Consider the following 56,841-nt stretch of genomic DNA (forward strand, 5'->3'; position numbering starts at 1 on the left):
CGCTGGCCGCCGCGGCACCGGTCCGGGCGGGGGAGCGGTGGCTCGACCTGTGCGCCGGGCCGGGCGGCAAGACGGCGCTGCTGGCCGCGATCGCCCGCGAGCACGAGGTGACGTTGGAGGCCAACGAGGTCGTGCCGACGCGCGCTCGACTGGTGCGGAAGGCGCTGCGGGCCGTCCCCGGAGACGTGACCGTGCACGAGCGCGACGGCAGAGAGCTGGCGCGCGAGAACCCGGGCGGGTTCGACCGCATCCTCGTGGACGCGCCGTGCACCGGGCTGGGAGCGCTGCGGCGTCGTCCGGAGGCGCGCTGGCGCAAGACGCCCGCCGATGTGGCCGAGCTCGTGCCGCTGCAGGTGGACCTGCTGTCCGCCGCTCTCGACGCGCTCGCTCCGGGCGGCGTCGTGGCCTATGTCACGTGCTCGCCGCACCTGGCCGAGACCACCGGGGTCGTGCGCGAGGTGCTGCGGGACCGCGCCGACGTGGTGGAGCTGGATGCGCGGCGCGTGGTGCGCGACGTCTCCCGCTCGCCGATCGACCTCGCCGACGACGGTCGTGCCGCCACGGGCAGCGCCCAGCTGTGGCCGCACCGCCACGGCACCGACGCCATGTTCCTCGCGCTCCTGCAGCGCACCGACGACACCGAAGGGTAGGACAGAGACCGTGGAGCTTCCTCGCGCACCGCGCATCAACCCGAGCATCCTCGCCGCCGACTTCGTCAACATGCAGACGGAGCTCGCCCGCATCGCGACGGCCGACTTCGCCCACGTCGACGTGATGGACAACCATTTCGTGCCCAACCTCACGTTCGGGCCGCAGATGGTGCAGCGCATCCAGGAGACCAGTCCCGTCCCGCTCGACGTGCACCTCATGATCACGGACCCCGAGCGCTGGGCACCCGGGTACGCGGAGCTGGGCGCGGCGAGCGTCACCTTCCACCTGGAGGCCGCGGTCGACCCGGTGTCGCTCGCGCGGCGGTTGCGCGACATCGGTGCCAGAGCCGGTGTCGCGGTCAAGCCGGATACCCCGGTCGACGGACTGTTCCCGGTCCTCGACGAGTTCGACCAGATCCTGGTGATGACGGTGGAGCCCGGGTTCGGCGGTCAGGGGTTCATGCCGGAGACGATGCCGAAGCTGCGCGCGCTGTCGGAGGAGGCACGACGTCGAGGGTCGCAGGTGTGGCTCCAGGTCGACGGGGGGATCTCCGACGACACGATCGCGCAGGCGGCGGCCGCGGGGGCGGACACCTTCGTCGCGGGCTCGGCCGTGTACGGGCAGGACGACGTGGAGGCGGCGGTCTCGCGGCTCAGGCACCTCGCGCGAGCCGCTAGCCTGGAATCGTGAAGACTTTCGACGAGCTGTTCGCCGAGCTCAGCGTCAAGGCCGAGACCCGACCGGAAGGGTCGGGCACGGTCGCGGAGCTCGACGGCGGCGTGCACACGATCGGCAAGAAGATCGTGGAGGAGGCCGCCGAGGTGTGGATGGCGGCCGAGTACGAGTCCGACGAGGCGGCGGCGGAGGAGATCTCGCAGCTGCTGTACCACCTGCAGGTGATGATGCTCGCGAAGGGCCTCACCCTGCAGGACGTCTATCGACATCTGTGATGCGCTCCGCCCCCACTCCTTCGAACTGAAAGCCGTTCATGCTGCGCATCGCCGTTCCCAACAAGGGCTCGCTGTCCGAGACCGCCGCCGAGATGCTCGCGGAGGCGGGCTACGCCGGCCGCCGCGACCCCAAGACCCTGCACGTCGTCGACACCGAGAACGACGTCGAGTTCTTCTTCCTCCGTCCGCGTGACATCGCCACATACGTCGCCTCCGGCGCCCTCGACGTCGGCATCACCGGACGCGACCTACTGCTCGACGTGCAGCAGCCGGCGCGCGAGATCGAGCAGCTCGGCTTCGGCGCGTCGACGTTCCGCTTCGCCGGCCCTCCCGGACGCTTCACGTCGATCGACGACCTCGACGGCGTGCGCGTGGCCTCGGCCTACCCCGGACTGGTGGGCTCTTTCCTCCGGGAGCACGGCGTGAACGCCGAGCTGGTGCAGCTCGACGGTGCGGTGGAGTCGGCCGTGCGCCTCGGCGTCGCCGATGCCGTCGCCGACGTGGTCTCCACGGGGACCACGCTGCGACAGGCGGGGCTGGAGATCTTCGGCCCCGTCATCCTGGAGTCCGAGGCCGTGCTGATCAGCCGCCCGGGTGACGCGGACGGCGTCGACACGCTGCTGCGCCGTCTCCGAGGCGTCATGGTGGCCCGCCGGTACGTGCTCCTCGACTACGACCTGCCGACCGAGCTGGTCGACCAGGCGGTCGCGATCGCTCCCGGCCGGGAGTCGGCCACCATTTCCCCGCTGCGCGACCCGGCCTGGGTGGCCGTGCGCGTGATGATCCCGCGTCGCCGGGTCAACCAGGTGATGGACGACCTGTACGCATTGGGGGCCAGGGCGATCCTCGTCACGGCGATCCACGCGGCGAGGCTCTGATGACTCTCGCGAGCAGGGTCATCCCGTGCCTCGATGTGGCCGAGGGCCGCGTCGTGAAGGGCGTGAACTTCGAGAACCTGCGCGACATGGGGGATCCGGTCGAGCTCGCCCGGCACTATGCGGCGCAGGGCGCGGACGAGATCACCTTCCTCGATGTGACCGCGACCGTCGACGCGCGGGCCACGACCTACGACGTCGTGCAGCGCACCGCCGAGCAGGTGTTCGTGCCGCTGACGGTCGGCGGGGGAGTGCGCAGCGTGGAGGACGTGGCCCGGCTGCTGTCCGTCGGCGCCGACAAGGTGGGGGTGAACTCCGCCGCGATCGCCCGGCCCGAGCTGATCGGCGAGATCGCGGACCGCTTCGGCGCTCAGGTGCTCGTGCTCTCACTCGACGTGAAGCGGGCCGACACGACGCATTCCGGTTTCGTCGTCACGACGCACGGCGGTCGCACGCAGACCACGCTGGACGCTCTCGACTGGGCCAGGGAGGCCGCGGAGCGCGGGGCGGGTGAGCTGCTGGTGAACTCGATCGACGCGGACGGTACGCGCGACGGGTTCGATCTGGAACTCGTCCGGCTCATGCGCGAGGCGGCTCCGGTGCCCGTGATCGCCTCCGGCGGCGCCGGACGAGCGACCGATTTCGCCCCGGCCATCAAGGCGGGTGCCGACGCCGTGCTCGCGGCGAGCGTCTTCCACACGGGAGCGCTCACGGTCGGCGACGTGAAGGACGCGCTGCGCGCGGAGGGGGTGCTGGTCCGATGACGGAGGCGCAGCAGGGGCAGAGCGAGCCGGATGTCGAGGCGCGCATCGCCCAGGTGGCTTTCACGGCCGAGGGCCTGGCGCCCGCGATCGTGCAGCAGTGGGATACGCGCGAGGTGCTGATGCTCGCATGGGTCGATGCGGAGGCGCTGCGGCGCACGCTCACGTCGGGTCGTGCGACGTACTGGTCGCGGTCCCGGCAGGAGTACTGGCGCAAGGGCGACACCTCCGGGAACATCCAGGTGGTGCGCGAGGCCCGACTCGACTGCGACGGCGACGCGATCCTGCTGCTGGTCGACCAGACCGGCCCGGCGTGCCACACGGGGACCCGCACGTGCTTCGACACGACCGACCTGGGTGCCGTCGACGGATCGGCGTCGTCGTGAGCCTCGCCCGGCGGGGGCGCTCGCTCGCGGTCTCCGGCTTCCTGCTCGCCGGCGCCCTCGGCATCATCTCCTCCACGCAGACCTGGTTCACGGTCGAGCGCGCCGATGCGGGAGAGGCGATCCTCGTGCCGGGGGCCGCGGCGATGGTGCTGCTCGCGCCGCTGAGCCTCGCGGTGCTGGCGCTCGGCGCGGCCCTGTCGATCGCCGGTCGCGCGGTGCGGCTGGTCTTCGGGGTGCTCGCCGCGGTCGCGGCGGTGTTCCTCGGCTGGTCGACCGTGCAGCTGCTGGTCGCTGAGCCCTTCGACGCCGTCGCCGCGACCGTGACCGAGACCACGGGGCTCGCGGGCGACACCGCCGTGCACGAGGTGGCGGCGCACATCGTAGCGTCCGCGTGGCCGTGGGTCGCGCTCGTCGGCTGGGTGATCCTGCTGCTCGCGGCCGTGCTGGTACTGGTCACCTGGCGTCAGTGGAAGTCGGGCGGCCGCCGTTACCGCACCGAGACCGCGCACCCCGCGACGCACGAGGGCCCGGTCGACGCGGTCGACTCGTGGGACGACCTGTCCCGCGGGACGGATCCCACGCGCTGACCCCGATAGACTGAACACATCCGCACGTCGTCCCCGGAGGAAACATGACCAACCCGATCGCCGACCCTGGCCACGGACACTCGCCTGCGGCCTGGACCGCCGTCGTGATCATGCTCGTCGGCTTCACCGCCGCGACCGTCGCGTTCTGCTTCGAGCAGCCGACCCTGGTCTGGATCTCCGCCGCGCTGATCCCGATCGGGGCCATCGTGGGTTGGGCGCTCGCGAAGGCGGGCTACGGCGTGAAGGGCCCCAAGTACTCCCCGAAGGCGCACTAGTGGTCCTCGCCGACCTGACGGCCGGCGCTGTCGCAGACGCCGAGCGTCGCTCCCTCTCCCGGCCGATCGAGGTCGTCGAGCGCGAGGCTCTCGGGCGCCCGGCGGCGAAGGACGCCCTGGCGTTCCTCGCTCCCGCCGAGCGGGTCAAGATCATCGCCGAGGTCAAGCGGGCGAGCCCGTCCCGTGGCGCACTCGCCGAGATCCCGGACCCCGCCCACCAGGCGTCGCTGTACGAGCAGGGCGGCGCCTCGGCGATCAGCGTCCTGACCGAGGAGCGCCGTTTCGGCGGCAGTCTGGCGGATCTCGAGGCCGTGACCGCGCGGGTGTCGCTGCCGGTGCTGCGCAAGGACTTCATCGCCACGCGGTATCAGGTGCTGGAGGCGCGGGCGGCGGGTGCTGATCTCGTCCTGCTGATCGTCGCCGGGCTCGAGCCGGAGGTGCTGCGCGACCTGTACGCGTTCATCCTGGAGCTCGGCATGACCCCGCTCGTCGAGACGCACTCGGCGGAGGAGCTCGACGTGGCGATCGACCTCGGCGCCGCGCTGATCGGCGTGAACGCGCGCGACCTGAAGACCCTCGAGCTCGACCGTGACCTCTTCGGTCGGCTCGTCGACCGCATCCCGGACACGGCGATCAAGATCGCGGAGTCCGCGGTGCTCACCCCCGCCGATGTCGCGCACTACCGTTCGGCCGGTGCCGACGTCGTGCTGATCGGTGAGGCCCTGGTGACCGGAGATCCGGTCGCCACGCTCGAGAGCTTCCTGGAGGCGAAGTGAGTCTGCGTGACCAGCACGGCCCGTACTTCGGTGACTTCGGCGGCCGGTTCATGCCGGAGTCGCTGATCGCCGCGATCGACGAGCTGACGGTCGCGTACGAGGAGGCGATCGCCGATCCGGAGTTCCGTGCCGAGCTGGCCCACCTGCTGTCCTCCTACGCCGGACGCCCCTCGGCGCTGACCGAGGTGCCGCGGTTCGCCGAGCACGCCGGGGGCGCGCGGGTGTTCCTCAAGCGCGAGGACCTCAACCACACCGGCTCGCACAAGATCAACAACGTGCTGGGTCAGGCGCTGCTCACCAAGCGCCTGGGCAAGACCCGGGTGATCGCCGAGACGGGTGCAGGACAGCACGGTGTCGCGACGGCCACCGCGGCGGCCCTGTTCGGCCTGGACTGCACGATCTACATGGGCGAGGTCGACACCGAGCGCCAGGCGCTGAACGTCGCCCGCATGCGCCTGCTGGGCGCCGAGGTCGTGCCGGTGACCTCGGGCTCGCGCACGCTGAAGGACGCGATCAACGACGCGTACCGCGACTGGGTCGCCTCGGTCGAGACCACGAACTACATCTTCGGCACCGCCGCGGGGCCGCATCCGTTCCCGGCGATGGTCCGCGATTTCCAGAAGATCATCGGCGAGGAGGCGCGCGCCCAGCTGCTCGACGAGGTGGGCCGGCTGCCCGACGCGGTGTTCGCGTGCGTGGGCGGCGGCTCGAACGCGATCGGCATGTTCGACGCGTTCCTCGACGACGAGGGCGTGCGCCTGTACGGCGTCGAGGCGGCCGGCGACGGAGTGGACACCCCGCGGCACGCGGCGTCGATCGAGCGCGGTCGTCCCGGTGTGCTGCACGGCGCGAAGACCTATGTCCTGCAGGACGAGGACGGCCAGACGGTCGAGTCGCACTCGATCTCCGCCGGGCTCGACTATCCCGGCGTCGGCCCGGAGCACTCGTGGCTGGCCGACATCGGCCGCGCGGAGTACATCCCGGCGACCGACGACGAGGCGATGCAGGCCCTGCGGCTGTTGAGCCGCACCGAGGGCATCATCCCGGCGATCGAGTCCGCGCACGCACTCGCGGGAGCCCTGCGGATCGGCCGCGAGCTCGGACCGGACGCGGTCCTGGCGATCTGCCTCTCCGGCCGGGGCGACAAGGACATGGACACGGCCGCCCGGTACTTCGAGCTCTACGACGAGGCGGCGCTCGCGCACGACGCGACCGAGGAGAGCTCCGCCGAAGAAGCCGCCTCGAAGGGAGAGCCGCAGCTGTGAGCCGCGTCGAACAGGCCATCCAGCGCGCGCACGACGCCGGCCGCAGCGCCTTCGTCGGCTACCTGCCCGTCGGCTTCCCCGACCTGGAGACGAGCATCCAGGCGGCGATCGCCCTCGCCGAGAACGGCGTGGACATCATCGAGCTCGGGCCGCCCTACAGCGACCCCGTGATGGACGGCGCGATCATCCAGGAGGCGACGACCGCCGCCCTCGCCGCCGGCTTCCGGATGAAGGACCTCTTCACCGCGATCCGCGCCATCACCGCCGCGACCGACGTCCCGGTGCTCGTGATGACCTACTGGAACCCGGTGCTGCAGTACGGCGTCGATCGCTACGCCGACGACCTGCTGGCGGCGGGCGGCGCCGGGCTGATCACGCCCGACATCACGCCGGACGCGGCGGCGGAGTGGATCGCGGCGAGCGAGCGGACCGGGCTCGACCGGGTGTTCCTGGCCGCGCCGACCTCGTCGGACGAGCGCCTCGAGCTCGTCGTGAAGTCGTCGACCGGTTTCGTGTACACCGTCTCCACCATGGGCATCACGGGGGAGCGGGCCGAGCTCGATCGCGCCGCACGCACCCTCGTCGCCCGCCTGCGCGAGCACGGCGCCCGGCGCGCCTGCGTCGGCATCGGCATCTCCACCGCCGAGCAGATCGCCGGTGTCTCCGAGTACGCCGACGGCGCCATCGTCGGCACCGCGCTCGTGCGCGCCCTGCGCGATGGCGGCGTCCCCGCCCTCGCGGCCGTCGCCCGAACCCTCGCCACCGGCACGTCGTCGGTGCGCTCCGTCCCCGAGAACTAGAATCGCACTCATGTCCCTCGCGCTCCCCAGCAGCTTCACCGGCGTGCTCGCCAGCATCCCGAGTCCTCCCGTCGCGTACATCGACCTGGGCCCGGTGCGGATCCACTTCTACGCGCTCTGCATCATCGCCGGCATCATCGTCGCGGTGCTGCTGACCAACCACCGCCTCACGAAGCGCGGTGCGGAGCCGTGGGTCGTGATCGACATCTCGATCCTCGCGGTGCCGCTGGCCATCATCGGCGCCCGCATCTTCCACGTGCTGACCCACCCGAACTTCTACTTCGGCGAGGGCAAGAACACCTGGAACCCCTTCGAGCCCGGCTCGGTGTGGGCGATCTGGGAGGGCGGCATCGCCATCTTCGGCGCGCTGATCGGCGGCGCCATCGGCGCGTACCTCGGCTGCCGCTGGACCGGTATCCGCTTCTGGACGTTCGCCGACGCACTCGCTCCCGGGCTGCTGCTCGCGCAGGCCATGGGCCGGTTCGGCAACTGGTTCAACCACGAGCTCTTCGGCCTGCCGACCGACCTGCCGTGGGGCCTCGAGATCGAGTCCACCAACTCGGCCTTCCCTCCCGGGCTCCCCGAGGGCACGCTGTTCCACCCGACGTTCCTGTACGAGGTGCTGTGGAACGGGCTCGGCGTGATCGTGCTGCTGTGGCTGAGCCGCAAGCTCTTCTTCCAGTGGGGCCGGCTGTTCGCGATCTACCTCATCTGGTACAGCGCTGGTCGCATCGTGTGGGAGTCGATCCGCATCGACCCGAGCGAGATCATCCTGGGTCTGCGCAGCAACGTCTGGGCGGCGATCATCGGCGTCGTCGTCGGCCTCGTCATCCTCGTGGTGCAGACGCGCCGTCACCCGGGTCTGGAGCCTTCTCCGTATCAGCCCGGCCGCGGCCGGAAGGACCTGGACGCTGATGTACAATCGCAAGACAATCCCTCTGATTTCGTGGACGTGAGCGAGCCTCCGACCGACGAGGTCACCGCAGGAGCCACCGCCACAAGCACTGCTCCCACGAGCGAGGACGGCTCCCGATAACGCCGCGTCCCGCGGCGGGAGAACCATTGCACTGAACGAGCGGGCCGACGACGTCCCCGGGTTTCACTGAAGATCTGAGGACGGTAACTGGTGTACTTCCAGCCCCCTTACGGCGCCTCCGGCGCATACCCCCCGAAGCAGGGCATGTACAACCCGGCGTTCGAGAAGGACGCCTGCGGCCTGGCCATGGTCGCAACGCTGCGCGGCGAAGCCGGGCACGACATCATCGCGCTGGCCCTCGAGGCCCTGCGCAACCTGGAGCACCGCGGGGCCATCGGGTCCGACGCGGGCACGGGAGACGGGGCCGGCATCCTCACGCAGATGCCAGACGCCTTCCTCCGCGCGGTCACCGGCTTCGAACTGCCGCCCGTGGGGGAGTACGCCGCAGGACTCGCGTTCCTGCCTCGCGACTCGAGCGAGCGCCGCCAGCAGAAGGCCGGCATCGAGAAGATCGCGCGCGCCGAGGGCCTCCGCGTCCTCGGGTGGCGTGAGGTCCCCACCGCGAACGAGAACCTCGGCAAGCTCGCCGACGAGGCCCGCCCCGCGTTCGAGCAGCTCTTCGTGAGCGCCGGCGGGGCCACGCACGCCGACGCGCCGCTCACCGGCATCGCCCTCGACCGCGTCGCCTACCGCCTGCGCAAGCGGGCCGGCCACGAGCTCGGCGCCTACTTCGTGTCGCTGTCCAGCCGCACCCTCGGCTACAAGGGCATGGTCACCACGCTGCAGCTGGAGCCGTTCTACCCCGACCTGCAGGATGAGCGGTTCGCGTCCGAGCTCGCGGTCGTGCACTCCCGCTACTCCACCAACACGTTCCCGTCGTGGCCGCTCGCGCAGCCGCTGCGCATGCTGGCGCACAACGGCGAGATCAACACGGTCGGCGGCAACCGCAACTGGATGCGCGCCCGCCAGTCGCAGCTCGAGTCCGAGCTGCTCGGCGACATCTCGCCGCTGCTGCCCATCTGCACCGACGGCGCGAGCGACTCGGCCTCGTTCGACGAGGTGCTCGAGCTGCTCACCCTGACCGGTCGCAGCCTGCCGCACGCGATCATGATGATGGTGCCGGAGGCGTACGAGAAGCAGGCCGACATCACGCCGGAGCTGCGCGCGTTCTACGAGTACCACTCCAACCAGATGGAGCCGTGGGACGGCCCCGCCGCGCTCATCTTCACCGACGGCACGCTGGTCGGCGCGACGCTCGACCGCAACGGACTGCGCCCGGGGCGCTGGACCGAGACCACCGACGGACTGGTCGTGATCGGCTCGGAGACGGGCGTGCTGCACTTCGAGCCCGAGCGCATCAAGCGCCGCGGGCGTCTGCAGCCCGGCAAGATGTTCCTCGTCGACACGGCCCAGCGCCGCATCGTCGAAGATCGCGAGATCAAGCAGGAGCTGGCCACGCTGCACCCGTGGCAGGAGTGGCTCGACGCGGGGGCCGTGCGCCTGGCCGACCTGCCCGAGCGCGAGCACATCGTGCACCCGCCGGCGTCGATCACCCGCCGCCAGCGCACCTTCGGGTACACCGAGGAAGAAGTGCGCATCCTGCTGACCCCCATGGGCCAGACCGGCGTCGAGCCGCTCGGTGCCATGGGCTCGGACACCCCGATCGCGGTGCTCAGCAAGCGCCCGCGACTGCTGTTCGACTACTTCACGCAGCAGTTCGCCCAGGTCACGAACCCGCCGCTGGACTCGATCAGGGAAGAGGTCGTCACGAGCCTCAAGCTCGGCCTCGGTCCCGAGTCGAACCTGCTCAGCTGGGGTCCGGAGCACACCCGCACGGTGTCGCTCGACTTCCCCGTGATCGACAACGACGAACTGGCGAAGATCCGCCACATCGACAAGGCGCTGCCCGGCCGGTCGAGCGCGACGATCCGCGGCCTGTACCACTTCGACTCCGGCCCGCACTCGCTCGCCGAGCGCCTGACGGAGATGTGCGCCGAGGTCGACCAGGCCATCGCGGACGGCGCGGAGTTCCTCATCCTGTCCGACCGCGACTCCAACAAGGACCTCACGCCCATCCCGTCGCTGCTCATGGTGTCGGCGATCCACCACCACCTCATCCGGCGCGAGAACCGCATGAAGGTGGGCCTGATCGTCGAGGCCGGAGACGTGCGCGAGGTGCACCACGTCGCGACGCTGATCGGCTACGGCGCGTCGGCGATCAACCCGTACCTGGCGATGGAGACGGTCGAGCACCTCGTCCGCACCGGCTACATCACCGGCATCACGCCCGAGAAGGCGGTCAAGAACCTGATCTACGCGCTCGGCAAGGGCGTGCTGAAGATCATGTCGAAGATGGGCATCTCCACCGTGTCGTCGTACGCCGGCGCCCAGGTGTTCGAGGCCGTCGGTCTCAGCCAGGAGTTCATCGACGCCTACTTCACCCGCACGGAGTCGAAGCTGGGCGGCATCGGGATCGAGGAGATCTTCGCCGAGAACCAGGCGCGGCACGACTACGCGTACCCCGAGGATGCCGCAGCCCGCGCGCACGAGCGCCTGTGGACGGGCGGCGAGTACCAGTGGCGTCGCGACGGCTCCCCGCACCTGTTCAACCCGGAGACGGTGTTCAAGCTGCAGCACTCCACCCGGACGCGGCGGTACGACATCTTCCGCGAGTACACGAAGCTCGTGGACGAGCAGGCGGCCGAGCTCAAGACCCTCCGCGGACTCTTCACGCTGCGCACCGGGACCCGCAAGCCGGTCCCGCTCGACGAGGTCGAGCCGGTGTCCGCGATCGTGAAGCGCTTCTCGACCGGGGCGATGAGCTACGGCTCCATCTCCAAGGAGGCGCACGAGACCCTGGCGATCGCGATGAACCGGATCGGCGGCAAGTCGAACACCGGTGAGGGCGGCGAGGACCCCGACCGCCTGCTCGACCCCGAGCGGCGCAGTGCGATCAAGCAGGTGGCCTCCGGCCGCTTCGGCGTCACGAGCCTGTACCTCACCGAGGCGGACGACATCCAGATCAAGCTCGCCCAGGGCGCGAAGCCCGGCGAGGGCGGTCAGCTGCCGCCCACGAAGGTGTACCCGTGGGTCGCGCGCACGCGTCACGCCACGGCCGGCGTCGGGCTCATCTCGCCGCCGCCGCACCACGACATCTACTCGATCGAAGACCTCAAGCAGCTCATCTTCGACCTGAAGCGCGCGAACCCCGAGGCGCGCATCCACACGAAGCTGGTGAGCCAGTCCGGCATCGGTGCGGTGTCGGCGGGTGTGGCGAAGGCGCTGAGCGACGTCATCCTGGTGTCCGGCCACGACGGCGGCACGGGTGCGAGCCCGCTGAACTCCCTCAAGCACGCGGGTACCCCCTGGGAGCTGGGGCTCGCCGAGACGCAGCAGACGCTGATGCTCAACGGCATGCGCGACCGCGTGGTGGTGCAGGTCGATGGCCAGCTCAAGACCGGGCGCGACGTCGTGATCGGCGCGCTGCTCGGCGCGGAGGAGTTCGGCTTCGCGACGGCTCCGCTCGTGGTGAGCGGCTGCATCATGATGCGCGTCTGCCACCTGGACACCTGCCCGGTCGGCGTCGCCACGCAGAACCCGGTGCTGCGCGATCGGTTCACGGGCAAGCCCGAGTTCGTCGTCAACTTCATGGAGTTCATCGCGGAAGAGGTGCGCGAGCTCCTCGCCGAGCTGGGCTACCGCTCGATCGACGAGATCGTCGGACGCACCGAGCTCCTGGAGACGAATGCGGCCGTCGAGCACTGGAAGGCCGAGGGTCTCGACCTGAGCCCCGTGCTGGAGGGCCCGGCGTTCCCGGCCGGCGAGCCGCGCCGCAGCGGTCGCGCGCAGGACCACGAGCTCGACAAGCACTTCGACGTGCAGCTCATCGACATCGCGAAGGGGGCGCTGCTCAACGGCGAGCCCGTCGTGGTGGAGCTGCCGATCGCCAACACGGAGCGCGCGGTGGGCACGATGCTCGGCCATCAGGTGACGTCGCGGCACGGTGCCACCGGGCTGCCGAAGGAGACGATCGACGTCACCCTCACAGGGACCGCGGGGCAGTCGCTCGGCGCGTTCCTCCCGCCGGGCATCATCCTCCGCCTCGAGGGCGACGCGAACGACTACGTCGGCAAGGGCCTCTCGGGCGGAGACATCACGATCCGTCCGCCGCGCGGGGCGTCGATCGCACCGCACGAGAACGTGATCGCGGGCAACGTGATCGGCTACGGCGCGACCTCGGGCACGATGTTCATCTCCGGTGTCGTCGGCGAGCGGTTCCTGGTGCGCAACTCCGGGGCGACCGCGGTCGTCGAAGGCGTGGGCGACCACGCCCTGGAGTACATGACCGGCGGGCTCGCGGTGATCCTCGGGCCGACCGGGCGCAACTTCGGCGCCGGCATGTCCGGGGGAGTGGCCTATGTGCACGCCCTCGACACCGCGAAGGTGAACGCGCAGTCGCTCGGCAGCGGAGAGCTGCGGCTGGAGCCGCTGGACCGCGCCGACCTGGAGGTGCTGCGCGGACTGCTCGTCGAGCACGTCGAACGTACGGCGTCCCCGCGCGCGACCGAGCTGCTGGACGACTTCGACGCGCGCGCGGCGGAGTTCGTGAAGGTGCTTCCCCGTGACTTCGCCGCCGTGCGGAGCATGCGCGAGGAGGCTCTGGCCGAGGGGATCGACCCCGACGGCGACATCGTGTGGAACCGTATCCTGGAGGTGACCGGTGGCTGACCCCAAAGGCTTTCTGAAGGTGACCGAGCGGGAACTTCCCGCTCGCCGTCCGGTGCCGGTGCGCATCATGGACTGGAAAGAGGTCTACGAGCCGGGCGACAAGGCCGTCCTGCGCCGTCAGGCCGGTCGCTGCATGGACTGCGGTGTGCCGTTCTGCCACTCGGGCTGCCCGCTCGGCAACCTCATCCCCGAGTGGAACGACCTCACGTGGCGCGGTGAGGGCCGGGCCGCGATCGAGCGCCTGCACGCCACGAACAACTTCCCGGAGTTCACCGGTCGCCTGTGCCCGGCGCCCTGCGAGAGCTCATGCGTGCTGGGCATCAACCAGCCGGCGGTCACGATCAAGCAGATCGAGGTCTCCATCATCGACGAGGCCTTCGCGAAGGGCTGGGTCGAGCCCGAGCCGCCGCAGCGCCTCACCGGCAAGACGGTGGCCGTCGTCGGCTCGGGGCCCGCGGGCCTCGCCGCCGCCCAGCAGCTGACGCGCGCGGGGCACACGGTCGCGGTGTTCGAGCGCGACGATCGCATCGGCGGGCTGCTGCGCTACGGCATCCCCGACTTCAAGATGGAGAAGACGCAGCTCGAGACGCGTCTGCGCCAGATGCAGGAGGAGGGGACCCGGTTCCGTGCGGGTGTCGAGATCGGCAAGGACATCTCCTGGGCCGACCTCCGCGCGCGGTACGACGCGGTCGTGATCGCGACCGGTGCCACGGTTCCCCGCGATCTGCCCATCCCCGGGCGCGACCTCGACGGCGTGCACTTCGCGATGGAGTACCTCGTGGAGTCCAACCACGCGGTCGCCGGCGACGCGGTCCCAGGGCAGATCACGGCCGAGGGCAAGCACGTCATCGTGATCGGCGGCGGCGACACCGGTGCGGACTGCATCGGCACGGCGCACCGTCAGGGAGCGCTGAGCGTGACGAACCTGGCCATCGGCAAGCAGCCCGGCGACACGCGCCCCGACCACCAGCCGTGGCCGATGATGCCGACCGTGTTCGAGGTGTCGTCCGCGCACGAGGAGGGCGGGGAGCGCGTGTTCCTCGCCTCCACGGTGGAGTTCCTGTCGAACGAGGTCGGCGAGGTGCGCGCGCTGCGGGTGGCCGAGACCGAGTACATCGACGGACGCCGGGTTCCCAAGAGCGGCACCGAGCGGGAGATCCCCGCCGATCTCGTGCTCATCGCGATGGGCTTCACGGGTCCGGAGCAGGACGGCTACACGGAGGACACCCGTCCGCAGGTGACCGACCGCGGCTCCTTCCACCGCGACGCGTCGTACGAGTCGTCGGTGCCCGGCGTGTTCGTGGCCGGTGATGCCGGACGCGGGCAGTCGCTCATCGTGTGGGCCATCGCGGAGGGTCGTGCGGCGGCGGCGAACGTCGATCGCTACCTCATGGGCACCACGGTGCTGCCCGAGCCGGTGCGGCCGAGCGATGTCGCGATCGGTCTCCAGCCCGCGTAGGCTGGGGCAGGCACCGTCGCCCGAACGTTCATCCCCCACTTCTACCCTGGAGAGTTCTTTGAGACGCGCGAAAATCGTCGCCACTTTGGGTCCGGCCACCTCGACGTATGAGACGGTGCGTGCACTGATCGATGCGGGTGTGGACGTGGCACGTCTGAACCTCAGCCACGGCGACTACTCCGTGCACGAGAACAACTACGCGAACGTGCGTCGCGCGGCGGAGGACTCCGGCCGCGCCGTGGCGATCCTCGTCGACCTGCAGGGACCGAAGATCCGTCTCGGCCGTTTCGAGGACGGGCCGTACGAGCTCGCCAAGGGCGACATCTTCAAGATCACCACCGAAGACATCATCGGCAACAAGGAGATCTGCGGCACCACGTTCAAGGGGCTGCCCCAGGACGTGAAGCCCGGTGACTTCCTGCTGATCGACGACGGCAAGGTCCGCGTCGAGGTGGTCGAGACCGACGGCGTCACCGTCACCACGCGCGTGGTCGTCGCCGGCGCCGTGTCGAACAACAAGGGCATCAACCTGCCCGGTGTCGCCGTGAACGTCCCCGCTCTGAGCGAGAAGGACGAAGACGACCTGCGCTGGGGTCTGCGCACGGGTGCCGACCTCATCGCCCTGTCCTTCGTGCGCAACGCGGAAGACGTGTCGCGCGTGCACGAGATCATGGCGGAGGAGGGCGTGCGCGTCCCCGTGATCGCCAAGATCGAGAAGCCGCAGGCGGTCGATGCGCTGGAGGAGATCGTCGACGCGTTCGACGGCATCATGGTCGCCCGTGGCGACCTGGGTGTCGAACTGCCTCTGGAGGCCGTGCCGATCGTGCAGAAGCGCGCGGTGGAGCTCGCCCGGCGCAACGCGAAGCCGGTGATCGTGGCGACGCAGATGCTCGAGTCGATGATCAACAGCCCGGTGCCCACGCGCGCGGAGACCTCCGACGTCGCGAACGCGGTGCTCGACGGCGCTGACGCGGTGATGCTCTCGGGCGAGACCAGCGTGGGCGACTACCCGGTCGTCGTGGTGGAGACCATGGCCCGCATCATCGAGTCCACCGAGGAGCACGGCCTGGAGCGGATCCTCCCGCTGACGACCAAGCCCCGCACGCAGGGTGGTGCCATCACGCTGGCCGCCCTCGAGGTCGCGGAGTTCGTCGACGCGAAGTTCCTCTGCGTCTTCACCCAGTCGGGCGACTCCGCCCGCCGCCTGTCGCGTCTGCGCTCGCGCATCCCGATGCTGGCGTTCACCCCGGAGCCGGCGATCCGTCGTCGGATGGCGCTCACGTGGGGCCTGCGCTCCACGCTGGTCGACATGGTCCAGCACACCGACCTGATGTACCACCAGGTCGACGAGTACCTGCTCGAGAACGGCCTGGCGGTCGAGGGCGACAAGGTCGTCGTGATCTCCGGTTCCCCTCCCGGGATCGTGGGCTCGACGAACGACCTCCGCGTGCACAAGGTGGGCGACGCGATGCGTGGTGCTGCGCCGATCTACAAGGCCGGCGTCTGACGCACGAGGTGTCCGGAAGGGGCGGGGCTACGGCCCCGCCCCTTCCGTATGTCCCGGGCCCGCGTCAACCCTCTGCGACCGCGCGGGCGGGGCGGATAGCGTGGGCGCATGGTCGTTCGTACGCGCCTCGTGCTCACGTCGGGGTTGATGTTCCGCCTTCGGGAGACTCCGCGACCGGCGGGATCCGTCGCCCCCACGATGGTGCTGGTGCACGGCATCGGCATGTCGCACCGCTACCTGTCCCGCCTGCACGAGACGCTCGCGGAGTACACCCGTGTGGTGTCGGTGGACCTTCCGGGCTTCGGCGGACTGCCCAAGCCCTCCGTCGACGTCGGGGTGGAGCGGATGGGCAGCGCACTGGCCGAGGTGATCGGAACGCTCGGCGATGACCGCGTGGTGCTCGTCGGACACTCGATGGGCGCGCAATGGACCGTGGAGGCTGCTCTGCAGCGCCCGGAGTACGTGCGCGCCGTGGTCGCGATCGGCCCGGTCGTGGACGCGCGGTGGCGCACGATTCCGGCACAGGCGCGTGCCCTCGCGATCGACACCGTGGGGGAGACGCCCGCGATCAACACGATCGTCTTCACCGACTACCTCCGCTGCGGCGTGCGCTGGTATCTGCGGCAGGTGCGCCACATGATCGGCTATCGGCTTCAGGAGCGGGTGGCGGAGCTGACCGTGCCGCTGCTGGTGATCCGCGGGGGAGCGGATCCGATCGCGGGTCGCGCGTGGTGCCGCCGGCTGCGGGACAGCGCCCGCGTCTCGCGTCTCGTCGAGATTCCCGGTCACCACCACGTGGCCCAGCAGTCCGCGCCCCGCGCCGTCGCGTCGGCGATCCTGACGCACACGGCCGGTGCCTGGCCGCACGCTGCGACGTCGAGGAGCATGGACGAGAAGCGGAGCGCGCCATCGACGCCGTGAGGCGGCTGGGCTGGTGGGCCGCCGACTACGCGTATGCGGGGTTCTGGCAGGTGCGCTCCTTCTTCGGACGAGATGACGCGAGGGCGTTCACCGACGGCGATGGCGTGCCGATCGTGGTGCTCGCCGGGGTGTACGAGACGTGGCGGTTCCTGGAGCCGCTCATCGTCGCGCTGCACCAGCGGGGTCATCCGGTCCACGTGGTGGATGCGCTGCGGCGCAACCGGTTCCCGGTCGCGGACGAGGCGGAGCAGATCGCGGAGCATCTGCGTGCGCGCGACCTCACCGGCGTGATCCTCGTCGCGCACAGCAAGGGAGGTCTGGCGGGCAAGCTCGCCATGACCGGACCGGAGGGGCACCGCATCCGGGCGATGCTGGCGGTCGCGACGCCGTTCGGAGGTTCCCGGTACGCCCGGCGCATGCCGGGACGGGTGCTGCGCGCCTTCTCTCCGGACGACCCGTCCATCCTGGCGCTCGCGCGCGAGGTCGAGGTCAACGCCCGGATCGTGTCGGTCTATGCGGAGTTCGACCCGCACATCCCCGAGGGCAGCGCGTTGCCGGGAGCGAAGAACGTCGTGCTCGACACCGGCGGCCATTTCCGCATCCTCGCCCACCCCCGGGTGCTCGCCGAACTCGCGGCACTGGCGGAATCCTGAGCGCTCACCCGCAGGTACCGCGGGCCTCCCGCGGTGCGTCCAGCGTCGGGAGCCACAGTAGGAGCTCGGGCAGGGTCGCGTACGCCGCATAGCCGTGGTCGACCGCCGGGAACCGGTGGTAGGCGACATCCGTCCCCGCCGCGCAGAGGCGGGCGACGTACCCGTCGGTCGCGGCGGGACGCACGAGCTTGTCCGCCTCGCCCTGGCCGACGAGCACGGGGACCGTGATGGGCTGGCCGCCCGCGCTGTTCTCGGCGAGCATCGTCCGCCAGGGCTCGGTCGTGGCGGGATCGGCGGTGACGTAGGAGCCGACCAGGGGCTCGGCGATCGCGTGGATCTCCTCGGTGTGGGTCAGCAGGCAGAGCGCGGCCATGTCGGGAGTCGCAGCCGCGCCCTCCGGGGTCAGGATCGACAGGATGGCCTCCTCGCCGAACCGTTCGGCGTAGGCATCCCGGTAGGCGGCGATGGCGAACGAGGCGATGGTGATCCCGGAGACGTCGACGATGTCGTCGGTCATCAGGGCGTTGAGATCGGCCGCCGGCGCCGCCACCGCCACCCCGCGCACCGACAGCTCGGGCGCGTACGTCTCGGCGCGCTCGGCGGCGAAGAGCGCCGCCTGACCGCCCTGGGAGTGCCCCCACAGCACGACGCGAGCGCTCGTCCCCACGCCGTCGAGGCGGCCGGCCGCACGCACGATGTCCAGCACGCTGTTCGCCTCCGGGACGCCCAGCAGATAGGACGACGCGCCCTCCACACCGAGGCCCGGATAGTCGGTGGCCACGACGGCGTATCCCTCGGCGAGCAGCTCGTGCATCCCGGCGATGAGCTCGAACGGATCGAGCGCGAGCGACGGGGCGCACGCCGTCGCCGCTCCCGTGGTCGGGTGCGCCCAGGAGACGACCGTGCGTCCGTTCTCCGGCGCCGGCCCCTCGGGCACGACGACCAGGCCGGACACGGCGATGTCCGAACCGGCCAGGTCGCGGGAGTGGTACAGCACGCGCCACGCTCTCGTGCCGACGGGAGCACTGTCGATCTCCTCGGAGCGGATGAGCGAGCCCGGGGCTCCGGAGGGCAGCGGGGTCGGGGCGGTGACGAAGGCCGGATCGCTCGCGCGCTCCGCCTCCTCCGCGCTCGTGCGCCTGAACACCTCTGCGGCGATCAGGAGCAGGATGACGAGCGCGACCGCCAGGACGACGAGAGTGGCCCGCGCGGTGCGATGCGACCTCCGGGCATGAGCTGCCGGTGCGTCCCCGCTGTGCATAGAGCATGTATAGCGCACCGTGTGCCGGCGGTGGGACTCGAACCCACACGCCCTTTCGGACAAAGCATTTTGAGTGCTCCGCGTCTGCCATTCCGCCACGCCGGCCCGTGTGTCGCGTCTTCGACTGTAGCGCAGGGCGAGCCGATCACCCGGCGCCGATGAGCGCTTCGGCCGAGCGCCGCGCCCTCTCCAGTAGGATGGAGTCCGTGACCGAGCAAGAACAGGCTGAGCAGCCCACGGCATCCGCACCCCGACGCGTCGTCGTCGCCGAAGACGAGTCGCTGATCCGTCTCGACATCGTCGAGATCCTTCGCGACAACGGCTTCGATGTCGTCGGCGAAGCCGGTGACGGGGAGACGGCCGTCGCCCTCGCGACCGAGTTGCGCCCCGACCTGGTCATCATGGACGTCAAGATGCCCCAGCTCGACGGCATCAGCGCGGCCGAGAAGTTGCACAAGGGCAACATCGCCCCGGTCGTGCTGCTGACGGCCTTCAGCCAGAAGGAGCTCGTGGAGCGGGCGAGCGAGGCGGGCGCCCTGGCGTACGTCGTCAAGCCGTTCACCCCGAACGACCTGCTGCCGGCCATCGAGATCGCGCTCGCGCGTCACGAGCAGATCATCACGCTCGAGGCCGAGGTCGCCGACATGGTCGAGCGCTTCGAGACCCGCAAGCTGGTGGACCGCGCCAAGGGACTGCTGAACGAGAAGATGGGCCTGAGCGAGCCCGAGGCGTTCCGCTGGATCCAGAAGGCCTCGATGGATCGCCGCCTCACGATGCAGGACGTCGCGAAGGCCATCATCGAGCAGCTCGCCCCGAAGAAGTAGCCGGTCCGGTGCTCCGCCTCGACGCCGAGCACCTGCTGCGGCCCGTGCGTGCGGGCGACGGCCCCGGCATCGCCGCGGCCTACCGCGCGAATCGTGCACACCTGGCTCCGTGGGAGCCCGAGCGCGACGCCGCCTTCTTCACCGACGAGTGGCAGGAGCGGCACGTCGCGCAGTGCCTGGCGGAAGCCGAGGCGGGACGGAGCCTGCGGTTCGTCGTGGTCGGGGATGATGGTTCGATCCGCGGCCGCGTCAACCTGAACTCGATCGTCCGCGGCGCGTTCTGGAGCGCGGACCTCGGCTACTGGATCGACGCCTCACGGCTGCGGCGCGGGCTGGCCGGGCGTGCGGTGACCCTCGTCGCGGAGCACGCGAGGACGGAGCTCCACCTGCATCGGCTGCAGGCTGCCACGCTGCTCCACAACCTGGCTTCGCAGCGCGTGCTGGCGGGATGCGGTTTCGAGCGCATCGGCCTCGCGCCGAAGTACCTGCGCATCGCGGGGGAGTGGCAGGATCACCTGCTGTTCCAGCTGCTGCTGGAGGAGCCTCTCAGCGCCCCGAGGGAACGTCCTTGATCATGTTGGTGATGCGGATCGTCGAGCAGCGTCGGCCCTGATCATCCGTGACGACGATCTCGTGCACCGTGATGCTGCGTCCGAGGTGCACCGGCGTGCATACCCCCGTGACGGTCCCGGAGGTCGCGGAGCGGGTGTGGGTCGCGTTGATGTCGACGCCGACCGCGAGGCGCCCCTCTCCGGCGTGGAGGTTCGCCGCCATCGAGCCGAGGGACTCGCCGAGCACGACATACGCGCCGCCGTGCATCAGGCCGACGGGCTGGGTGTTGCCGGCGACCGGCATGGTCGCGACGCACCGGTCGACGCCGAACTCCACGAACTCCATGCCCATCTTCTCGGCCAGTGCGCCCATGCCGCGGGCGGCTGCCCACTCGAGCCCTTCGCTGGTCGCGACCTCGCCCATGCATCCTCCTCTGCGGGTGTCCGTGCTCCTCGTTAGGCTGACAGGGTGACGGACTCCGCAAAGCCTACCCTCATGGTCGTCGACGGCCATTCGCTCGCCTACCGCGCTTTCTTCGCCCTCCCGGTCGACAACTTCACGACCAAGGACAACCAGCACACGAACGCCATCTACGGCTTCCTGTCGATGCTGGTGAACCTCATCAAGGCCGAGCAGCCGACGCATCTCGCCATCGCCTTCGACACGTCACGGCACTCGTTCCGCACCGACGAGTACCCCGAGTACAAGGCCACCCGCTCCGAGACCCCCTCCGAGTTCAAGGGCCAGATCCCGCTGCTGCAGGACTGCCTCGCGGCCATGTCCATCCCGGTCCTGACGCAGGAGGGCATCGAGGCCGACGACATCCTCGCCACGCTGTCAACCCAGGGCGCCGCGCAGGGCTACGACGTGCTCGTGGTGTCGGGCGACCGCGACACCATCCAGCTGGTCACCGACGACATCACCCTGCTGTACCCGTCCGTGCAGGGCGTGTCCCAGCTCAAGCGCTACGACCCCACGACCGTGCAGGAGCGCTACGGCGTCCGCCCGGAACAGTACCCCGACATCGCGGCGCTCGTGGGCGAGACCAGTGACAACCTGCCCGGCGTCCCGAAGGTGGGGGAGAAGACCGCGGTCAAGTGGCTCACCCAGTTCGGCTCTCTCGACGAGCTGCTCGATCGCGCCGACGAGATCAAGGGCGTCGTGGGCGGCAACCTGCGCGACCACATCGACGACGTGCGTCGCAACCGCAAGCTGAACCGCCTCCTGACCGACGTCGAGCTGCCGGTGGCCCCGGGAGACCTCGCGGTCACGCCCATCGACGCCCAGGCCGTGCGCGACATCTTCGCCCGCCTGGAGTTCCGCACCCTGCTGCCGCGGGTGTTCGAGGCGGTGGGCGCGGGCGAGGTGGCCGACGACCCGGCGGCCGTGGTCGAGATGCCCGTTCCCGCGCAGGTGAGCGGCGCCGAGCTCGCCTCGTGGGCTGCCGCGCAGGAGAGCGATGTGGCACTGCGCGTGACGATCGCGGCGGGGGCTCCCGTGCGCCTGGGGGCCGCCACCGAGACGGAGCTGCGCGAGCTCGACTGGTCCGACGACGCGGCCGCGGCTCTTCGCGAGTGGCTCGAGTCCTCTGCCCCGAAGGTGCTGCACGACGCGAAGCCGCAGGTGAAGGCGCTGCGGCGCCAGGGCATCCGGCTCGGCGGACTTGCGTACGACACGAGTCTCGCGGGCTGGCTCCTGCGCCCGAGCTTCCCCGACAAGACGCTGTCCGACCTGGTGCAGCGTTACCTCGGAGAGAAGCTGCCCGAGGCCGACCCCTCGCAGCTGGTTCCCGAGACCGAAGGGGCGACACCGTCGCAGGAGGCCTGGTTCGTCCTGCGCGTGGCCGAGGCGCTGCGCGGCGACCTGCCGGAGCCGGTCGCCGCCGTGCTCACCGACATCGAGCTGCCGACCCTGCTCACCCTCGCCGACATGGAGCTCGCGGGGGTCGCCGTCTCACACGAGGTGCTGTCCACGTTCTCGGGCGAGCTGGCGGCACGAGCGGATGTGCTCGCGCAGGAGGCGTTCTCGGTGGTCGGGCGCGAGTTCAACCTCGGCTCGCCCAAGCAGCTGCAGGAGGTGCTGTTCGAAGACCTGCAGCTGCCGAAGACGCGTAAGACCAAGACGGGCTATTCGACCGACGCCGCGGTGCTGGCCGATCTGCAGGAGTCCCACCCGCACCCGTTCCTGAGCCTGCTGCTGCAGCACCGCGAGGCGACCAAGCTGCGGCAGATCATCGAGTCGCTGGACGGGGCGATCGGACCGGACCATCGGGTGCACACCACGTACGTGCAGACGGGGAGCCAGACCGGCCGGCTGTCGAGCACCGACCCCAATCTGCAGAACATCCCGGTGCGCACCGAGGAGTCACGTCGGATCCGCAGTGCGTTCGAGGTGGGCGAGGGCTACGAGACGCTGCTGACCGCGGACTACTCGCAGATCGAGATGCGCATCATGGCGCACCTGTCGGGCGACGAGGGGCTCATCGAGGCGTTCAACAGCGGCGAAGACCTGCACCGGTTCGTGGGTGCGCGGGTGTTCGGCGTCGAGCCGGGCGATGTCACCCCGGCGATGCGCACCAAGGTCAAGGCCATGTCGTACGGTCTGGTCTACGGGCTGTCGGCGTTCGGTCTGTCGAAGCAGCTGCGCATCGAGCAGGCCGAGGCCAAGCAGCTCATGATCGAGTACTTCGCCCGCTTCGGCGCGGTGCGCGACTACCTGCGCGCGTCGGTCATGAAGGCGAAGGAAGACGGCTACACCGAGACGATCTTCGGTCGGCGCCGCCCGTTCCCCGACCTCGCGAGCCCGAACCGGGTGCTGCGCGAGAACGCCGAGCGTGCCGCGCTCAACGCCCCGATCCAGGGCAGTGCGGCGGACATCATGAAGATCGCGCTGTTCCACATCCACGACGACCTGCAGGCCGCGGAGCTCTCGTCCCGGGTGCTCCTCCAGATCCACGACGAGCTCGTGGTGGAGGTCGCGTCGGGGGAGTGGGATCGGGTCGAGCAGATCGTCCGCACCCGCATGGGCGATGCCGCGCAGCTCTCGGTCCCTCTCGACGTGCAGGTCGGTCGCGGTCGCGACTGGAACGAGGCCGCGCACTGATCTCACTGGCGAGGGGTCGGGGATTAGGCTGGAAACCATGACTTCCGCACCCCGCACCCCCTCCGCCATCGACAAGGTCGCCGATGACTGGGTCGACACCATCGCCGTGCTCGCCCCGACCCTGGGCACCTACATCGGTCGCTCGGAGGTCAACGATCGATTCGGCGACCTGAGCCCGGAAGGCCACGAAGAGGTCGCCGCGGCGACCAGGGCGACGCTCGACAAGCTGTCCGCGCTCGAGCCCGTCGACGCGATCGACGAAGTCACGAAGACCGACCTGAGCGCCGAGCTGCGCCTGGACCTCGAACTGCACGACGCGAAGTGGCATCTGCGCGACCTCAACGTGATCGCCTCCGCGGCGCAGGACGTCCGCGCCGTGTTCGACCTGATGCCGACGTCGACGGTCGACGACTGGGAGGTCATCTCGACCCGTCTCGCGGCGGTCCCGGGTGCCCTGCGCGGGTACGTCGAGACGCTGCGCACGGGGATCGCCGAGGGGGTCACGCCCGCACGGCGCCAGGTCGCAGAGGTCGCGACGCAGATCGACCGCTACATCGCCGACGACGGGTTCTTCGCGGCCTTCGTCGCGCACGCCGACCCGGACGAGGGGCAGCTGCCCGCGTCGCTCGCGCGCACGCTCGCCGACAACTCCGCCGCCGCGCGCGTGGCCTACGGCGAACTGCGCCGCTTCCTCGCCGAGGAGCTCGCCCCCGAGGCGGGGGAGCAGGATGCGGTCGGACGCGAGCTCTACGCCCTCAACTCGCGTCGGTTCCTCGGGGCGACGATCGACCTCGACGAGACGTACGAGTGGGGCCGCGAGGAACTCGCGCGGATGGTCGCCGAGCAGACGGCGATCGCGAACGAGATCCTCCCGGGAGCATCGGTCGAGGAGGCCGTCGCTCACCTCGAGGGCGATCCCGCACGCAAGCTCGTGGGCACGGAGGCACTGCAGGCGTGGATGCAGGAGACGAGCGACCGCGCGGTCGCGGAGCTCGGCGCCTCGCACTTCGACATCCCGGAGGCGATCCGCACGCTCGAGTGCATGATCGCCCCGACGCAGGAGGGCGGGATCTACTACACCGCTCCCACGGACGACTTCTCCCGCCCCGGTCGCATGTGGTGGTCGGTTCCCGAGGGCGTGACCGAGTTCGACACCTGGCGTGAGCTCACGACGGTGTACCACGAGGGTGTTCCCGGTCACCACCTGCAGATCGCCCAGGCCGTGTACAACCGCGCCGAGCTGAACTCTTGGCGCCGGCTGCTGGCGGGAACGTCCGGTCATGCGGAGGGCTGGGCGCTGTACGCCGAGCGCCTGATGGAGCAGCTCGGGTATCTGGACGACCCCGCCGACCGCCTCGGCATGCTCGACGGACAGCGCATGCGCGCCGCTCGGGTGGTGCTCGACATCGGAGTGCACCTCGGCAAGCCCCGCCTCGACGGCGAAGGTGTCTGGGACGCGGATTATGCACTCGACTTCCTGCGCCGCAACGTGAACATGTCGGACCAGTTCGTTCAGTTCGAGGTGAACCGCTACCTCGGTTGGCCGGGGCAGGCACCGTCCTACAAGGTCGGTCAGCGCATCTGGGAGCAGGTGCGGGATGCGGTCGAGCAGGCGGAGGGCGACGCGTTCTCCTTCAAGGATTTCCATAAGCGCGCACTCGACCTGGGCGGCGTCGGTCTCGACACGCTGCGCAGCGCTCTGCTTCCGCGCTGAGACCACGGGAATGCCCCTTCGGCGTCCGCTGTTCATTCAGCTGAATAGAGAGGCATGACATGGACATCGAATTCGGGCTGGACACCTTCGGGGACATCACGCGGGATCAGGACGGCGAGCTGCTCACGGCGGCGCAGACGATCCGCAACGTCGTCGCTCAGGCAGAACTGGCCGATGCGGTCGGCGTCGACTTCTTCGGCGTGGGGGAGCACCACCGTCGCGAGTTCGCGGTGTCGTCTCCGGAGATGGTGCTCGCGGCGATCGCGGGCCGGACGAAGAGCATCCGTCTCGGCACCGCCGTGACCGTGCTGTCCTCCGATGATCCCGTCCGGGTGTTCGAGAGGTTCGCCACGCTCGACGCGCTGTCCGACGGTCGCGCCGAGGTCGTGCTCGGTCGCGGCTCCTTCATCGAGTCGTTCCCGCTCTTCGGCTACGACCTGCGCGACTACGACACGCTGTTCGAGGAGAAGCTCGACCTGTTCGTGCACCTCCTGGAGGAGAAGCCGGTGACCTGGTCGGGCACCATGCGGGCATCGCTGGAGAACGCCGACGTCTTCCCGAAGACCGACAAGGGTCTGCGGACGTGGGTCGGCGTCGGCGGCAGTCCGGAGTCGGTCGTGCGCGTGGCACGCCATGGTCTGGGATTGATGCTCGCGATCATCGGCGGACCGGCCGCGCGGTTCCGGCCCTTCGTCGACCTGTACCACCGCTCCGTCGCCTCGTTCGGCACGACGTCGCACCCCGTCGCGGTGCACTCGCCGGGACACATCGCCGACACGGACGCCGAGGCCTGGGACGCCGCGTACTCGGGCTTCGTGGCGATGAACAACACCATCGGACGCGAGCGTGGATGGCCGCCGTACAGCCGTGCGCGCTTCCAGAACGACGTGGGGCCGGAGGGCGCGCTCTATGCCGGTTCGCCCGATCGCGTGGCGACGAAGATCGCCGACACGGTGACGACCCTCGGCCTCGGCCGCTTCGACCTCAAGTACGCCACCGGCACCCTGTCGCACGAGGCGATGATGCGCAGCATCGAGCTGTACGGCACCGAGGTGATTCCGCGCGTGCGGCGCTTGCTGGCCGACCGCGACTGACGACGGCGGGCGGGCGGGCACCGCGCCCGCCCGCCTCTACGATGAGTGGCATGGCCAACACCGCCCTGCCGAGCCGCACCTCGCTCGCCCAGCGCCTCGATGTCCTTCCGTTCACGCGCCGGCACCTGCGAGTGCTCTCCGGCTCCGGCGTGGGGTGGGCGCTGGACGCGATGGACGTCGGTCTCATCTCGTTCATCATCGCGGCGCTCACGCAGCAGTGGGACCTGTCGAAGGGCGAAGCGGGGCTCATCGCATCGATCGGCTTCGTCGGCATGGCTGTGGGGGCGACGCTCGGGGGACTGCTCGCCGACCGGTTCGGCCGTCGTCAGGTGTTCGCCCTGACGCTCCTCGTGTACGGCGTCGCCACCGGAGCGAGCGCCCTCGTCGGGGGAGTGGCGGCCCTGCTGGTGCTGCGCTTCTTCGTCGGCCTCGGACTGGGCGCCGAGCTTCCGGTGGCCTCGACGTACGTCAGCGAGTTCGCCCCGGCACGCATCAGGGGACGCCTGATCGTTATCCTCGAAGCGTTCTGGGCCGTGGGCTGGACCGCCTCCGCGCTGATCGGCTTCCTCGTGATCCCGGCGTCGGAGTCCGGGTGGCGCTGGGCGTTCGCGGTGGGTGCGATCCCCGCCGTCTACGCGCTCATCGTACGGTGGGGCCTTCCGGAGTCGCCGCGCTGGCTCGCCTCGCGCGGCAGGATCGCGGAGGCCGACCGGATCGTGTCCGCCTTCGAGGCCGAGGCGGGGATGACGGCGGCCCCCGCGATCCGCAAGGAGCCGGCCTCGCGGGCGATCGCCGCCACGGCCGGGGCGAGGCTCGCGACGCTGTGGAACCGGGAGTTCCGCGTGCGCACGCTCTGTCTGTGGCTGGTGTGGCTGTCCGTGAACTTCGCGTACTACGGAGCGTTCATCTGGATTCCGAGCATCCTCGTCGACGCGGGTTTCGACCTCGTGCGGTCGTTCGGCTTCACGCTCATCATCACGCTCGCGCAACTGCCGGGGTACGCGGTGGCCGCGTGGCTGATCGAGGTGTGGGGGCGCCGCGTCACGCTGTCGGTGTTCCTCCTCGGCTCGGCCGTCTCCGCCGTGCTCTTCGGCACCGCGAGCACCGAGGCCGCGATCATCGCGACCGGTATGGCGCTGTCGTTCTTCAACCTCGGCGCCTGGGGGGCACTGTACGCGGTGACACCGGAGATCTATCCGACCTCGCTGCGGGGGACGGGCGCCGGATGGGCCGCGGGCATCGGCCGCATCGCCTCGGTCGTGGCACCGATCGCGGCCCCGGTGCTGCTCCTCGCGGGTGGTGCGCCGGTGCTCTTCGTCGTCTTCGCCGCCTGTTTCCTCCTCGCGGCGGGGGCGTCGTGGGGGCTCGTGGATCGACGCGGTGCAGCCCTCGACGACCGCTGACGCCGCTGTCCGGGCACGGCAATAGGCTGGGTCCGTGACCGATGTGCGATTCGTGGCGATAGGCGACTCCTTCACGGAGGGCGTGGGGGATGTGCTGCCCGACGGGCGCGAGCGCGGATGGGCGGACATCGCGGCACAGGGGTGGGCCGACGCCGCCGGTCACCCGATCCAGTACGCCAACCTCGCGATCCGCGGCAAGCTCGCCTGGCCGATCGTGGAGCAGCAGCTCGAGCCCGCGCTGGCGCTGCGCCCCACCCATCTGTCGTTCAACGGGGGCGGCAACGACATGCTCCGTCCGCGGGCCGATCCCGAGCACATCGCCGACGCGTTCAGCCGCGTGCTCCGGCGCTGCGACGAGGAGGGCGTCACCATGATCCTGCTCTCCGGAGCGAACCCGAGCGGCCAACTGCCCATGGGGTCGCTCGTGCAACGCCGGGGCGACCTGCTGTCGGAGGCCGTGCTGCGCCGCATCGAGGATCGCCCTGATGTGATCCGCGCCCTGAACTGGCCGGACCGCGAGCTCTCGAAGCCGCCGTACTGGTCGGAGGACCGCCTGCACATGAACGCCGCCGGACATCACCGGGTGGCTGCGCGGGTGCTCCACGCACTGGGTTTCGAACCCCCGGAGGCCTGGTGGGCGCCACTCGACCGCCCGGGTCTCGGCCCGTCGGGTCTCGCGTACTATCGCGAGTTCGTGGGTCCCTGGGTGCGTCGCCGGGTCACCCGCACCTCCTCGGGTGACGGGCGCACGGCGAAGTACCCGACCTGGATCGAGTGCACGCCCGCGTGAGCGACATCGAGCTGACGCGCCTTCCCGCCGGAGAGGTCACACTGCACGATGCACGGACGTGTTCGACGCGGCAGGTAACCCTGGAGCCGTTCCTGCTCGGCGTCTTCCCGGTGACGGAGGAGCAACTGGCCGACGTGCTGGGCGTCGCCGTGCGACATCCCCGCCGCCCGGCCGCCGACGTGAGCTGGCTGCGAGCCGTGCACTTCTGCAATGCGGCGTCGGAGTGGGAGGGCGTCGACCCCGTGTACCGCTTCGACGGCGAGGACGTGACCTGGGACACGACGGCGGACGGGTACCGGTTGCCGACCGAGGCGGAGTGGGAGTTCGCGTGCCGTGCCGGCTCCGCGGGCCCGCACTATGCACCACTCGCCGATGCGGCGTGGACAGCGGCTGATCACGTCTCCGCGCCGCAGGACGTCGGCGGGAAGCTGCCCAACCTCCACGGGCTGTTCGACACGCTCGGCAACGTGTGGGAGTGGTGCTGGGACCTGCTCGACCCTGCGCGGTACGACGACTATCGCGTCTTCCGCGGGGGCGGGTTCGCCGACGAGGTGTGGAGCGTGCGTGCGTCCGTCCGCCGCGGGGGAGCGCCCCGGATGCACCATGACGACGTGGGCTTCCGCGTCGCTCGCGGCGGCTTCGACCACGAGGGAGAGGCCCAGGGGTGGTCGGCCGCCGGCGACCGCGCGCGCGCCTCCGTCGACGGGCCGCTGCCGGGCGGCTGGACGCCCCGCCGCCGCTGAGTCGTCGCGGCCGTGCCGGGCGAGGATGGGAGACTGGGGGGATGTCCTCCCCGTTCTCGCTCATCCTGTCCCAGGGCCGTGTGGCCGACCGCACCGACGGGGCCCTGGTGGGCGCCCGGCTCGTGGCCGACGCCCTGTCCGCGCTCCTCGGCACTGACGCGCAGGTGGTGGGCACTCCCGACGCTTCCCGCCAGGACGACTGGAGCGAGGCGCTGCCTGCCGCGGCGACGACGCTCACGGGCCTGCGTCACGCCGTCGACACAGCGATCTCCTCGGGCGCGACCCCGCTGCTCGTGACGAACACCTGCGCCGCGAGCCTCGGCACCCTCCCGGCCGTCGCGGAGCATCACCCCGATGCGGTCGTGCTGTGGATCGACGCGCACGGCGACTTCAACACACCGAACACGACCGGATCGGGCTACCTCGGCGGCATGGTGCTCGCGGCCGCCTGCGGGCTCTGGGACAGCGGTCACGGTGCGGGGGTGGATCCGCGCCAGGTGGTCGTGGTGGGCGGGCGCGACATCGACCCCGCGGAGGCCGAGCTGCTGGCGGCCAACGGCGTCACGGTGCTCAGCCCGGGGGAGAGCACCCCGGAGCGACTCCGGGAGCTGGTCGCCGGACGACCCGTGTGGATCCACGTGGACTGGGACGTGCTCGAGCCCGGGTACATCCCCGCCGCGTACCGCGTGGGCGACGGGCTGCTCCCGCACCAGATCGCCGCGCTGTTCGCCTCGCTCCCGGCTGAGAGCGTCCGCGGTGTCGAGCTGGCGGAGTTCGAAGCGGGCGACGCCGAGGTCCCGGAGCGCGTCAGCGTGGAGCTCGTCCTCGAGACCGTCCAGCACCTGCTGCGCTGAAGACAGGGAGCGTACCGGCTACGGGGCTGCCCCGGCGGACGTGTCGAGCTTCCACGCCGTAACCTCGACGGTGGATCCCGCGACGATGTCGAGTTCGACCGGCCACGAACCGCGCTCCAGCCCCGGAAGGCGAGCTGCGTAGAGCTGCCGTGCCACGAGCGCCCCCGCGGTCGCGTTGGCGTCCCAGCCGAGCACCGCGGTCGCCTGTCCCTGCGGGGGAACGGTGATCGTGGCGCTCCCGTCGTCTGTGGCGAGGAACGACGATCCCGGAACCACCTCGACGTCGAGCGCGTGTCCGTTCTGGTCGGCGAAGGCGATGTCCGGATAGCCCTCGATCACGCACGGCTGCTCGCTCACGTTGACCAGGTGGATCGCCTGGGCCCGGTGTCCTGTGGCTCCGTCCGCTGCACCGAGGATCAGCGTGGCGCGGTCGCTGGTGCAGGCGTCGGTCTGGAGGGTCGGTGCACCGACGCCCGGAGCGGTCTCGGCGACGGGATCGCCGACGGCGGTCGGATCGATGAGCGCGCCGGTGTCGTCCGTCGTCGCCTGTTGTGCGGCGTTCTCACGGATGATGTCCTGCTGTCGCGCGTCGTCGGCGAGCCCGCCGCCGACGACGAACAGCGCGACGCTGACGAGCGCACTGATCAGCGCGGTGCGCGCTCGAACCGGCGGAGCCGCCTGCCCGTCACGACGGCCGAGGAGGACGGCCGGGATCCAGCCGCTCATCACCGCCCAGTACGTCGTCACGGGGGCGCTTTCCACCACGGCCACGGTGAGTCCGCGCAGGCCGAAGTCCTGCAGGTAGGAGATCGCCCGGATCGCGTCCAGCCCGAGCCCGAGCACGGCCCCCGCGATGACGGCGGCGAACCACAGGGCCCAGATGCCGCGGCCGGATGGAGCGACGCGGTCGGACACGAACCAGGTGACCGATACCAGCACCGCCGCCACGAGCACGAGCATGACAGGCGTCCATGCCGCCGGGAGGCCCCAGGTGTTGGCCTGAACGGGACCGACGCCGAAGAAGCTGAGGAGTCGGGTGACCACGATATCGGAGCCCCAGAGCCTCGCGGCACCTCCGGCGAGCAGCCACAGCGCGGCGAGGATCAGACCGGCCGTGACGCCACGGGGGAGGCGAGCGATCCGCCGCCGGTCCGACTCGTCGAGACGGGAAGGAGCCGAGGGGGGAGCGGAGGCCATGCGCTCATCCTAGGGGCGAGCGTCGGCGTCGCTCGGGATCCAGACCCATGCGGATGCGTGTGCGCTTGCGTTCGATCAGGATGAACGTCACACCCAGCGCCCAGAGGGGGAGGGGCGCGAGGAACGCCAGCCGGAATGCGTCGAGGGAGTAAGTCTCGGGCGTGCCTGCGCCCTGCACGTCGAGGAGCAGCCCGATCAGGAAGATCGCGAGGAGTGCGGCGATGAAGCCCCCCGCGTTGGTGACGCCGGTGGCGGTGCTCAGCCGGTGGCTCGGGTTGTGGGTGCGGGCGTGGTCGAACGCGATCATCGATGCCGGGCCCCCGGTGGCCAGGGCGACGGCGAGCACGGTGAGCAGCCACGCTGGAGCCGGCCCGGGGAGGGCGATCACCGCGATCCATGCCGCCGCCTGCACCCCGACAGCCGGGAGCACGAGGGCGAGGGAACGGTGGTTCGGAAGGCGCCGCGACAGATCGCCGATCACCGGCCCCAGGACCATTCCGGCGACCACGTAGATCGAGATGATCCCAGCGGCAGCCGCGGGCCGAAGCCCTTCGCCGACGGTGAGGAACGGCATGCCCCAGAGGAGGACGAAGGCCGTGCCGGCGAACGGGGTGGTGAAGTGGGACCAGAACGCGAGGCGGGTTCCCGGGTGCGCCCACGCCGCCCGGATTCCGACGCCGGTGTCGATGGCGGACGTGACGACGCGGACGACGCCGGTGTCCGTGTTCACCGTCACGTCCGCGCCCCGCTCCGGCGGATGGTTGCGGATGACGAGCCAGACCAGCACCGTGAACAGCAGTCCGAGCCCGGCGATGCTGCCGAACGTGATGCTCCATGTGGTCGCGTGCAACAGTGCAGCGACGGGCACCAGGGCGATGAGCTGCCCCGCCTGACCGATGATCCCGGTGAACTGCACCATGAGCGGTCCGCGTTGCGCGGGGAACCAGGTCGCCACGAGGCGCAGCACGGCGGGGAACACCGCGGCGTCGCCCGCGCCCAGGAGCACACGCGCGACGATGGCGATGCCGACGCTGGGGGACAGCGCCATGGTGAGCTGCCCGGCCGCCATGAGCAGCATCCCGATCGTGATGATGGGCCGCGACCCGTAGCGGTCGAGGAGCACGCCGATCGGGATCTGCATCCCGCCATAGACCGCCAGCTGGACGACGGCGAACAGCGCGAGGGTGGATGCGTCGGCCTGGAAGCGATCCGCCGCCTCGACACCCACGGCCCCCAGCGAGGTGCGGTTGGTGATCGCGAGCACGTAGGCGGCGACACCGACCGACCAGATGGTCCACGCGCGCCACCCCGGAGAGGCGGATGCGGGGGAGAGGGGCGGCACCGTTCCACGCTACTCCTGCCCGCCGACGCGCCGGACGAGCGCGATGTCGGTGCCCGCCGGTAGCGTTCGCCGCATGACAGGAACCTCGCAGCACCACACCATCGACTATGTCGAGCTCGTCGTCACCGACCTCGCCGCAGCGAAGCAGTTCTATGCGTCGGCGTTCGGGTGGGAGTTCGTCGACTACGGCCCCACGTACGCCGGGATCGCTTCGGGCAGGGGAGACGGCAGCGAGGTCGGGGGACTGCTCCTCGCCGAGGAGCCGCGGCCCGTCGGAGGCCCCCTCGTGCTGCTCTACTCCGACGACCTCGATGCCACGCGCGACGCGATCGAACCCGCCGGCGGGCGCATCCTGCAGGAGCCGTACGACTTCCCGGGCGGACGGCGACTGCACTTCGCGGACCCGTCGGGCAACGAGCTGGGAGTCTGGTCGGCCGCGTGAGTTCGGGGCGACGGCGTTAGTCTCGTGAGCATGGCCATCGATCCCCACCACAGAGTTTCGGTGGTCATGTTCATCCGTGAGCACGGGCGCGGCGTCGCGGCGACCGTGTCAGCGGGCGGCGAGCCGGAGGCCGCGCTCGTTGGAATGGTGGCTCTCGACGACGGGACGATCCTGTTCACGAGCCGCTCCGAGTCTCGCAAGGTCGCGAACCTCGTGGGCAACGGGGCGGTGGCGCTCGTGGTGGGCACAGAGGGGTCGGTGACCCTGCAGCTCGAGGGGAGCGCCGAGGTGGCTTCGGCCGCGCGGGCGAAGGAGCTGGAGCCGGTGTTCGTGCGGCACGCTCCGGGATCGCGCGTGACCGATCCTGGATTCGCGCTCGTCATCGTGCGACCGCGGTGGGTTCGTTCCTATGACGTCTCCGATGCCGTACCCGTGGTCGTCGAAGCCCTCTGGAGCTGAGCGGCCGCGTCAAGACAGCGCAAATCCCTACCGGTCGACCGACGGTACTGCGAGACGCACCGCCTGGGCGCTCGTGAAGCGGTGGCGGGGAAGGGCGGCAGGGAGAGGCGGAAGGGTCGACGGCCCCACCCGCTTCTCGTCTGACCTGACATAATGTGCATTATCGGTTAATGCACGAGGGGCACCGCGGCCGAGCCACGTCGCCCACACGCTGTCATGATCGAACCCAGGAAGGCTGCACACGAACGCCCGATCGAGTTGTGTTGCCTGCTCTGAGGCGCGTCCCGGGCTGGCCGCGGAACTGAGCCGCTATGAAGACGTGGTACTGGCGTTCCTTCCAGACCACGGCGGCGTTCTCCTGCAGCGTGCGATCTCCACATCTGGCGACGACGCGCCCGACGAGGTCCAGTTGTATCGATTCCCGAACGGTGCGGCGCTGGACGCCTCTCTCGCCGATCCGCGTCGACGTGAACGCTCCGCCGAGCGGGACCGCGTCGTCGCACACACGACGCTGTATCCCGTGGCGATCACGTCTGCGTGATCAGCGTCCGCTCACGTACTCCGCCAGGTGCTCCCCCGTGAGCGTCGATTTTTGGGATACCAAATCCTCGGGCGTCCCTTCGAACACGATTCGGCCGCCGTCGTGCCCGGCGCCGGGTCCGACATCGACGATCCAGTCGGCGTGCGCCATGACCGCCTGATGGTGCTCGATGACGATCACGGTCTTGCCGTCGTCCACAAGCCGGTCGAGCAGCCCCAGGAGCGTGTCGACGTCCGCGAGGTGCAGCCCCGTCGTGGGCTCGTCGAGCACGTAGATGTCGCCCTTCTCCCCCATCTGGATCGCCAGCTTGATGCGCTGACGTTCTCCGCCCGACAGCGTCGACAGGGGCTGTCCCAGCGACAGGTAGCCCAGACCGACGTCTTCGAGGCGGCTCAGAATCGCGGCCGCCGCGGGAAGCTTCGCCTCGCCCTCACTGAAGAAGGCCCGGGCCTCCGCGACGGGCAGATCGAGCACCTCGGTGATGTCCTTGCCGCCGAGGGTGTACTCGAGCACCGCCGCCTGGAAGCGCTTACCGCCGCAGTCCTCGCACGGTGTCTCGATCGTGTCCATGAACCCGAGCTCCGTGATGATGACGCCGGCGCCCTTGCACGTGGGGCACGCGCCCTCGGAGTTCGCGCTGAACAGAGCGGGCTTCACGCCGTTGGCTTTCGCGAAGGCCTTGCGGATGGGCTCCAGCAGACCGGTGTACGTCGCGGGGTTGCTGCGCCGCGACCCCTTGATCGCGGACTGATCGATCGCCACGACGCTCTCGCGACCGGACACCGAGCCGTGGATCAGGGAGCTCTTGCCGGATCCGGCCACACCCGTGACGACCGTCAGCACGCCCGTCGGGATGTCGACATCGACGTTCTGCAGATTGTTGGTCGAGGCGTCGCGGACTTCGATCCGCCCGGCGCCCGTGCGCACGGCGGGCTTGAGCTTCGCGCGGTCGTCCAGGTGCTCTCCCGTGCGGGTGCCGCTGGCCTTCAATCCGTCGACCGTGCCTTCGAAGCAGATCTCGCCGCCCGCGCTCCCCGCTCCTGGACCGAGGTCGACCACGTGATCGGCGATCGCGATCGTCTCGGGCTTGTGCTCCACGACCAGGACCGTGTTCCCCTTGTCCCGGAGTTGCAGCAGCAGCCTGTTCATGCGCTGGATGTCGTGCGGATGCAGGCCGATTGTCGGCTCGTCGAACACGTACGTGACGTCGGTGAGCGCGGACCCGAGGTGCCTCAGCATCTTGATGCGCTGCGCCTCACCCCCCGACAGCGTCCCGGACGGGCGTTCCAGGCTGAGGTAGCCGAGGCCCAGCGTGACGAACGCGTCGAGGTTCGCGCTGAGGGCCTCCAGCAGAGGCGCAGCCCCGGGAAGCGTCAGGCCTCGCACCCAGGCGGCGAGATCGGTCACCTGCATGCGGCACGCGTCGGCGATGCTGATCCCCTCGGTCTTCGACGACCGCGCGCCCTCGGTGAGGCGGGTCCCGTCGCACTCCGGGCATACCGCGAACGTGGCGACGCGCTCCACGAACGCACGGACGTGCGGCTGCAGCGCGTCGAGGTCTTTGGAGAGCATCGACTTCGTGATCTTGGGGATCAGGCCCTCGTAGGTCATGTTGATGCCCGAGATCTTCACCTTAGTGACCTCGCCGTAGAGGAAGAGGTGCCGCTGCTTCTCGGTGAACTCCGCGATGGGCTTGTCCGCGGGGTAGAAGCCCGACTGCGAGAAGCCTTTCACCATCCAGCCGTCTGCCGTGTACCCGGGCACCATGATGGCGCCCTCGTCGAGCGACCGGGACTCGTCGACGATCTGCGACAGGTCGAGGTCAGACACCGCTCCCCTGCCCTCGCAGCGCGGGCACATGCCGCCAAGGTAGATCGCGTCCTTCACGATCTTCTTCTCGCCGCCCGGCCCGGTCATGACGCCGCTGGCCTTCTGCGTCGGGATGTTGAACGAGAACGCGGTCGGTCCGCCGATGTACGGCTGCCCGAGCTTGCTGAACAGGATGCGCAACATGGCGTTCGCGTCGGTCACGGTCCCGACGGTCGAGCGCGGGTTGGCGCCCAGCCGCTCCTGGTCCACGATGATCGCGGTGGTCAGACCCTCCAGGACGTCGACGTCGGGGCGCGGCACCGACGGCATGAATCCCTGCACGAACGCGCTGTACGTCTCGTCGATCATGCGGCGGGACTCCGCGGCGATCGTGTCGAAGACCAGCGAGCTCTTGCCCGAGCCGGACACACCGGTGAACACCGTGAGCCGTCGCTTCGGGATGTCGGCGCTGACGTCCTTCAGGTTGTTCTCGCGCGCACCCTGCACGCGGATCAGGTCGTGGGTGTCCGCGGGGTGCGGTGCAGCGGTCATCGGTGTCCTTCTGTTCGGGGCGGCGTCGCCGGTGGCGTCAGCCGGCCTGGTTGATTCGGAGGAGGTTGCCCGCCGGGTCGCGGAACGCGCAGTCGCGCACGCCGTACGGCTGATCCATCGGCTCCTGCACGACATCGGCCCCCGCCTCCACGAGACGCTCGAACACGGCGTCGAGGTCATCGCTCGCGAGGGTGAGCGCGCCGTAGCTTCCTTTCGCGATCAGCTCGAGGATGGTCTGCCGCTCGGTGTCGGTGATGCCCGGGTCCGTCGCCGGCGGATGCAGCACGAGGGAGGTCTCCGGTTGGTCCGTCGGGCCGACGGTCAGCCAACGCAGCCCGTCGTAGCCGACATCGTTGCGCACCTCGAAGCCGAGGGCGTCGCGGTAGAACCCGAGCGCCGCCTCGGCGTCGGTGTGCGGGAGGAACGCGTAGTGGATGCTGATGTTCATGATGCTCACGTTAGGTCCGCGTCGGGACGCGGCGCTTCTCGATTCCTGATCGGTCGGGTGACCTGCTTCGCCTGGAACGACGGGATCCCCTCGACGGTGGCAGCGCGTTCACGGTACACGCTGGGTGGGACACCGACCAGCTCCGAGAACCGCGTGCTGAACGTTCCGAGCGATGAGCAGCCCACCGCGAAGCAGACCTCGGTCACGCTGAGATCTCCGCGACGCAGCAGCGCCATCGCACGTTCGATCCGGCGCGTCATAAGGTACGCGTACGGCGACTCGCCGTATGTCTCACGGAACCGACGACTCAGGTGCCCCGCCGACATGTGCACGCCGCGGGCCAACGCCTCGACATCGAGCGGTCTGGCGTATTCGCGATCGATCCGGTCCCGCACCTTGCGCATCAGGACGAGCTCGCGCAGCCGGGCATCATCCACCGCCATCACGAGACGATCCTGCCATGACGTGGGGTGTCGCGTGGTGTCGGAGTGCGACGCGTTCCGGCGGTCCTCCCCCGCGAACGCCTGCCGAGCGCTACCCTGGGGGCATCCTCACAGGATCTTCTCAGAAAGGGTCCCCAACCATGTCTGAAGCAATCAACGAGACGAAGTCGTTCTTCTCCTCCATCCGCATCGCCCTCGCCGTGTCCGGCGTGCTCGCCCTGCTCGCAGGCATCGTCCTGCTCGTCTGGCCGGTCAAGTCGGCCGTCATCGTCACGGCGATCTTCGCGTCGTACCTCGTCGTCGCCGGCATCGTCTACATCGGGCTCGGCATCTTCTCGCAGGCGAAGGGCGGCTGGGCACGGGTCGGCCACATCGTCCTCGGCCTGCTGTACATCGCGGCCGGAGTCATCGCGTTCTTCAACCTCAACGTGGCGGCGGCGACGCTCGCCCTGGTCGTGGTCATCTTCATCGGCGTGAGCTGGATCGTCGACGGTGTCGTGGCCCTCTCGCTCCTCGGCAGCGACGGGTCCCGCGTCTGGACCGTGCTCTACGCGATCCTCAGCATCGTCGCCGGAATCATCGTGCTGTTCTCGCCGGCCATCGCGGGCTTCGCGTTCTGGCTGCTCCTCGGCATCTCGCTGATCGTGCTCGGCATCGTCCAGATCGTCCGGGCCATCACGCTGGGCAAGGACGAGAAGAACGTGATCGCCGACGTGCAGGGCTCCCCCGCCGTCTGACCTCACGAGACGACTCCGCCCCGGTGCCGCACAAGCGGGCCGGGGCGGAGTCGTATCCGAGGATCAGGAGGCGGTGAAGGCGCTCACGTCGCCGACGAGCCGCGTGTTGTCCTCGGGGACCGGATCGATGACCGCCTTCGCGACCTCGGCCGCGAACTCGGACACGTTGTACAGGCGCCCGGCCGACTCGCGGCGCTCCGCAATGGCCCCGGGGTTCGCACGCTCCAGGAGCGTGGCCGTGATGGTGCCCTCGATCATGTCACCGGAGACCACGGTGAAACCGACGCCCTTCTCGGCGAGACCGGGGATGAGCTCGCGAAGCGCATCCTCACCGGCGCGCTTGGAGAGGGCGACCGGCTCGTACTCCGGCATCGTCGGGGTGGTGCGGATGAAGTGGGCCTGGTGACTCGTCACGAAGACGACACGGGCGCCGTCGTCGAGCAACGGGGTGGCCGCGTTCAGCACGTTCAGCTGCGCGTCGCGGTTCAGCGTGAGGGCGTAGTCCTCCGCCATCCCGGACTCCATACCGCCGGAGGCGTTGAGCACGAGCACGTCGAGGCGGCCGAACTCCGCGCGCACCGCGTCGAACATGGCGTCCACCGACGCCGTGTCAGTCAGATCCGCGCCGACGACGAGGACCCGCCGACCGAGCTCGCGCAGTTCTGCAGCGAGCTTCTCCGCGCGCGGAGCCTTGTTGCGGAAGTTGATCACGACGTCGGCGCCCGCCTCGGCGAGGTAGCGGACGGTGTCGGCGCCGATCCCCCGGGACGAGCCGGTCACGAGGGCGACCTTGCCGTCGAGGGATCCTGCGGGAAGAACGTCGGTCACGGTGACTCCTCATGATGCGTGAAACGCCGTGAGCGCACGGCTCTCTCACATTACCAAGCGGTCGCGAGGGCACCCCGATCGCCGGGGCAGCGCGTGATACCTTGACCACAAAGGAGGCCGAATGGACAACTTCTCGACTTTCGTCGTGTTCATCGACCAGTGGGCGTGGATCGGATGGCTGGTCCTCATCGCCGTCTTCCTCGTGATCGAGATGCTCTCGCTGGACTTCACGTTCCTCATGCTCAGCTTCGGCGGCCTGGTCGGACTCGTCACGGACTTCCTCGGCGTGCCGGTGTGGATCCAGATCATCATCGCCGGCATCGCTGCCGCCCTCTTCATCCTGTTCCTCCGGCCTCCGCTGCTGCGGCGGCTGCATCGCGGCGCCGACCCGGCCCGGTCGAACGTGGATGCTCTGGTCGATCTGCGCGGCTTCGCACTGAGCGACATCACGCAGGTGTCCGGGCAAGCCAAGCTCGCCAACGGCGACACCTGGACGGCCCGCTCGTCCTCCCCCGTGCCCATCCCCCAGGGCGCTCCGATCGCCGTCACCGCCATCAACGGCGCCACGGCGATCGTCCGTCCCCTCAACGACTAGGAGAACACGTGGACGACGCATCGTTCATCCCCACGGTGATCATCTGGATCCTGGTGATCGCGGTCATCATCTTCGTGATCGTCACCATCGCCAGGGCCATCCGCATCATCCCCCAGGCGACCGCGGGTGTCGTCGAGCGGCTCGGGCGCTACCACAAGACCCTCTCCCCCGGGCTGAACATCCTGGTGCCCTTCATCGATCGCCTCCGCCCGCTGATCGACATGCGCGAGCAGGTCGTCTCCTTCCCGCCCCAGCCGGTGATCACGGAGGACAACCTGGTCGTGTCGATCGATACGGTCGTCTATTTCCAAGTGACGGACGCGCGCGCGGCGACATACGAGATCGCCAACTACCTCGGCGCCGTCGAGCAGCTCACCACGACCACCCTGCGCAACGTCGTCGGCGGTCTCAACCTCGAAGAGGCACTGACCAGCCGCGACAACATCAACGGGCAGCTCCGCGTGGTGCTGGACGAGGCCACCGGCAAGTGGGGCATCCGCGTCGGTCGCGTCGAGCTGAAGGCCATCGACCCGCCCGTCTCGATCCAGGACTCCATGGAGAAGCAGATGCGCGCCGAGCGGGACCGTCGTGCCGCCATCCTCACGGCGGAGGGCACCAAGCAGTCCGCCATCCTCGAGGCGGAGGGTCTGCGGCAGGCGGAGATCCTGCGGGCGGAGGGCGACAAGCAGGCGGCCGTGCTCCGTGCCCAGGGCGAGGCGGAGGCGATCCAGAACGTCTTCAGCGCGATCCATCAGGGCGCTCCCGACGACAAGCTCCTCGCGTATCAGTACCTCCAGATGCTGCCGAAGATCAGCGAGGGCCCGTCCAACAAGCTGTGGATCGTGCCCAGCGAACTGACGGAGGCACTGAAGGGCATCGGCAGCGCCTTCACCCCGAAGCCGGGCCAGGGGCCCACGGACCCCGCACCCCGCGTGTGACGCACCCGTTCTTCTCGAACGCCCGCTCCCCGCGGATCTTCGCGCATCGCGGTCTGGTGACCGCCGCAGGCGAGGAATCCGGGGTGTGGGAGAACACGGCGGGGGCCTTCGCCGCCGCGCACGCGGCCGGCGTCGAGTACATCGAGACCGACTGCCAGGTGACCGCCGACGGGGACGTCGTCCTGGTGCACGACCCCGACCTGCGCCGCCTCGCTGACGACTCGCGCGCGGTGAGCGAGGTCCGCACCCGTGAGCTGCGTGCACTCTTCGCCGATCACGGCGGGCTGCTCACCGTCGGTGATGCGCTCTCGTCCTTCCCCGACGTGCGCTTCAACATCGACGTCAAGACGCCGGCTGCGGCCGGACTCCTCGGCCCCGTCCTCGCCCCGCACACCGAGCGCGTCCTGATCACGAGCTTCTCCGACGCGAGCCGTCGAGCGACGGTCGAGGAAGTGAGACGCGCCGGGGCCGCGCAGCGCCCCGCCACGTCGGGCGGACGCCGCACGATCGCCTCGGCCCGCGCGCTGTCGGCCCTCCGCCTCTCCCCCGCGCGTGCCCTGCGTGACATCGACGCGCTCCAGATACCGGAGCGTCGTGGCGCCCTGACCGTCCTCACCCCCGCGCTCCTGCGGGCGGCGCATCGGGCCGGGATCGAGGTGCACGTCTGGACGGTCAACGACCCGGATGTGATGCGTCGCCTCCACCGGATGGGGGTGGACGGGATCGTGTCGGACCGCGCCGACCTCGCGGTCTCGGTCCTCGCTCCTGAGTAGGGCGAGCTCTTTACCCGCCGGCGCTGGGATTCCACTGTGAATACCGCCGAGATCGCGGTCACGTGGATGAAGCCCACAGGCTCGAGCGTTATACCTGACAGCGACGAGAGGACCACACAATGGCAGATCGCAGCCTGCGCGGCATCCGACTCGGCGCCCAGAGCCTACAGAGCGAAGAGGGCGTCGTTTTCATGGAGCGCCGTGAGACCACCTACACCTGTGACACGTGCGGACACGACACCACCCTGATGTTCGCGGCCGACGCCGAACCCCCGCAGACCTGGGAGTGCCGCGCCTGCGGTGCTGAGGCCCGACTGCAGGTCGACGGTCAGTCCGTCACCATCGAGGCGAGCGACGAGAAGTCCGCCCGCACGCACTGGGACATGCTGATGGAGCGCCGCACCCGCGCCGAGCTCGAGGAGCTCCTCGAAGAGCGGCTCGCCTTCATCCGTGCCCGCCGCGGAGCGGGAGAAGATCCCACGAGGGAGAAGATCGGCGCCTAACGCCGACGGGCGCGCCACCACCCGACCACGAGCGCGCCCACCCCGCCCCACAGCAGCATCTGCTGCACCCAGGGGCCCAGGACGACACCCGCCGTGAGGCCGGAGCGCAGCTCGACATCCTCGAGCATCGCTCCGGCCTCATCCGCGTCCAGGCTGGTGATGGTCCGGCCATCGTGGCGGATCACCTGACTCGTGCCGACCGTGGAGATGTTCACCACACTCCGGCCCGTCTCGATCGCCCGCATGCGCGCGAACGCGAGCTGCTGGAGGTTCTCATCGGTACCGCGGAAGTCCGCGTTGTTGGTCTGGAACACCAGCACCTGCGCGCCGTCGCCGATGCCCTCGAGGATCACGTCGTCGTAGATCACGTCGAAGCAGATCGCGAGACCCACCTTCACACCGTCGACCTCGACGATGGGAGCGTTCGTGCCCGGCGTGTACTCGCGCTGGATGAGCCCGATCAGATCAGGGACCAGCGCATTGAAGAAGGCGCGGTCGGGAACGTACTCACCGAACGGCACGGGGTGGCGCTTGTCGTGCGACTGCGACGCCTCACCGCTCTGGGTCCACAGCATCGACGTGTTGTAGAAGCGGTCGCCTCGCGCGGTCGCCGCGTTGGCGAGCAACGGGGCATCCACCCGATTGGCGACCAAGGTCATCCGGCGGGCGAGAGCCGAGCTCTCGGCGGGATCGGCGTCGAGGGATCCCTCCGGCCACACGAGCAGATCGAGATCCTCGCCGTAGAGGGGCGCAGTCGCCTCGGTCTGGGCCTGGATCACGGAGAACGGTTCGCGCGAGTCGAAGTAGCCCGTCGGTCCGTTCCCCTGCACGGCTCCGATGCGCATCGTCCCCGTGGCTGCCGTCGGGAACAGCGGGGTGAACATCAGCACCACCACGACTGCTGCGGGAACGACCAGCCGCAGCGGACGCCGCCAGGACCCGGTCCGGACCAGCTCGATCACCATGGCCGTCAGCAGCACCATCAGGAAGCTCAGCCCGCTGACCCCCAGCCACGAGGTGACCGGAGCGAGCGGACTCTCGGCCTGACTCATGCCCAGGCGCGCCCACGGGAATCCGCCGTAGGGCCACCAGCCCAGGAAGAGCTCCCGCCCGACCCACAGTGCGGCGACCACCGTCGGCAGGATGAACAGGCGGCCAGCCGTGCCGGGGAATGCCCGCGGAAGCCAGCGGTAGGCCAGGGCGATGGGGACGAGCGCGACCGCGGTCAGCGCACCCTCGACGACGCTGAGCGCCGCCCAGGGCAAAGGCCCGAGGTAGCGGGAGGTCCAGGACACCAGCAGACCGAAGAAGACGACGCCGTACACGAGGCCGACGAGCAGGGCGCCGCCCGCCCGTCGCCCGATCAACGCCAGCAGCAGGAGCCCGGTGGCCGGGAACGCGAGGATCCAGACCGCGGCCTCGGGGAACGCGAGATCCATGAGCACCGCCGCCCCGACAGCAGCGAGCACGGCGCCCCACAGCGGCAGGAGGGCACGCGGGCGGACGGGGACGGACGGATCGGTCACGGCGCTCACCCTCACATCGACGAGTAGGCGACGATGCCCCGCCGCACGCCGTCGAGGGCGAGCCGAGCGGTGCGCGCGAGAGCGGGGTCTTCGGCGACGATCGAGAGCTGGTCCAGCAGGTCGATCGTCTGCTTCGCCCAGCGGACGAAGTCTCCGGCGGCCATGTCGGCGTCGATCAGGACGCGGTCGAGCGCACCCCCACGCGCCCAGGTGTGCATCGCCCCCGCAAGGCCAGCGGCCAGGGGCTCGCTGCCGGGCAGCTGGTGATCCCGCTCGAGGTCGTCCAGCTCGGCCCAGAGGGCTGTCGTCCGGTCGTACGCGGCGCGGAACGGCCCCCGGGGCAGACCTCGCTCCCCCGTGTTCGACTCGTCCCGCCGCGGCTCGTACACGAGGCAGCACGCCATGGCGGCGAGAGACGGAGCGTCCAGGCTCTTCCAGAGGTCCTGACGCAGCGACTCGGCGATTAGGAGGTCACGCTCCCCGTAGATCCGCCGCATGGTGCGGCCGGCCTCCGTCAGCAGGGTCTCGTCGTCGTCGCGGCGGAGGTAGTCGAGTGTCTCCAGCACCTCCACCACGCGATCGAACACCCGCGCGACGGTCCCGGTGCGGTTCTCGATCTGGCGGCGCGTGCGATCGGTCTGCCTCTTGAGCTTCCAGTAGCGTTCGGCCCACCGCGCGTGCGCCTCGCGATCCGGACAGCGGTGGCAGGGATGTCGCTGCATCTGCGTGCGCAACGACTGGATGCGCTTCATTCGCTTGTCCCGTGCGGCACGCGGCGCGTTCGCGTCCTGCCGGTTCTTCTTCTCCAGGTCGCTGAGCTCACGGCGGATCGCGGCGTACTCGGGGAAGTCGCCGTGCTCGCAGGCCATCGCGGAGCGATAACCGGCAAGAGACTCCTCCGCCTCACGCACCTGGCGCGCCAGGCCGACGACGGCGCGATCGGCCTGGAACTGCGCGAACGACGACTCCAGGATCTGCCGCGCCCTGCCCTTCCCGAACATGTCGATCAGGTTGACGGCCATGTTGTAGGTCGGCCGGAAGCTGGAGTTCAACGGATACGTGCGTCGGGAGGCGAGGGCGGCCACGGCCTGCGGATCCATGCCCTCGGTCCACTGCACGACCGCGTGGCCCTCCACGTCGATCCCCCGGCGACCCGCCCGCCCGGTGAGCTGCGTGTACTCACCGGACGTGATCGCGACACGCGCCTCGCCGTTGAACTTCTCCATCTTCTCCAGCACGACGGTCCGGGCCGGCATGTTGATGCCGAGAGCGAGCGTCTCGGTCGCGAACACGACCTTCACGAGCTTGCGCTGGAACAGTTCCTCGACGACCTCCTTGAACGCCGGAAGCAGACCGGCGTGATGGGCGGCCACGCCGCGCTCGAGGTTGTCGAGCCACTCCCAGTAGCCGAGCACACCGAGATCCTCGTCCTGCAGGGTGCGCGTGCGCTCCTCGACGATGGCGCGGATCTCGGCCCGCTCCTCGTTCGAGGTGAGGCGGATGCCCGCGCGCCGGACCTGCTGCACGGCGGCATCGCAGCCGACACGGCTGAAGATGAAGAAGATGGCGGGCAGGAGACTCGACCGCTCCAGGAGCTCGACCACATCCGGGCGATCCATCCGCTCGATGCGACGCGCGTTGGCCGAGCGCACCGGGCGTCGTCCGCCGCGAGGCGGGCGCTGCGCCTGCCGTCCAGCGTGACGGTTGCTGCGATACGACTGCGCCTGCCGATTCGCCTCGTACGTCGAGCCCGTGAAGGAGCGGATCCGCATGAGCTCCTGGTTGACCTGGGCCGTCGCGAGACCCGCCCTGTCGTCGAACAGCGGAAGCAGGTCGTCGCGCACGAGCACGTGCTGCTCCAGGGGCACCGGCCGCACCTCGGACACGATCACCTCCGTGTCGCCCCGCACCGTGTCGAGCCAGTCGCCGAACTCCTCCGCATTCGACACCGTCGCGCTGAGGGAGACCAGACGCACGCGCGGGGGCAGGTGGATGATCACTTCCTCCCACACGGCTCCGCGGAACCGGTCGGCCAGGTAGTGCACCTCATCCATCACGACGTAGCGCAGGTCGCGGAGCGCGGCGGAGTCCGCGTAGATCATGTTCCGCAGCACCTCGGTCGTCATCACGACGATGCGGGCGTTGCCGTTGATGTTCGTGTCGCCGGTGAGCAACCCGACCTCGTCGGGGCCGTAGACGTCGACGAGCTCGCGGAACTTCTGGTTCGACAGAGCCTTCATCGGCGTCGTGTAGAACGCCTTGTCCGTCGGGCTCTGCATCGCGAGGTGGATCGCGAACTCACCGACGATCGTCTTGCCCGCCCCGGTCGGCGCCGCGACCAGCACGCTGCGCCCGTTCTCCAGGGCGTGACACCCGGCCACCTGGAACGGATCGAGCTGGAATCGCTGGCGCGCGGCGAAGGCGACGGTCTGCGGATGGCTCGCCGCGTCCTGCGCCTGCGCGTAACGGTCGGACGGAGAACTCATACGGCGTCAGGGACGATGCCGGCGGCCGCATCCCTCTTCCGTTTGCGCCGATCGAAGAGCAGAGAGAGTCCCGCGGCGGCGAAGAACAGCACGATGAGGATCCCGGCGAGCATCAGCATGCTCACGACGTCGGCGGCGGGAGTCGCGAGGGCGGCGAAGATCGTCGCGATGAGGACCGCGACTCGCCAACCCTTGAGGATGGCGCGACCCGACATGACGCCGGCCAGGTTCAGCGCGACCAGGAACACCGGGAGCACGAACGACACCCCGATCACGATCATCAGCTTGAAGACGAAGTCGTAGTACTCCTGCGCGTAGTAGAAGTTCGTCCCGCCCTCGGGGGTGAAGCTCCACATGAGTTCGATCACGTGCGGCATGATCATGACGCCGAGGTAGCAGCCGGCGAAGAAGAGCGGAACCGCGGCGAGCACGAAGCCGACCGTGTACTTGATCTCCTTGCGCGTGAGCCCCGGCATGATGAACGCCCAGACCTGCCACAGCCAGATGGGCGCGGACAGGAACAGCCCGATCGAGAAGGCGATGCGCATGCGCATGTCGAAGGCCGCGGTCACCGTGCCGAAGTTCAGCGCGCTGAAATCGTCGCCGCGTTTCTCGGTGATGATCCGGATGGGCTCCGTGATGAAGTGGATGACCGGGTCCGCGACGATGAACGCGATCACCATGCCGACCACCAGCGCGAGGGCAGCGTACATGAGACGCTTCCGCAGCTCGACGAGATGCGCGCCGAGCGACATCCGCCGATCCCGGTCGGCCTTCGCCTTCACGGTCGGTTCGATGGCTGCCACGGCCGGTCAGGCGCGAGGCGGAGTCTCAGGTTCGGCGCCCGTGTCCTTCACCGAGGTGGGCTCAGCGACGGCGGACTCGGCGCGCGTCGCATCTTCTTCCTTCATCGCCTTCATCTCACCCTTGAACACGCGGGCGGACTGCCCCATGCTCTTCGCGAGCGCCGGCAGCTTGGCAGCGCCGAAGAGAAGGAGGATGACGGCGAGCACGATCAGCAGGTGCCAGCCTTGCATTCCAGCGAACATATCGACATTCCCGTCGTCGGGGGGCTTTCGTCCCCAGTCTACAGATCAATCCTGCGTATCGGGCTGGTGGTACAGCGCGAGTCCCGCCTCCGCCCACTCACGCGTCGCCAACCGAGCGACTCCCGGCTCCCGGACTTCCATCGCTCCGCCGAACCTGGCCGCGAGGCGCTTGATGCCGCGCGGGTCCGCCAGATGCAGACGGGCCGTCACGACGCCGTTCGCGGGCTCCATCGCTTCCGCCGGCAGGAACCCGCTGAGCAGCGGGGCGAGCCGCTCCGGCACGCGCACCGTGACCTCGCCTTCGTCCTCCAGACCGGCGAACGCCTCGGGAACCTGGTCACCGCCGTGGGTACTGGGGATGTCGGTCAGCGTCGGCTCGCTCACCCGATCCAGGTGGAAGGTACGCATCGCTTCTCGCATGTGGCACCATCCCTGCAGGTACCACTGCCCGTTCGTGATCAGGATCTGGACGGGATCGACGGTGCGCGTGGTCGGAGTCGAGTCAGGCGCCTGGTAGGTGAACGAGACGGCGACGCCCTGCTGCAGCCCGCGCGACACCACGGAACGGACCTCGTCGACGGCGCTCGCCGCCACGACGACATCGGCGGGGGCATCGGCCGCACCGCGGGAGAGCTTCGAGATCAGACCGGCGACGAGACCCGAGTCGGAGACCGCCGGAACGGCCGCCACCATCTGCAGCCCGGCCAGGAGCGCGGCGGCCTCCCGGGCGGTGAACCGCGGAACTCGGCGCAGCGCGACGTCGTTCGTGATCTCGATGACGTCCTCCAGCTCGAGCAGGTCCCAGTTGATGTCGAACATCTCCTGAGGCTGCTGCCAGAATCCGGCCTCGCCCGGCAATCCGATCACGGTGAGCTTCTCGACCATCGCGCGCATCTCGCGCGGCGTGACGCCGAACTCCTCCGCGGCCTCCGCGAGAGATACCTGCCCGTGCTCGAGCAGGTAGGGAACGAGTGTCAGGTACAGGCGTACGCGGTCAGCGGCAAGGAGCGGCTTCTGCTGCGGGCTCATGCGCGTGCCCCCGTGTCGGTGTGCGCATCCACGACAGCGGACAACCGGGCGACCACGGCGTCACGCAGCGGGGCAGGCTCGACCACCCGCACCTCGGGACCGTACGAGGCCAGCTCGTCGGCGAGGATGTGCAGATCCACGAATGGCACGCGGATGCCCTGCGCGGCGGCGGTCGCGCGTCGTCCGAGCCTCAGCGCGGCCTCGGTGCCCGGAGTCACCTCCAGAAGCGCGGAGTTCGCCGCAGCGACCTGCTCGAGTCCGCTCAGCGCGCGCTCCCCCGCTCCCTCGCGCAGGGCGGGGTCGAACGACGTCGCGCTCACCGCCACGTCGCCCACGATGCGGCTCAGCAGGAAGGTGCGGTCCTCCTCCACATCCACATCGACCCCGTAGACGTGCCAGCGCGCCTCATAGTCCACCAGTGCCAGCGGCCGGACGCGGCGACGACGCGGCGCATCCTCGCCGGGCTTCAGATAGTCGAACGACACCACACGGCTGCGCTCGATCGCGTCCTGCAGCGGAGAGAAGGCCGCGTCCCGTGCGGTGATGCGCGGAGCGAAGCCGATGATCGGCTCATCGCCGTCGATACCGAGGGCGCGGATCTTGCGCACGCCCGACTGCGCGTCGCCCGAGACCGACTCCGCACTCCACACGCTTCCCGCCAGGCGCAGCACCGCGAGCTCCGCCGCGGTGAACTCGATGTCGCTCGGCAGGTCGTACTCCGCTTGGGGGATGCGGTACCGCGCCTCCCGGAGATCGTTCGGGTCGGCAGCATCGCCGATCGTCTCGATCGGCACGCCGAGCGACCGGAGCTCGTCCTTGTCGCGCTCGAACATCTTCTCCAGGGCATCGGAGCGCGTACCCGCGTCCGCCCGCTGCCGATACCCCGAGACGTTGTCGAGGATCTGCTGCTTCGTCAGCCCGATCTCCGTCGCCATCAGCGCCACGACGAGGTTCGTCAGGCGCTCTTCGGCAGGGATCCGGGCGGCCATCACGGAGCGGCTGAGGGGGCGATGCCGAGGATGTCCACCACGACGGCCATCGCGACGGAGTTCTCGGTCTTCGGGAGCACGACGAGCACCTGCGAGCCGACCGGGTGCCCCACGAGGGCCTCAGCCACGGGGGGTGCGATCTGCGCCATCTGATCGACGGCCTGCTGGCCCCAGGAGCTCTGGATGACCTTCTTGTCGTCCCAGCCCACGGCCGTGAAGTGAACGAGCGGAGAGTCGTCCTTCGTGACCTTCTCTCCGTCACCGAGGATGAGCGTCTGCACGACCTGCTTCTTCGGTGCGGCGCTATCCGGGATGATCACGCCGGGAGTGCCGTCGGGAGCACGGACCACGGTCGGCATGCCCTGCGCGTCGTTGAACTGCAGCGAGCCCTCGGCGCGCGGGTGGAACGCATCAACGACGTCGACCACGAAGACGGCGACGTCGTCCTCCGCCATGCCGAAGCCCTTGAGATTCGCGGCACCGAAGTCGTCGGGCGTGAGCCCGGCCACGACGCGGCTTCCGGCGGTCGCGCACTCGAGGACGCCGGCAAGGCCGGGCGCCTGCGAGGCCCACGACTCGATGCTGGACGCGCGCGTGCTGTCGCTGTCGTAGGACGTGGCGAACACCTTCTCACCCGTCTCGCCGCTGTAGATCGAGAGCTGCACGATGATCGGCTGCGCGTCGTCGACGATGCGACGGCCGTCTCCGGTCACCGCGTCGGTGAACGACGTCTCGGTCAGGCGGAGGGGACTGAAGATGTCGACGTCGGGCGTGGAGCCGACCTCTCCGTCGACAGTCACGGCGTCGCCGATGCCGTTCGCGTGGCCCGTGCGATCGCACGAGGCGTCGGCGGAAGACGCGGTCACGCTGCACCCGGTCAGAGCGAGGGCGGCGAGACTGAGGGTGGCCAGAACGGCGGACGTTTTACGCACGCGCTCCAGTCTATTCCGTCGACTGCCCGGATTCGCGCGACGCGGCGGCCTGGCGCGCGCCTTCGGCGGCCTTTCCCGCCTCGCGAGCCCGCTTGCGGAGGTTCTTGTCCGTGATCTCGCGGTCGCCGACGGCCCCCGGCGTCCACAGCTCGACGTCGGCGTCGCTGTAGCTGCTCTTCGACGCGCGCCGCTTGACCGACGGCGCGACCGCGCCGGGCGCGAGCCGGCGGGCCGTGAGGAGGAAGCCGGTGTGCGCCACCATCCGGTGATCCGGTCGCACCGCGAGCCCCTCGACGTGCCAACCGCGCACCATCGTCTCCGACGCATCGGGATCGGTGAACAGACCGGTTCCGCGGATGTACTCCGCAACCCTCGAGAGCTGGGTCGCGGTCGCGATGTAGCAGAGCACCACGCCGCCCGGTGTGAGCGCGTCGGCCACCGCGTCGATGCACTCCCACGGGGCGAGCATGTCGAGGACGACCCGGTCGACGGAACCGGCCTCGACCTCGGCGGGCAGGGCCTCGACGAGATCGCCCACCACCACTCGCCAGGTGTCCGGGGTCTCGCCGAAGAACGTCTCCACATTGCTGCGGGCCACGTCGGCGAACTCCTCGCGCCGCTCGAACGAGATCAGGGTCCCGGCGGGTCCGATCGCGCGCAACAGCGACAGGGACAGCGCGCCGGAGCCGACGCCCGCCTCGACCACCGTCGCCCCGGGGAAGACGTCCGCCTGCATCACGATCTGCGCTGCATCCTTCGGGTAGACGATCGCCGCACCGCGCGGCATCGACATCGCGAAGTCGCGCAGCAGGGGGCGCAGGGCCAGATACTCGTGCCCGGAGCTGTTCGCCACGACGGAGCCGTCAGGAAGCCCGATCAGGTCGCGGTGCCGCAGCACGCCGTGGTGCGTATGCAGCTCGCCGTCCTCGCGCAGCGTGACCGTGTGCAGGCGCCCCTTCGGGCCGGTGAGCTGAACGCGGTCGCCCTCGCGGAACGGACCGCTCGGTCGCTGGGTCGCCGTCATCGGGTCGCCTCCGTGGTCGTGTGCGCGCCGAACAGCTCGGCGATGTCCGCGGCACCGCGGAGGTGCAGTGTGGGCCAGAGTTGGTGGGCGCCGAGGCCGTCGAGCGGCACGATGTGCGGCACCCCCAGCGTGAGCGCCCCCGACGCGAGACCCGCTCGCAGCCCCGTCGGGGAGTCCTCGATCACCACGACCTCCGCGATGTCGACATCCAGCAGGGCAGCGGCCTGCAGGTACGGCTCAGGGTGGGGCTTGGGATTGTCCACGTCGTCGCCGGCGACGACGACGTCGAAGGCCTCGAAGTCGATCAGGTCCACCACATCCAGGGCCATCCGGCGCAGCGACATCGTGACCAGGCCCGTGCGGATGTCGGCGGCGCGCAGGTCGCGCAGCAGCTCGCGAGCCCCGGGGCGGAACGGCACCCCCTGCGTGCGCAACGCCTGCTGCACGGCGTCGGTGAGGTGCGAGACGATCGCCTCCGGCTCCATGTCGACGCCCGCGTCCTGCAGGATGATCGCGCTGTCGAGGAGCCCGCTGCCGACGAGCCGCAGGGCGTCTTCGTGCGTCCAGGTCCCTCCGAACGACTCGACCAGCGCGGTCTCGGCCGCCATCCAGTAGGGCTCGGTGTCGACGAGTGTTCCATCCATGTCCCAGAGGACCGCGCGGGGCTTGCTGCTCACTGAACCCATGCTAGCCGGGCGCGGCCCACATCCCGCCGTCGCGGGCTAGCCTGGGGTGACCGGAACCGCGAACCCGATGGGAGCACATGGTGGATGTCCTCGGTCCCCGCATCGTCATCGCCGCGTTCGACGGCTGGAACGATGCGGGCGAAGCGGCCAGCGGCGCGATCGCGGCGCTGCAGTCGTCCGGCGACTACGACCTCGTGCATTCCGTCGACCCCGAGCTGTACTTCGACTACCAGTACACGCGTCCCGCCACTCGCATGGATGCGGAGGGGCGCCGTCAGCTCACCTGGCCGGAGGCCGGGCTCTGGCGTCCGCGGAACCCCGGGCCCGGCCCGGAGTTCTGGCTGCTCACCGGCGCCGAGCCCGCCCGCACCTGGCAGGCGTTCGCCTCGGAGTTCATCGACGTCGCGCTGCGCGACGACGTCACCGGTTTCGTGACGCTCGGCGCGATGCTGTCGGACGTGCCGCACACCCGACCCATCTCGATCTTCGCCTCGAGCCAGAACGACCAGGTGCGTGAGGCGCACGGCCTCGAGCGATCGGTGTACGAAGGTCCCGTCGGCATCCTCACGGTGTTCGAGCACTTCGCGGAGAACGCCGGGATCCCCTCGGTCAGCCTCTGGGCCAGCGTGCCCCACTACGTCGCCTCTGCCGCCCCCTCGCCGAAGGTGACGCTCGCCCTCCTCGATCGACTCGAGGAGCTCACCGGTGTCGACGTCGACCGCCGGCACCTGCGCACCGAGGCAGCCGCATGGGAGGCGTCGATCGACGCTGCGGCATCCGAGGACGAGGAGATGGCCGAGTACATCCGTCAGCTGGAGCGCACGCGCGACACCTGGGACTCACCCGATGCCTCCGGCGACGCGATCGCCCAGGCGTTCGAACGCTACCTGCGCCGCCGCGACGACGGTCCGGGCGACCGCAAGCGCTGACGGGGACGCGCCGCGCTCAGGCGGGGATGACGCCCATACCCAGCAGCACGAGCAGCACGGTGCCGAGCAGGATGCGGTAGATCACGAACGGCAGGAAGCTGCGCTTCGAGATCCAGCTCATGAAGAACGCGATCACTCCGAGCGCCACCACGAAGGCGACACCGGTGGCCGCGAGCGTGTCGCCGAAGGAGAAGAACGACGGCTCGCCCCAGCTCTTGAACACCTGGTAGAAGCCGCTGCCGAAGACGGCGGGGATCGCGAGCAGGAAGGCATAGCGCGCAGCAGCCGCCCTCTCGTAACCCAGGAACAGCCCCATCGTGATCGTGCCGCCCGACCGCGAGACGCCGGGGATCAGCGCGAGAGCCTGCGCGAAACCGAACGCGATGCCGTGCGGATACGTCAGATCTCCGAGCTTGCGCCGCTTGGCGCCCACGTAGTCGGCGATTCCGAGCAGGATGCCGAACAGGATGAGCATGATCGCCACGAGCCACAGCGAACGGAACACCGTCTCGATCTGGTCCTGGAACAGCAGACCGAGCACGACGATCGGAACGCTGCCGATGATGATCAGCCACCCCATGCGCGCATCCGGGTCGTTGCGCGGCACCGCGCCGGTGAGCGAGCGGAACCACTGGGACACGATGCGGACGATGTCGCGCCAGAAGAACACGACGACGGCGGCCTCGGTGCCGATCTGCGTGATGGCGGTGAACGCCGCACCCGGGTCCTCCCCCGACGGCAGGAAGGTCCCGAGGATGCGCAGATGCGCACTCGATGAGATCGGGAGGAACTCGGTCAGTCCCTGGACGATCCCCAGGATGAGCGCTTCGAACAGATGCATGGCAGGGCCTTCAGATCTCGGGAGGGCACGGAGGGCGCGAGCGTCACTCAGTACGTGCGCAGCAGATCGGTCAGCACCCGCTGACCGAAGACAAGAGAGTCTACGGGCACCCGCTCGTCGACTCCATGGAACATGCCCGTGAAATCCAGGTCGGCGGGCAGTCGCAGCGGTGCGAAGCCGTACCCGGTGATGCCGAGAGCCGCCAGCGCTTTGTTGTCGGTCCCGGCGCCGAGCAGGTACGGGATGACGGGAACGCCCGGATCGTGGCGTCCGAGAGCCGCGACCATCGCGTCGACCAGCTCGCCGGAGAACGCCGTCTCCATGCCGATGTCGCGCACCACCGTCTCGATGCGGATGTCGTCGCCCACGATCTGCTGGAGCTCGGCGAGCACGTCGTCCTCGGTGCCGGGGATCACGCGCACGTCGATCAGCGCCTCCGCACGCTCGGGGATCACGTTGTGCTTGTATCCCGCGGTGAGCACGGTGGGATTGGTGGTGGTGCGGAACGTGGAGCGCAGGAACGCCTCCGCCGGGCCCGCGGCCGCCGCCAGCGCGTCCGGGTCGTCGACGCTGCGCCCGCTGAGCGCGCTGAGGCCCTCCAGGAGCGCCGTCGTGGTGGGCGTCAGTCGGATGGGCCAGCGCGTGCGGCCGATCGCGGCGACGGCCTCGGCGAGCCTGGTCACCGCGTTCTCCTCATGCAGACGACTGCCGTGGCCCGCGCGACCGGTGGCGACCAGCCGGATCCAGATCAGCGCCTTCTCGCCCACCTGCAGGAGATAGGCCCGGCGATCGTCGACCGAGATGGAGTATCCGCCCACCTCGCTGATCGCGTCGGTCGCCCCGGCGAACCACTCCGGCCGATCCTTGACCACGAGCGCCGACCCCTCGACACCACCGTTCTCCTCGTCGGCGAAGAACGCGAGTACGAGATCGCGCTCCGGCTGCTCCCCCGCGCGGAGGATGTCGGCGACCGACGTGAGGATCATCGCGTCCATGTTCTTCATGTCGACCGCGCCTCGGCCCCACAGCATGCCGTCGCGCACGATCCCGGCGAACGGATCGACGCTCCAGTCCTCGGCGACCGCCGGTACGACGTCGAGGTGACCGTGGACCACGAGGGCGGGCTTGCTCGCATCGCGTCCCCGCACCCTCGCCATGACGTTCGTGCGTCGCGGCACCGGCTCGTAGTACTCGACCGGCAGCCCGAGCGCCTCCAGATAGGCGCCGACGTACTCCGCGGCCTCCCGCTCCCCCTTCGCGTTTCCGCCTCCGTAGTTGGATGTGTCGAAGCGGATGAGGTCGCTCGCGACGCGCGCGACCTCGGGCAGCGAGGGATCGGTCATGCGTCCCAGGCTATCGAAACAGCGTGCCACGCCCGGGCGTCGCGCCCAGTTCGATCGCCCCTTCAGAACGTGCTAATGTCATTCTTCGGTCGGCAACGACACATCCCACACCTGCGCGGGTGGCGGAATGGTAGACGCGCTAGCTTGAGGTGCTAGTGCCCGATAGGGCGTGGGGGTTCAAGTCCCCCTCCGCGCACAGACACGAAGGCCCCGGATCCCCACGGATCCGGGGCCTTCGTCGTACCGCCTCGCCGTCAGACGGCACCCACTCCGAACAGCAGGCCCAGCGCATAGGTGATCGCCGCGGCTCCGAAGCCGATCGCGAGCTGACGCAGGGCGCGGCGCAGGGGCGGCCCGCCCGACAGCACCCCGACCATGGCTCCCGTGCTCAGCAGCGCGATGCCGACTAGGACGAGGGCGACGATGATCGCCGTGGGCCCCTCGAGCCCGAAGATCCACGGGAGGACGGGCACGATCGCTCCGGACGCGAACAGCAGGAAGCTCGAGATGGCCGCCGTCCAGTCGCTGCCGACGATCTCGTGGTCGTCGGCCCCCTGGACCGCGACCGGACCCGTGGCCGCCCGACGCACGCCCTCCTGGGCGGCCGACACGATCCGACGAGCCCGGGCGAGCGACTCCGTCTGATCCATCCCGCGGGCGCGGTACACGAGGGCCAGTTCGTTCTCGTCGATGTCGAGGTCGGCGGCGGCGGCCGCGGCGTCCTCATTGGCCTCCGTCGCCGCGAGCAGCTCGCGCTGCGACCGCACCGACACGAACTCGCCCGCACCCATCGACAGCGCCCCGGCCAGCAGGCCGGCGATCCCGCTGAACAGGACGAAGCCCGAGCTCACCCCGGTCGCCCCGATGCCGAGCACGAGGGCGAGATTGCTCACGAGACCGTCGTTGGCGCCGAACACCGCCGCACGGAAGGAGCCGGAGAGCCGTCGCCGTCCGCGCGCCGCCAGGCCGCGCACGACCTCGTGGTGGACCTTCTCGTCAGCGCGCATCGCAGGGGTCGCCCAGCGCTCGGCATCGTACGGCGACCGAGCCTCGGCACTCTGCGCCAGCGCGAGGACGAAGATCGACCCGAACCGTCCCGCCATCCAGCCGAGAAGACGCGAGCGCAGGCCCGCCCTCGGAAGCCGCCGCGGTTCACCGCCGAGCAGATCGAGCCAGTGCTTCTCGTGCCGGCGTTCGGCCTCGGCCAGTCCCAGCAGGATCGCGCGCTCCTCCCCCGTCCGACGGGCGGCGAGGCGGCTGTACACGGCTCCCTCGGCGCGCTCCTCCACGAGGTAGCGGGCCCATCGGCGGCGGTCAGAGGCCGTCGAATCCGCGGCGGCAGGGGCAGTCATGGGTCCTCCAGGAATCAGCGTGCCCGATGCGCGGGCAACCGTTCCACGCTATCCGCGAGCGGAGCGCGCAACCGCGTCCTGGCACCGATTGCCAGCATTTCGGGGATCCGAAGCAGACGCGGTGGTGATCCCGGTCAGGAGCGGACGCGCTTGCGGAGGACCTCGATGCGCGACTGCAGCTGAGTGACCGTGGCCTGCGCGACCGCCGGCCCCCCGCAGATGCGCCGGAGCTCGGCGTGCACGGCGCCGTGCGGTTGTCCCGACTGGCGCGCGTACAACCCGACCAGGCTGTTCAGCAGCTGCCTCTGCTCGCGGAGGGTGCGGTGGAGCGGCGCGGGAAGCGTCGTGGTGGCCGTCGCCGGCTCCGCGGCCTCGCGCACCTCCCGGTGCCGGGACTGTCGCGCCTGGCGCTGCATCAGGAGCTCGTGGACATGCTCGGGCTCGAGCAGACCGGGGAAGCCGATGAACTCCTCCTCCTCCGGCGTGTTCGGCTCCGCGAGCTGACCGAACTCCTTGCCCTCGAACACGACGCGATCGAAGTGCGCGACGGACGAGATGGCCTGGTAGCTGAACTCCTGGGTGAGTGCGTCGGAGGTCTCCTCCTCGCGGTTCGCACTCTCCAGGAGCGAGTCGTCGAGACCGTCCTCGTCTTTCGAGCCGCGGTCGAGCGCGTGATCGCGCTGCTTCTCCATCTCGTTCGCGAGCTTCATCAGCACGGGCACGTGGGGCAGGAACACGCTGGCCGCCTCGCCCCGGCGTCGGGCCCGCACGAACCGGCCGATCGCCTGCGCGAAGAACAGCGGGGTCGACGACGAGGTGGCGTACACGCCCACCGCGAGCCGCGGCACATCCACCCCCTCGGACACCATGCGCACGGCGACCATCCAGCGCTGAGTGCCGGCGGAGAACTTCTCGATGCGCTCCGACGCCGTGGCATCGTCGGACAGCACGATCGTGGGCTGCTCGCGGGTGATGCTGTGGAGGATCTTCGCGTACGCCCTTGCCACGGTCTGATCGGTCGCCAGCACCAGCCCGCCCGCGTCCGGCACATGATGGCGGATCTCGGTGAGGCGACGGTCGGCGGCGGAGAGCACGGCCGGCATCCAGTCGCCCTCGGGGTCGAGGGCCGTGCGCCATGCCT

55 protein-coding genes and 2 tRNA genes (1 of these 57 only partly in view) are annotated in these 56,841 nt (G+C 69.9%); 35 read left to right on the forward strand and 22 right to left on the reverse strand.

The window, feature by feature from the left end; genetic code table 11:
* From DW299_RS17340 to DW299_RS17420, 17 genes are all read left to right on the forward strand, one after another.
* Positions 1-650 (forward strand): RsmB/NOP family class I SAM-dependent RNA methyltransferase (locus tag DW299_RS17340; protein ID WP_522731644.1); only part of this gene is annotated, 650 nt, incomplete at its 5' end.
* A gap of 10 nt (positions 651-660) precedes the next feature.
* A complete protein-coding gene (gene rpe / locus DW299_RS17345) occupies positions 661-1,341 on the forward strand; it encodes a ribulose-phosphate 3-epimerase (protein ID WP_136037333.1) in 681 nt (226 codons plus the stop codon).
* A complete protein-coding gene (locus DW299_RS17350) occupies positions 1,338-1,601 on the forward strand; it encodes a phosphoribosyl-ATP diphosphatase (protein WP_136032435.1) in 264 nt (87 codons plus the stop codon). The genes rpe and DW299_RS17350 overlap by 4 nt, the downstream gene beginning before the upstream one ends.
* Positions 1,602-1,639: 38 nt before the next feature.
* Entirely contained in the window at positions 1,640-2,479 is an 840-nt protein-coding gene (hisG, locus tag DW299_RS17355) for an ATP phosphoribosyltransferase (RefSeq protein ID WP_136032433.1), read from the forward strand.
* Entirely contained in the window at positions 2,479-3,240 is a 762-nt protein-coding gene (hisF, locus tag DW299_RS17360) for an imidazole glycerol phosphate synthase subunit HisF (RefSeq protein WP_136037334.1), read from the forward strand. Before hisG ends, hisF begins: the two co-directional genes overlap by 1 nt.
* Positions 3,237-3,623: a phosphoribosyl-AMP cyclohydrolase gene (gene hisI / locus DW299_RS17365; protein WP_136037335.1), complete on the forward strand. Its 387-nt coding sequence runs from the start codon at positions 3,237-3,239 to the stop codon at positions 3,621-3,623. Before hisF ends, hisI begins: the two co-directional genes overlap by 4 nt.
* On the forward strand, positions 3,620-4,210 hold the full coding sequence (locus DW299_RS17370) for a Trp biosynthesis-associated membrane protein (protein ID WP_136032427.1): 591 nt from the start codon (positions 3,620-3,622) through the stop codon (positions 4,208-4,210). The genes hisI and DW299_RS17370 overlap by 4 nt, the downstream gene beginning before the upstream one ends.
* Positions 4,211-4,254: 44 nt before the next feature.
* Positions 4,255-4,485, forward strand: a complete 231-nt coding sequence (locus tag DW299_RS17375; RefSeq protein ID WP_136032424.1) for an HGxxPAAW family protein — start codon at positions 4,255-4,257, stop codon at positions 4,483-4,485.
* Entirely contained in the window at positions 4,485-5,261 is a 777-nt protein-coding gene (trpC, locus tag DW299_RS17380) for an indole-3-glycerol phosphate synthase TrpC (RefSeq protein WP_136037336.1), read from the forward strand. The genes DW299_RS17375 and trpC overlap by 1 nt, the downstream gene beginning before the upstream one ends.
* Positions 5,258-6,526, forward strand: a complete 1,269-nt coding sequence (trpB, locus tag DW299_RS17385) for a tryptophan synthase subunit beta (protein ID WP_136032420.1) — start codon at positions 5,258-5,260, stop codon at positions 6,524-6,526. The genes trpC and trpB overlap by 4 nt, the downstream gene beginning before the upstream one ends.
* Entirely contained in the window at positions 6,523-7,326 is an 804-nt protein-coding gene (gene trpA, locus DW299_RS17390; RefSeq protein WP_136032418.1) for a tryptophan synthase subunit alpha, read from the forward strand. The genes trpB and trpA overlap by 4 nt, the downstream gene beginning before the upstream one ends.
* Positions 7,327-7,336: 10 nt before the next feature.
* Positions 7,337-8,362 carry a prolipoprotein diacylglyceryl transferase gene (lgt, locus tag DW299_RS17395; RefSeq protein ID WP_136037337.1) on the forward strand — a complete coding sequence of 342 codons (1,026 nt, stop codon included), beginning with the start codon at positions 7,337-7,339 and terminating at the stop codon, positions 8,360-8,362.
* A gap of 144 nt (positions 8,363-8,506) precedes the next feature.
* Entirely contained in the window at positions 8,507-13,030 is a 4,524-nt protein-coding gene (gene gltB / locus DW299_RS17400; protein ID WP_136037405.1) for a glutamate synthase large subunit, read from the forward strand.
* Positions 13,023-14,489 (forward strand): glutamate synthase subunit beta, encoded by a 1,467-nt coding sequence (locus DW299_RS17405; RefSeq protein WP_136032414.1) that lies wholly within the window; start codon positions 13,023-13,025, stop codon positions 14,487-14,489. The genes gltB and DW299_RS17405 overlap by 8 nt, the downstream gene beginning before the upstream one ends.
* 58 nt (positions 14,490-14,547) lie before the next feature.
* Positions 14,548-15,996, forward strand: a complete 1,449-nt coding sequence (gene pyk, locus DW299_RS17410; RefSeq protein WP_136032411.1) for a pyruvate kinase — start codon at positions 14,548-14,550, stop codon at positions 15,994-15,996.
* 108 nt (positions 15,997-16,104) lie between these two features.
* Positions 16,105-16,917: an alpha/beta fold hydrolase gene (locus tag DW299_RS17415; RefSeq protein ID WP_136037338.1), complete on the forward strand. Its 813-nt coding sequence runs from the start codon at positions 16,105-16,107 to the stop codon at positions 16,915-16,917.
* Positions 16,914-17,570, forward strand: coding sequence for an esterase/lipase family protein (locus tag DW299_RS17420; RefSeq protein WP_240744594.1), 657 nt, complete (start codon positions 16,914-16,916; stop codon positions 17,568-17,570). Before DW299_RS17415 ends, DW299_RS17420 begins: the two co-directional genes overlap by 4 nt.
* A 4-nt stretch (positions 17,571-17,574) precedes the next feature.
* On the opposite strand, the gene DW299_RS17425 is transcribed toward DW299_RS17420, so the two are convergent.
* Together DW299_RS17425 and DW299_RS17430 are read right to left on the reverse strand one after the other, a co-directional pair.
* Positions 17,575-18,831, reverse strand: a complete 1,257-nt coding sequence (locus tag DW299_RS17425) for an alpha/beta fold hydrolase (protein WP_136037339.1) — start codon at positions 18,829-18,831, stop codon at positions 17,575-17,577.
* Positions 18,832-18,853: 22 nt separating this feature from the next.
* A tRNA-Leu gene (locus DW299_RS17430) sits at positions 18,854-18,936 on the reverse strand.
* 92 nt (positions 18,937-19,028) lie between these two features.
* On the opposite strand from DW299_RS17430, the gene DW299_RS17435 reads away from it, so the two are divergent.
* Entirely contained in the window at positions 19,029-19,655 is a 627-nt protein-coding gene (locus DW299_RS17435) for an ANTAR domain-containing response regulator (RefSeq protein WP_206253382.1), read from the forward strand.
* 8 nt (positions 19,656-19,663) lie between these two features.
* Positions 19,664-20,227, forward strand: coding sequence for a GNAT family N-acetyltransferase (locus DW299_RS17440; protein ID WP_136032404.1), 564 nt, complete (start codon positions 19,664-19,666; stop codon positions 20,225-20,227).
* Here DW299_RS17440 and DW299_RS17445 read toward each other — a convergent pair.
* Entirely contained in the window at positions 20,202-20,630 is a 429-nt protein-coding gene (locus tag DW299_RS17445; protein ID WP_136037340.1) for a hotdog fold thioesterase, read from the reverse strand. The two genes, DW299_RS17440 and DW299_RS17445, sit on opposite strands and share 26 nt — an antisense overlap.
* A 45-nt stretch (positions 20,631-20,675) precedes the next feature.
* Here DW299_RS17445 and polA point away from each other — a divergent pair, with 45 nt between their 5' ends.
* Genes polA through DW299_RS17480 form a run of 7 tightly spaced genes read left to right on the forward strand, consistent with a single transcriptional unit; the run spans position 20,676 to position 29,907 of the window.
* Positions 20,676-23,309, forward strand: coding sequence for a DNA polymerase I (polA, locus tag DW299_RS17450; RefSeq protein WP_205814443.1), 2,634 nt, complete (start codon positions 20,676-20,678; stop codon positions 23,307-23,309).
* A gap of 37 nt (positions 23,310-23,346) precedes the next feature.
* A complete protein-coding gene (locus DW299_RS17455) occupies positions 23,347-25,023 on the forward strand; it encodes a DUF885 domain-containing protein (protein WP_136032400.1) in 1,677 nt (558 codons plus the stop codon).
* A 59-nt stretch (positions 25,024-25,082) separates the two neighbouring features.
* Complete coding sequence (locus DW299_RS17460; protein WP_136037341.1) at positions 25,083-26,117, forward strand: LLM class flavin-dependent oxidoreductase; 1,035 nt, start codon at positions 25,083-25,085, stop codon at positions 26,115-26,117.
* Between the two features lie 50 nt (positions 26,118-26,167).
* Positions 26,168-27,520, forward strand: a complete 1,353-nt coding sequence (locus tag DW299_RS17465; protein WP_136037342.1) for an MFS transporter — start codon at positions 26,168-26,170, stop codon at positions 27,518-27,520.
* Between the two features lie 43 nt (positions 27,521-27,563).
* Entirely contained in the window at positions 27,564-28,310 is a 747-nt protein-coding gene (locus tag DW299_RS17470; RefSeq protein ID WP_136037408.1) for an SGNH/GDSL hydrolase family protein, read from the forward strand.
* Positions 28,307-29,053: a formylglycine-generating enzyme family protein gene (locus DW299_RS17475; RefSeq protein ID WP_136037343.1), complete on the forward strand. Its 747-nt coding sequence runs from the start codon at positions 28,307-28,309 to the stop codon at positions 29,051-29,053. The genes DW299_RS17470 and DW299_RS17475 overlap by 4 nt, the downstream gene beginning before the upstream one ends.
* A gap of 41 nt (positions 29,054-29,094) precedes the next feature.
* Positions 29,095-29,907, forward strand: a complete 813-nt coding sequence (locus tag DW299_RS17480; RefSeq protein WP_136037344.1) for an arginase family protein — start codon at positions 29,095-29,097, stop codon at positions 29,905-29,907.
* A gap of 18 nt (positions 29,908-29,925) precedes the next feature.
* Here the strand turns inward: DW299_RS17480 and DW299_RS17485 are convergent, their stop codons facing one another.
* The gene (locus DW299_RS17485; protein WP_136037345.1) at positions 29,926-31,104 is read right to left on the reverse strand and encodes a DUF4232 domain-containing protein; all 1,179 of its coding nucleotides are present in this window, start codon (positions 31,102-31,104) and stop codon (positions 29,926-29,928) included.
* 4 nt (positions 31,105-31,108) lie between these two features.
* Positions 31,109-32,446, reverse strand: coding sequence for an MFS transporter (locus tag DW299_RS17490; protein ID WP_136037346.1), 1,338 nt, complete (start codon positions 32,444-32,446; stop codon positions 31,109-31,111).
* A 73-nt stretch (positions 32,447-32,519) separates the two neighbouring features.
* Between DW299_RS17490 and DW299_RS17495 the strand changes: the two genes are divergently transcribed.
* Entirely contained in the window at positions 32,520-32,888 is a 369-nt protein-coding gene (locus DW299_RS17495) for a VOC family protein (protein ID WP_136037347.1), read from the forward strand.
* A 30-nt stretch (positions 32,889-32,918) separates the two neighbouring features.
* Positions 32,919-33,347, forward strand: coding sequence for a pyridoxamine 5'-phosphate oxidase family protein (locus DW299_RS17500; RefSeq protein WP_136037348.1), 429 nt, complete (start codon positions 32,919-32,921; stop codon positions 33,345-33,347).
* Between the two features lie 541 nt (positions 33,348-33,888).
* On the opposite strand, the gene DW299_RS17510 is transcribed toward DW299_RS17500, so the two are convergent.
* Genes DW299_RS17510 through DW299_RS17520 form a run of 3 tightly spaced genes read right to left on the reverse strand, consistent with a single transcriptional unit; the run spans position 33,889 to position 37,140 of the window.
* Positions 33,889-36,249 carry an ATP-binding cassette domain-containing protein gene (locus DW299_RS17510; protein ID WP_136037349.1) on the reverse strand — a complete coding sequence of 787 codons (2,361 nt, stop codon included), beginning with the start codon at positions 36,247-36,249 and terminating at the stop codon, positions 33,889-33,891.
* Between the two features lie 37 nt (positions 36,250-36,286).
* Positions 36,287-36,697 carry a VOC family protein gene (locus DW299_RS17515; RefSeq protein WP_136032376.1) on the reverse strand — a complete coding sequence of 137 codons (411 nt, stop codon included), beginning with the start codon at positions 36,695-36,697 and terminating at the stop codon, positions 36,287-36,289.
* Positions 36,698-36,702: 5 nt separating this feature from the next.
* The gene (locus DW299_RS17520) at positions 36,703-37,140 is read right to left on the reverse strand and encodes a helix-turn-helix transcriptional regulator (RefSeq protein ID WP_136037409.1); all 438 of its coding nucleotides are present in this window, start codon (positions 37,138-37,140) and stop codon (positions 36,703-36,705) included.
* Between the two features lie 140 nt (positions 37,141-37,280).
* Here DW299_RS17520 and DW299_RS17525 point away from each other — a divergent pair, with 140 nt between their 5' ends.
* Positions 37,281-37,877 (forward strand): HdeD family acid-resistance protein, encoded by a 597-nt coding sequence (locus tag DW299_RS17525; RefSeq protein ID WP_136032374.1) that lies wholly within the window; start codon positions 37,281-37,283, stop codon positions 37,875-37,877.
* Between the two features lie 63 nt (positions 37,878-37,940).
* On the opposite strand, the gene DW299_RS17530 is transcribed toward DW299_RS17525, so the two are convergent.
* A complete protein-coding gene (locus DW299_RS17530; RefSeq protein WP_136032372.1) occupies positions 37,941-38,705 on the reverse strand; it encodes an SDR family oxidoreductase in 765 nt (254 codons plus the stop codon).
* 121 nt (positions 38,706-38,826) lie between these two features.
* Here DW299_RS17530 and DW299_RS17535 point away from each other — a divergent pair, with 121 nt between their 5' ends.
* The 4 genes from DW299_RS17535 to DW299_RS17550 all read left to right on the forward strand — a co-directional run bounded on the left by DW299_RS17535 (position 38,827) and on the right by DW299_RS17550 (position 41,514).
* On the forward strand, positions 38,827-39,300 hold the full coding sequence (locus tag DW299_RS17535) for an NfeD family protein (RefSeq protein ID WP_136032370.1): 474 nt from the start codon (positions 38,827-38,829) through the stop codon (positions 39,298-39,300).
* Between the two features lie 8 nt (positions 39,301-39,308).
* Positions 39,309-40,238: an SPFH domain-containing protein gene (locus tag DW299_RS17540; RefSeq protein ID WP_136032368.1), complete on the forward strand. Its 930-nt coding sequence runs from the start codon at positions 39,309-39,311 to the stop codon at positions 40,236-40,238.
* The gene (locus DW299_RS17545; protein WP_136037350.1) at positions 40,235-41,011 is read left to right on the forward strand and encodes a glycerophosphodiester phosphodiesterase family protein; all 777 of its coding nucleotides are present in this window, start codon (positions 40,235-40,237) and stop codon (positions 41,009-41,011) included. The genes DW299_RS17540 and DW299_RS17545 overlap by 4 nt, the downstream gene beginning before the upstream one ends.
* 119 nt (positions 41,012-41,130) lie before the next feature.
* Positions 41,131-41,514: an RNA polymerase-binding protein RbpA gene (locus DW299_RS17550; RefSeq protein WP_136032364.1), complete on the forward strand. Its 384-nt coding sequence runs from the start codon at positions 41,131-41,133 to the stop codon at positions 41,512-41,514.
* On the opposite strand, the gene lnt is transcribed toward DW299_RS17550, so the two are convergent.
* The 9 genes from lnt to DW299_RS17595 all read right to left on the reverse strand — a co-directional run bounded on the left by lnt (position 41,511) and on the right by DW299_RS17595 (position 51,226).
* Positions 41,511-42,953 carry an apolipoprotein N-acyltransferase gene (lnt, locus tag DW299_RS17555; RefSeq protein ID WP_446724807.1) on the reverse strand — a complete coding sequence of 481 codons (1,443 nt, stop codon included), beginning with the start codon at positions 42,951-42,953 and terminating at the stop codon, positions 41,511-41,513. The genes DW299_RS17550 and lnt overlap by 4 nt on opposite strands.
* A gap of 98 nt (positions 42,954-43,051) precedes the next feature.
* The gene (locus tag DW299_RS17560) at positions 43,052-45,526 is read right to left on the reverse strand and encodes a DEAD/DEAH box helicase (protein ID WP_136037352.1); all 2,475 of its coding nucleotides are present in this window, start codon (positions 45,524-45,526) and stop codon (positions 43,052-43,054) included.
* Positions 45,523-46,281: a twin-arginine translocase subunit TatC gene (gene tatC, locus DW299_RS17565; protein ID WP_136032443.1), complete on the reverse strand. Its 759-nt coding sequence runs from the start codon at positions 46,279-46,281 to the stop codon at positions 45,523-45,525. The genes DW299_RS17560 and tatC overlap by 4 nt, the downstream gene beginning before the upstream one ends.
* Before the next feature lie 57 nt (positions 46,282-46,338).
* Positions 46,339-46,575: a Sec-independent protein translocase subunit TatA gene (gene tatA, locus DW299_RS17570; RefSeq protein ID WP_136032358.1), complete on the reverse strand. Its 237-nt coding sequence runs from the start codon at positions 46,573-46,575 to the stop codon at positions 46,339-46,341.
* Positions 46,576-46,620: 45 nt separating this feature from the next.
* A complete protein-coding gene (locus tag DW299_RS17575) occupies positions 46,621-47,604 on the reverse strand; it encodes a helix-turn-helix transcriptional regulator (protein WP_136037353.1) in 984 nt (327 codons plus the stop codon).
* A complete protein-coding gene (locus tag DW299_RS17580; RefSeq protein ID WP_136037354.1) occupies positions 47,601-48,593 on the reverse strand; it encodes a helix-turn-helix transcriptional regulator in 993 nt (330 codons plus the stop codon). The genes DW299_RS17575 and DW299_RS17580 overlap by 4 nt, the downstream gene beginning before the upstream one ends.
* Positions 48,593-49,525: an FKBP-type peptidyl-prolyl cis-trans isomerase gene (locus DW299_RS17585; protein ID WP_136037355.1), complete on the reverse strand. Its 933-nt coding sequence runs from the start codon at positions 49,523-49,525 to the stop codon at positions 48,593-48,595. The genes DW299_RS17580 and DW299_RS17585 overlap by 1 nt, the downstream gene beginning before the upstream one ends.
* 10 nt (positions 49,526-49,535) lie before the next feature.
* Positions 49,536-50,549, reverse strand: a complete 1,014-nt coding sequence (locus DW299_RS17590; protein ID WP_136032350.1) for a tRNA (adenine-N1)-methyltransferase — start codon at positions 50,547-50,549, stop codon at positions 49,536-49,538.
* A complete protein-coding gene (locus DW299_RS17595; RefSeq protein WP_206251255.1) occupies positions 50,546-51,226 on the reverse strand; it encodes an HAD family hydrolase in 681 nt (226 codons plus the stop codon). The genes DW299_RS17590 and DW299_RS17595 overlap by 4 nt, the downstream gene beginning before the upstream one ends.
* A gap of 89 nt (positions 51,227-51,315) precedes the next feature.
* Here DW299_RS17595 and DW299_RS17600 point away from each other — a divergent pair, with 89 nt between their 5' ends.
* Entirely contained in the window at positions 51,316-52,164 is an 849-nt protein-coding gene (locus tag DW299_RS17600) for a PAC2 family protein (RefSeq protein WP_136032441.1), read from the forward strand.
* A gap of 16 nt (positions 52,165-52,180) precedes the next feature.
* On the opposite strand, the gene DW299_RS17605 is transcribed toward DW299_RS17600, so the two are convergent.
* Together DW299_RS17605 and DW299_RS17610 are read right to left on the reverse strand one after the other, a co-directional pair.
* Positions 52,181-53,005, reverse strand: a complete 825-nt coding sequence (locus tag DW299_RS17605; protein ID WP_136032346.1) for an undecaprenyl-diphosphate phosphatase — start codon at positions 53,003-53,005, stop codon at positions 52,181-52,183.
* A gap of 47 nt (positions 53,006-53,052) precedes the next feature.
* Entirely contained in the window at positions 53,053-54,348 is a 1,296-nt protein-coding gene (locus tag DW299_RS17610) for a M20/M25/M40 family metallo-hydrolase (protein WP_136032344.1), read from the reverse strand.
* 113 nt (positions 54,349-54,461) lie between these two features.
* Here DW299_RS17610 and DW299_RS17615 point away from each other — a divergent pair.
* Positions 54,462-54,544: transfer RNA gene (locus tag DW299_RS17615), tRNA-Leu, on the forward strand.
* 58 nt (positions 54,545-54,602) lie between these two features.
* On the opposite strand, the gene DW299_RS17620 is transcribed toward DW299_RS17615, so the two are convergent.
* Both DW299_RS17620 and DW299_RS17625 read right to left on the reverse strand, forming a co-directional pair.
* Positions 54,603-55,700, reverse strand: coding sequence for a VIT1/CCC1 transporter family protein (locus DW299_RS17620; RefSeq protein WP_136032342.1), 1,098 nt, complete (start codon positions 55,698-55,700; stop codon positions 54,603-54,605).
* A 134-nt stretch (positions 55,701-55,834) separates the two neighbouring features.
* Positions 55,835-56,841: the 3' portion of a DEAD/DEAH box helicase gene (locus DW299_RS17625; protein ID WP_136032340.1), read on the reverse strand. The gene runs 736 nt beyond the window's last position; the window shows 1,007 of its 1,743 coding nt (coding positions 737-1,743); its start codon lies off the right edge, out of view — the gene reads right to left on this strand; the stop codon is at positions 55,835-55,837.

Source organism: Microbacterium sp. K35 (assembly GCF_004794375.1).
Lineage (GTDB): Bacteria > Actinomycetota > Actinomycetes > Actinomycetales > Microbacteriaceae > Microbacterium > Microbacterium sufflavum.

What these genes read in the sequence shown, in the direction of transcription:
- hisG (WP_136032433.1), top strand. Translation starts at nt 1,640, where the DNA reads ATGCTGCGCATCGCCGTTCCCAACAAGGGCTCGCTGTCCGAGACCGCC.
- hisF (WP_136037334.1), top strand. Translation starts at nt 2,479, where the DNA reads ATGACTCTCGCGAGCAGGGTCATCCCGTGCCTCGATGTGGCCGAGGGC.
- hisI (WP_136037335.1), top strand. Translation starts at nt 3,237, where the DNA reads ATGACGGAGGCGCAGCAGGGGCAGAGCGAGCCGGATGTCGAGGCGCGC.
- DW299_RS17375 (WP_136032424.1), top strand. Translation starts at nt 4,255, where the DNA reads ATGACCAACCCGATCGCCGACCCTGGCCACGGACACTCGCCTGCGGCC.
- lgt (WP_136037337.1), top strand. Translation starts at nt 7,337, where the DNA reads ATGTCCCTCGCGCTCCCCAGCAGCTTCACCGGCGTGCTCGCCAGCATC.
- gltB (WP_136037405.1), top strand. Translation starts at nt 8,507, where the DNA reads ATGTACAACCCGGCGTTCGAGAAGGACGCCTGCGGCCTGGCCATGGTC.
- DW299_RS17415 (WP_136037338.1), top strand. Translation starts at nt 16,105, where the DNA reads ATGGTCGTTCGTACGCGCCTCGTGCTCACGTCGGGGTTGATGTTCCGC.
- DW299_RS17425 (WP_136037339.1), bottom strand. Translation starts at nt 18,831, where the DNA reads ATGCACAGCGGGGACGCACCGGCAGCTCATGCCCGGAGGTCGCATCGC.
- DW299_RS17435 (WP_206253382.1), top strand. Translation starts at nt 19,029, where the DNA reads ATGGAGTCCGTGACCGAGCAAGAACAGGCTGAGCAGCCCACGGCATCC.
- DW299_RS17445 (WP_136037340.1), bottom strand. Translation starts at nt 20,630, where the DNA reads ATGGGCGAGGTCGCGACCAGCGAAGGGCTCGAGTGGGCAGCCGCCCGC.
- DW299_RS17455 (WP_136032400.1), top strand. Translation starts at nt 23,347, where the DNA reads ATGACTTCCGCACCCCGCACCCCCTCCGCCATCGACAAGGTCGCCGAT.
- DW299_RS17460 (WP_136037341.1), top strand. Translation starts at nt 25,083, where the DNA reads ATGGACATCGAATTCGGGCTGGACACCTTCGGGGACATCACGCGGGAT.
- DW299_RS17465 (WP_136037342.1), top strand. Translation starts at nt 26,168, where the DNA reads ATGGCCAACACCGCCCTGCCGAGCCGCACCTCGCTCGCCCAGCGCCTC.
- DW299_RS17480 (WP_136037344.1), top strand. Translation starts at nt 29,095, where the DNA reads ATGTCCTCCCCGTTCTCGCTCATCCTGTCCCAGGGCCGTGTGGCCGAC.
- DW299_RS17485 (WP_136037345.1), bottom strand. Translation starts at nt 31,104, where the DNA reads ATGGCCTCCGCTCCCCCCTCGGCTCCTTCCCGTCTCGACGAGTCGGAC.
- DW299_RS17495 (WP_136037347.1), top strand. Translation starts at nt 32,520, where the DNA reads ATGACAGGAACCTCGCAGCACCACACCATCGACTATGTCGAGCTCGTC.
- DW299_RS17500 (WP_136037348.1), top strand. Translation starts at nt 32,919, where the DNA reads ATGGCCATCGATCCCCACCACAGAGTTTCGGTGGTCATGTTCATCCGT.
- DW299_RS17510 (WP_136037349.1), bottom strand. Translation starts at nt 36,249, where the DNA reads ATGACCGCTGCACCGCACCCCGCGGACACCCACGACCTGATCCGCGTG.
- DW299_RS17515 (WP_136032376.1), bottom strand. Translation starts at nt 36,697, where the DNA reads ATGAACATCAGCATCCACTACGCGTTCCTCCCGCACACCGACGCCGAG.
- DW299_RS17520 (WP_136037409.1), bottom strand. Translation starts at nt 37,140, where the DNA reads ATGGCGGTGGATGATGCCCGGCTGCGCGAGCTCGTCCTGATGCGCAAG.
- DW299_RS17525 (WP_136032374.1), top strand. Translation starts at nt 37,281, where the DNA reads ATGTCTGAAGCAATCAACGAGACGAAGTCGTTCTTCTCCTCCATCCGC.
- DW299_RS17535 (WP_136032370.1), top strand. Translation starts at nt 38,827, where the DNA reads ATGGACAACTTCTCGACTTTCGTCGTGTTCATCGACCAGTGGGCGTGG.
- DW299_RS17550 (WP_136032364.1), top strand. Translation starts at nt 41,131, where the DNA reads ATGGCAGATCGCAGCCTGCGCGGCATCCGACTCGGCGCCCAGAGCCTA.
- lnt (WP_446724807.1), bottom strand. Translation starts at nt 42,953, where the DNA reads ATGGATCTCGCGTTCCCCGAGGCCGCGGTCTGGATCCTCGCGTTCCCG.
- DW299_RS17560 (WP_136037352.1), bottom strand. Translation starts at nt 45,526, where the DNA reads ATGAGTTCTCCGTCCGACCGTTACGCGCAGGCGCAGGACGCGGCGAGC.
- tatC (WP_136032443.1), bottom strand. Translation starts at nt 46,281, where the DNA reads ATGTCGCTCGGCGCGCATCTCGTCGAGCTGCGGAAGCGTCTCATGTAC.
- tatA (WP_136032358.1), bottom strand. Translation starts at nt 46,575, where the DNA reads ATGTTCGCTGGAATGCAAGGCTGGCACCTGCTGATCGTGCTCGCCGTC.
- DW299_RS17575 (WP_136037353.1), bottom strand. Translation starts at nt 47,604, where the DNA reads ATGAGCCCGCAGCAGAAGCCGCTCCTTGCCGCTGACCGCGTACGCCTG.
- DW299_RS17580 (WP_136037354.1), bottom strand. Translation starts at nt 48,593, where the DNA reads ATGGCCGCCCGGATCCCTGCCGAAGAGCGCCTGACGAACCTCGTCGTG.
- DW299_RS17590 (WP_136032350.1), bottom strand. Translation starts at nt 50,549, where the DNA reads ATGACGGCGACCCAGCGACCGAGCGGTCCGTTCCGCGAGGGCGACCGC.
- DW299_RS17605 (WP_136032346.1), bottom strand. Translation starts at nt 53,005, where the DNA reads ATGCATCTGTTCGAAGCGCTCATCCTGGGGATCGTCCAGGGACTGACC.
- DW299_RS17610 (WP_136032344.1), bottom strand. Translation starts at nt 54,348, where the DNA reads ATGACCGATCCCTCGCTGCCCGAGGTCGCGCGCGTCGCGAGCGACCTC.
- DW299_RS17620 (WP_136032342.1), bottom strand. Translation starts at nt 55,700, where the DNA reads ATGACTGCCCCTGCCGCCGCGGATTCGACGGCCTCTGACCGCCGCCGA.